This window comes from Agrococcus sp. UYP33, assembly GCF_054060915.1.
Map to the genome: position 1 here is coordinate 1,837,712 of NZ_JBSSDR010000001.1, position 54,499 is coordinate 1,892,210.

Sequence of the window (54,499 nt, forward strand, 5' to 3'; positions counted from 1 at the left end):
CGGAGTGACATGACGCAGCAGACCTCGCGACCCCGCATCGCGCTCACCTTCGGCGACCCGGCCGGTGTCGGCCCGGAGCTCGTCGCACGCCAGCTCGCGCAGGCCTCGACGACCGAGGCCGCCGACATCCTGCTCATCGGCGACGAGCAGGAGCTCACCGACGCGATGGCGGATGCCGGCGTCGAGTTCTCCTGGACGCGCGAGGCCCGCACCGGTGTGCCGCAGCTCATCGACAACGGCGGCGAGCGCCCCGAGGGCGGCTTCGTCCGCCAGCAGGCCACCCGCGAGGGCGGGCGGTGGGCGATGGCGAGCCTCCGCACGGCGCTCGAGCTGTCGAAGGCCGGCGAGGTCGACGCGATCGTCTTCGCCCCGCTCAACAAGTCGTCGCTCCACCTCGCCGGCATGCAGGAGAACGACGAGATGTCGTGGTTCGAGACCGTGCTCGACGACGGCACCGCCGCGACCGAGCTCAACGTGCTGCCGGAGCTGGTCACGGCGCGCGTGACGAGCCACTGCTCGCTCGCCGAGGTCGCCGGCCTCATCGACTTCGACCTCGTCGTCGAGCGCGGCGAGCTGCTCGAGCGCGTGCTGCGCGCCCGCGGCATCGAGGCGCCGCGCATCGGCGTCTGCGCGCTCAACCCGCATGCGGGGGAGTCGGGCAAGTTCGGCCGCGAGGAGATCGACATCATCGCCCCCGCCATCGAGGAGCTGCGCTCGCGCGGCGTCGACGCGAGCGGGCCCTTCCCGAGCGACACGATCTTCCTCAAGGCCCGCGACGGCGCCTTCGACGGCGTGCTGACGATGTACCACGACCAGGGCCAGATCGCCGTGAAGCTGCTCGGGTTCGACCGCGGCGTGACGATGGCCGGCGGCCTCAGCGTCGCCGTCACCACGCCCGCCCACGGCACGGCCTTCGACGTCGTCGGCCAGCGCGTCGCCTCCACCGGCGCGTACGAGCACGCCTTCAGCACCGCCGTCGGCGTCGGTGCGCAGCGCCGCGCGGCGCGCGAGCTCGCCTAGACCCCTCCCTCCCACCACCCACAGCAAGGAACCGACAATGAAGTCACGCACCACCACGGCCCTCATCGGCGCCGTCGCCGTCGCAGCCCTCGCCGGCTGCTCGAGCACCTCGGGCGCGCCCGCCGCAGACGGCGCGTTCGAGCCCCAGGACGTCCGCATGATCGTCCCGTTCTCGGCGGGCGGCGGCTCCGACGCCTCCGGCCGCGCGATCGCCTCGGGCCTCGAGGCCGCGAGCGGCGCGACCGTCACGGTCGAGAACCGCGAGGGCGGCTCCGGCGCCGTCGGCTACTCGCACCTGTTCGCGCAGGAGGGCAACCCCAACTACTTGCTCGCCTCCGAGACCACGCTGCTGTCGCTGCCGCTCACGACCGAGGTCGACTACAACTACGAGTCGTTCACCCCGATCATGAAGCTCGGCGACGACTACACGCTCGTCGTCGTGCCGGCCGACAGCCCCTTCGAGACCTGCACCGACGTCGTCGACGCAGCCAAGTCCGACGGCGTCGTCGTCGCGGTCTCGGGCGCGATCAGCCTCGACGAGATCGTCTTCTCGCTCATCGAGCAGGACCAGGACGTCACCTTCGACCGCGTGCCCTACGAGAGCGGCAGCGAGGTCATCGCCGGCCTGCTCGGCGGCACCGTCGAGGTCGGCTCGCTCAACCCGGGCGAGGTGCTCGGCCAGCTCGAGTCCGGCGACCTGCGCGCGCTGTGCTCGCTCTCCGAGGAGCGCTACGAGTACGAGCAGATCGCCGAGGTCCCGACGGCGATCGAGCAGGGCATCGACGTGGCCTTCGCCCAGTGGCGCGGCTTCATCGCCCCGGGCGGCATCAGCGACGAGGCGCGCGACTACTGGATCGCCGCTGCGGAGGAGTACGCCGCGAGCGAGGAGTACACGACCTACATCGAGGAGAACCTCATGCAGCCGAACGCCATCTACGGCGACGAGTTCGTCGAGTACCTCGGCCAGAACTCGGCCGACCTCGAAGCGGCGCTGGCAGAGTGACGCTCTCGCCCAGGATCGTCAGGGCCGCGTCCAGCGCGGCCCTGGCGCTCCTGGGCCTCGCTGCAGCCATCGGCGGATGGGGCTACGGCGTCGCCCAGGAGAACGGACAGATCGGCCCGGGGTTCCTGCCAGTCGCGCTCGGCATCATCATCGTCGTGCTCGCCGGCGTGGACACCGCCTCCATCCTGCTGCGGCGCGAGCCCACCCATCCGGCGGAGCAGCTCACGGGCGTCGAGGCGGAGGCTGACGCCGCCGCGATCGACACGGTCGAGGAGTCGCCCGACATCGACGCGCTCGGCCGCTCGCAACGACAGCGCAACCGCATGCTCGTCGTCGTCGGCGGCATGCTGCTCGGCGCGCTGCTGCTCGTGCCCGTGCTCGGCCTGCTCATCTCGCTCGGCGTGCTCATGCTCACCATCGCGATCGTCGTCGAGCGACGGCCGATCATCTCGTCGATCATCGTCAGCGTCGTCGCCGTCGGGATCGTCCACCTCATCTTCGGGGTGCTGCTCAACGTGCCCTTGCCCACCGGGCTGATCGGACTCATCTGATGCTCGACAACCTCATCCTGGGCTTCCAGACCGCCCTCACGCTCGAGAACGTGCTCTGGTGCGCGGTCGGCGTCGTGCTCGGCACCGTCATCGGCCTGCTGCCGGGCCTCGGCTCGACCACCGGCGTCGCCGTGCTGCTGCCGCTCACCTTCGTCATGGAGCCCGTGACGGCGCTCATCATGCTCGCCGGCATCTACTACGGCGCGCAGTACGGCGGCACGATCACCTCGGTGCTCATCTCGACCCCCGGTGAGGCCGCGAGCGTCGTCACGACGCTCGACGGCTACCAGATGGCGAAGCGGGGGAGGGCGGGTGCCGCGCTGGCGATCAGCGCGATCGGCTCGTTCATCGCCGCGATCATCTCGCTCGCGCTGCTGATGGCGCTCGCGCCACCGCTCGCGAGCATCGCGCTGAAGTTCCAGCCGGTCGAGATGTTCGCGATCATGATCCTCGGCCTCGTGATCGTCGTCACGTTCCAGGGCGGCGCGCTCGTGCGCGGCGGGCTCATGGCGGCGCTCGGCCTGCTCGTCGCCACCGTCGGCATCTTCCCCGGCACCGGCAGCACGCAGCGCTTCACGTTCGACAACGTCAACCTGCTCTCGGGCATCCCGTTCGTCGAGGTGATGATCGGCATCTTCGCGCTCGGCGAGGTGCTGTACCAGATCCGCGTCGGGGCGGCGAAGCCCATCCGCGCCCGCTTCAAGGACATGGTGATCAAGCGCAAGGACATCACCGACTCCATGCCGGCGATCCTGCGCGGCTCGGGCATCGGCTTCCTGCTCGGGATGCTGCCGGGCGCCGGCTCGACGCTGGCGTCGTTCATGTCGTACGGCATCGAGCGCCGCGTCAGCAAGAACAAGGCGAACTTCGGCAAGGGCGCGATCGAGGGCGTCGCGAGCCCGGAGAGCGCGAACAACGCGGCCGCGAACGCCAACTTCGTGCCGACCCTCGCGCTCGGCATCCCCGGCGGCGCGACCACGGCCGTGCTGCTCGGAGCGTTCACGATCTTCGGCATCCAGCCGGGCCCGCAGCTGTTCGAGACGCAGCCCGAGCTCGTCTGGGGCCTGCTCGTCTCGTTCTTCATCGGCAACGTGCTGCTGCTCGTGCTCAACCTGCCGCTCGCGCCGGTGTTCGCGCAGATGCTGCGGATCCCGTACGGCTACCTGTACCCGATCATCCTGCTGACGTCGCTCGTCGGTGCGTACTCGGTGGGCAACAACATGTTCAGCGTGTGGCTCGTGCTCATCTTCGGCGTGCTCGGCTACCTCATGAAGGAGCTCGACCTGCCGCTCGCGCCGTTCGTGCTCGGCCTCGTGCTCGGCCCGCTCTTCGAGAAGGCGCTCGTGCAGACGAGCGCGATCGGCCAGGGCGACCTGGGCGTCGTGTTCCAGAGCCCCATCGCCGTCGGCGTGCTGCTGCTCGCCGTCGTGATGGTGCTGCTGCCGCGGCTCATCGGGCTGGCCCGCGGCGCGCTCCGCCGCCGCAAGGAGCAGGCACTCGTCGGCTGACGGCGAGCAAGACCTGCATCCGCTGCCGGTGAGGAGCGGATGCGTGGACGAAGGCCGGATCGGGACCCGCGACACCCCGATCCGGCCTTTCGCGTCGGCGAAGGAACCGCGGGACTTTCGGCGCCCGGGTGGCGGGTCCGGCGCATCCCCTCACTACGCTCGAAGCAGGCTCATCGATGGAGGACACCGTGGCACCCGTGGCGCAGCAGCTCGACTCGCAGAAGGCCCCCGTCTTCGACAACCCCGACCGCAACCTCGCGATGGAGCTCGTCCGCGCGACGGAGGCCGCCGCCATCCGCGCGGTGCCGTTCATCGGCCGCGGCGACAAGAACGCCGCCGACGGCGCGGCGGTGGATGCGATGCGCACGTTCCTCGCGACCGTCGCGTTCGACGGCGTCATCGTCATCGGCGAGGGCGAGAAGGACGAGGCGCCCATGCTGTTCAACGGCGAGCACGTCGGCAACGGCCGCGGCCCGTCGTGCGACATCGCCGTCGACCCGATCGACGGCACCTCGCTCACCGCCGCCGGTCGGCAGAACGCGCTCAGCGTCATCGCCGTCGCCGACCGCGGCACGATGTACGACCCCGTGGACGCGTTCTACATGGACAAGCTCGTCGCCGGGCCGGAGGCGATCGGCGTCATCTCGCTCGAGCAGTCGATCGGCGACAACATCCGCGAGCTCGCGAAGGCGAAGCGCCGCGACGTCGAGGAGATCGTCGTCGCCGTGCTCGACCGCCCGCGGCACGCCGAGCTCATCGAGGAGATCCGGGCGGCAGGCGCAGGCACGCGCCTCATGCGCGACGGCGACGTGGCCGGCGGCATCAACGCATCCCGCTGGGAGAGCCGCATCGACATGTGCGCCGGCGCCGGCGGCACGCCCGAGGGCGTCATCACCGCCTGCGCGATCAAGGCGCTCGGTGGCTTCATGGAGGGGCGCCTCTCGCCGCAGAGCGACGAGGAGCACCGCAAGGTCATCGCGGCGGGTCACGACCTCACCCGCGTGCTCGCGCTCGACGACCTCGTCTCGAGCGACAACACCTACTTCGTCGCCACGGGCGTCACCGACGGCCAGCTGCTCGACGGCGTGCGCCGCAAGGGCCCGCTGATCCGCACCGAGTCGCTCGTGCTGCGCTCCAAGACCGGCACGGCGCGCCGCGTCATCGCCGAGCACCGCGCCGAGAAGTGGCTCGAGAAGGACTCGCACCGCGACTGACCGCCCCGTCCGCCGAACTTCCCTCTCCTGCGGGTTCTGCGCCGCGAAACCCGCCGTTCGGGGAAGCTCGAGGGTTCGGGAGGCGGCGATGCGGGACGATGGACGGGTGAGCGGCTCCGCGCGGTGGGTGGGCATCGACCTCGCGCGGCTCGTCGCCGTCGCGGGGATGATGGCGTCGCACACGCTCGCCTTCTCGGAGCCCGAGCCGGGACCCGGCGTGGTCGCGCTCATCGACGGGCCGCCGTCGACGCTCTTCGCCGTGCTCGGCGGCGTCAGCGTCGCGCTCGCCGCGCGATCGCGGCTCCAGGCCGGGCAGCGGGCGGCGGCGGTGCGCGCGACCATCGCGCGCGGCCTCGTCGTGCTCGTGCTGGGGCTGCTGCTCGCGCCGATCGCCTCGGCCGTGTACGTCGTGCTCGCGCCGTTCGGGCTCGCGATCGCGGCGGCATCCGTGTTCCTGCTGCTGCCGACCTGGGCCGTCGCCGCCGTCGCGCTCGTGCTGGCGGGCTCGGCCGGCTGGCTCGTCGCCGTCGCGCGCGATCGGCTCGGCGTGCTCCGCGAGACCAGCTCGATCGTGACGCTCGTGGCGGACCCGCCCGGGACGCTGCAGGACATCGCGCTCACGGGCGTCTACCCCGCGCTCGTCTGGCTCGTCTACCTGCTCATCGGGATGCTCGTCGCCCGGGCGCTGGCGGCGGCGCGGTCGCGCGGCAGGGAGCGCCCGGCGCTCATCGCGCTCGCGGGCGTCGGCGCCGCCCTCGTCGCGCTCGGCGTCGCCGCGAGCGAGCTCGGGCTGCGGCTCATCGGAGCGCGGTACCCGGGCGGGCCGGAGCTCGCCCGTGACGACCTGCTCGCGAACGGCTACGGCGCGGTCCCGGGCGTCGAGCCCGTCTGGCAGCTGCTCGCCGCGCCGCACACGGGCACGCCCGCCGATATCGCCCGCACCGTCGGCATCGCGCTCGTGGTGATCGCGCTGCTGTCGCTGGTCGTGATCGCGCTGCCGCGCGGCTCGGCCCGCGCGATCGAGCCGCTGCGCGCAGCCGGCGCCGCGCCGCTCTCCATCTACGTCGTGCACGTCACCCTGCTCTCGGCGCTCGTGCCCCTCGCGCAGGGGCCGGCGGGCTGGCTCGCCGCCGGATGGCTCGCGTGGGCGCTGCAGGTCGGCATCGCGATCGCGCTGGGTGCGGTGCTCGCGAGCGCCGGTGCCCGCGGTCCGCTCGAGACGGTGGCCGGCCGATGCGCGGACGCCGCAGCCGGCAGGGCGCGCGAGGCGCCGCCGTCGGCATCGATCGGATCCGACACCCGGGGTTGACATCCGCCGCGGCATCGCCGTACATTGCCAACTAGTTATAGAACCAAGAGGTGATGGACAGAGGTGATGGACATGGAGCACGGGCTCGACGACGAGGCGCTCGACCGCATCTTCGCCGCGCTCTCCGATCGCACGCGCCGTCGCATCCTGCTGCGGCTGCGGTCGGGCCCCGCGACCGTCACCGAGCTCACCGCGCTCGCCGGGCTCAGCCAGCCGGCCGTCTCGAAGCACTGCAAGGTGCTCGAGGAGGCCGGGCTGATCCGCGCCGAGCGCGACGCGCAGCGCATCCACCGGATCATCGAGCTCGCGCCGCTCATCCGGGCTGCCGTCTTCGTCTCGCAGTTCGAAGAGGAGGTCGACGCCCGACTCGACCGCCTCGAGGCGCACCTCACGTCGGGGACCGACAAGGAGCCATCATGAAGACCCAGTTCAGCATGCCCGACGACACCTCGATCGCCTACGAGCGCACCTTCACCGCGCCGGCGTCCGAGGTCTGGCGGGCCTACACCGACCCCGAGATCGTCCGCACGTGGCTGCTCGGGCCCAACCCCGAGACCGAGTTCCCCGTGTGCGAGATGGACATGCGCACCGGCGGCTCGTTCCGCTGGGTGTGGGTCGACGCGCAGGGCGAGCTCGAGATCCACGGCGACATCCTCGAAGCGGAGGAGCCGCACCGCCTCGTCAGCACCGAGCACATGGGCGGGTCCGCGATGGGCGGCATGGAGCTCCCGCCCACGAGCAACGTCGTCACCTTCGTCGAGGCGGATGGCGTGACCACGATGCGCACCGTCATCACCTACGCGTCGAAGGAGATGCGCGACGGCGCCTACGCGAGCGGCATGGCCGAGGGCATCGACGCCGGCTTCGACCGGCTCGACGACCGGTGGTCGGAGCTCGCCCGCTGACGGCAGGCAGCCGGTGGACCCGTTCCCGGCTCGTGGACCCGAGATCGGGGGTCCGCGAGCCGGGATCGGGTCCCTCCCGCTGTCGCGGCCGCGCATGCGACACTGGCGCCACCCGGAGAGCGGAGGGGCGATGCGGCTGAGCGCATGGGGCATCGATCCTCGCTGGCCCGACGACATGGCGATCACGATCGACGACCACCCCACGTTCCTCCTGGAGCTGCTGTGGATCCGGGACGCCTACGGCCTGCAGCCGGCCGGCGACGCGCCGCCGCTGCTCGTCGACGCGCCCGCGACCCAGGGCACGACTCCGGATGCGGCGGTCTGGGAGGCGGCGTGGCCGCAGCTCTGGGGCGGCGCGCTGCGCCATGCGGGGAGCGGGATCGAGCCGGGGCTGCTCGAAGCCATCGATCGTGCAGTGCTCGGGTCGTCGGAGCGGCACGAGCTGTTCGAGCAGCTGCTCGGACCGCGCTGGGCGATGCGCTTCGGCGGCAGCGCGCTCGACGTCGGCTTCCTCGGCTGGAACGAGCGGCACGTCGATCGCCTCATGCGGGGTTGGTCGCGCCGGCACGAGGACGAGCCCGAGTGGAAGGCCCTCGGCGCGCTCATCCCGGCGTGGCGAGCCGGGCTCACCCGCATCGTCACGATCCCGTGCCACGGCGAGCACACCCGACGGATCGGCGCCTCGGCCCTGCTCATGACCGACGCGACGCGCGCGGACCCGGCGCGCTTCGCCGCCGCGCTCGACACCTTCCGCTGAGCGGACCGCGCCGCTCGCGCCGACGGGTGGCGCCGCCCGCGAGGGGTGGGCCAGCAGCCCCACCTGCCGCGAGCGCGCCCACCTGTCGCAGGTGCGGCCACCCGTCGCGCGCCGAGCTCGCGCGGCGGCCGGCCCCCGCTCCGATCATCACGATCCGGTCACGGTGGCGGCGGCGGTTTGACACGCGGCGCGCCTCGTCGCATGCTGGACCTGAAACCTGAACCACCTGTCAGGTTATGGTCACCGTGAAGCCGCACGACGGAGTGCTCGCTCGCCCGCCGAGCATGCGCCAGCTGAGGCTCGCACTGCTCGAAAGGCAACTCATGCGCAGGACAACGAAGTTCGCCGGCGTGGGCATCGCCCTCGCTGCGCTCGCGCTCACGGCGTGCGCGCCCACCACCGCACCGGCCCCCTCCGCCGGGAGCAGCGACGGCGGCGAGGAGCGCGTCGCCGTCAACGTCGGCATGATCACGTCGATCACCGGCCCGCTCGCCGCCTACGGCGAGAGCTACCAGCAGGGCTTCGAGGCCGGCCTCGACTACGCCACCGGGGGCACCGGCGAGATCGAGGGGATCGACCTCACGATCGAGTGGATCGACGACCAGGGCAACCCCGACACCGCCGTCACGCAGGCCAAGGACGTCATCGGTCAGGGCTTCCAGATCATCGGCGGCTCCGCGGCCTCCGGCGTCTCGCTCGCCGTCGCCGAGCAGGCGGCGCAGAACAACACCCTCTTCCTCTCCGGCCCGGCCGCCGCCGACGCGATCACGGGCGTCAACGACCAGACGTTCCGCTCGGGCAGGCAGACGCTGCAGGACGTCGCGACCGCCGCGACCTTCCTCGACAGCGTCGAGGGCTCGAACATCGTCGTGTTCGCGCAGGACAACGCGTTCGGCCAGGGCAACGTCGCCTCGGTGCAGGCCGTGCTCGGCGGCGAGGGCGCGACCGTCACGCCCATCCTGGTCGCCGAGGACGCGACCGAGTTCACCCCCTTCGCCCGGCAGATCTCCGCGGCCTCGCCCGACCTCGTCTTCGTGGCGTGGGCCGGTGCGACGACCGGCGCGATGTGGGAGGCGCTCGCGCAGCAGCAGGTGCTCGAGTCGACGACCGTCGTCACCGGCCTCGCCGACCGCGCGTCGTACCAGGCCTACGGCCCCGGCTCCGCCGACATCCAGTTCCTCAACCACTACTTCCCGGGCGCGACCGACACCGAGCCCGCGCAGGCGATGGACGCGTTCCTCGAGGAGGCGGGGCAGGAGGCCGACCTCTTCACCGTCGACGGCTTCGTGGGCGCGCAGATGCTCGTGCACGCGATCACCGAGGGCCGCGGCGACGTCGACGCGATGATCGCCGCCCTCGAGGGCTGGACCTTCGAGTCGGTCAAGGGCGAGCTCACGATCCGCGCCGAGGACCACGCGCTGATCCAGCCGATGTTCCAGGTGCGGCTCGTCGACGAGGGCGGCACGTGGGCGCCGGAGCTCGTGCAGGCGATCGACGCCGAGATGGTCGCGCCCCCGGTCGCGGGCCAGTGAGGGCCGACCGGCCCGCGCTCGAGCTGGACGCCGTCGGCCTGCAGATCGGCGGTGCGCGGATCCTGCGCGACGTCACGATGCAGGTCGCGACCGGCGAGATGATCGGGGTCATCGGCCCCAACGGCGCGGGCAAGACCACGCTGTTCAACATCATCTCGGGCGTCGCCGTCCCGACGAGCGGCAGGGTGCTGCTCGGCGGGGACGACGTCACCGGTCAGCGGGTGCACCAGCGGGCGCGAGCCGGTCTCGGCCGCACGTTCCAGACCTCCAGCGTCTTCGCCGGCCTCACGGCGGGCGAGAACGTGCGCCTCGCGGCGCAGGCGAGGCTCGGGGGAGCGACGAGCCCCTGGCGGTTCCCACGCGCCGACGATGAGGCGAGCGCCGTCGCGCTGCGCTGCCTCGAGGAGGTCGGGCTCGCCCACCACCGCGGGACCACCGCGGGCGTGCTCTCGCACGGCGACAAGCGCAAGCTCGAGATCGCCATGCTCGTCGCCACCGAGCCGCAGGTCGTGCTGCTCGACGAGCCGATGGCGGGCGTGGGGTCCGGCGATGTCGCCGGGCTCGTCGAGGTCATCCGCACGCTGCATCGCTCCGGCCGCACCGTGCTGATGGTCGAGCACCACATGGAGGTGCTGCTCGGCCTCGTCGACCGCGTCGCGGTCATGCACCACGGCGAGCTGCTCGCCATCGACACGCCGAAGGCCGTCATGGCCGACCCGGCTGTGCAGAAGGCCTACCTCGGGGAGTCCGTGTGAGCGCCATCCTGACCGTCCGCAGACTCGACGCCCACATCGGCGGCCAGCAGGTCGTCGAGGACGTCTCGTTCGACGTCGCGGAGCACGGCGTCACCGCGCTGCTCGGCCGCAACGGCGTGGGCAAGTCGTCGACCATCAAGGCGCTCCTCGGCCTCACCGAGCGCACCGGCGAGGTGACGTTCGCAGGCGCCCGCATCGACGGGCTGCTCACGCACCGCATCGTGCAGCGCGGCATCGCCTACGTGCCCGAGGATCGCGAGGTCTTCGGCGGCCTCACGGTCGAGGAGAACCTCCGGCTCGCGGAGCGTGGCGGCGCCCCCAACCGGGCGATCGTCGCGGAGCTCTTCCCCGAGCTCATCGAGCGCGCCAAGCAGCAGGCCGGCACGCTCTCCGGCGGGCAGCAGCAGATGGTCTCGCTCTCCCGCGCGCTCATGAACGAGAACCGGCTGCTGCTCGTCGACGAGCCGACGAAGGGCCTCGCGCCGCTCATCGTCGGCACCGTCACGACGGCGCTCGAGGCCGCCGCCGACCGCACGCCCATGCTGCTCGTCGAGCAGAACCTGCAGGTCGTGCGGGCGCTCGCGCACACCGTCGTCGTGCTCTCGGGCGGCCGCGTGGTGCACACCGGCCCGGCCGCCGAGTTCCTCGACTCCGACCTCGTGCACCGCCACCTCGGCGTCGCGACCGACCAGGAGGCCGCGTGACCACCGTCCTGCTCCTGCTCATCACCGGCGTCGGGCTCGGCGCCCTCTACTTCCTGGTGGCGAGCGGCCTCTCGCTCATCTACGGGCTCATGGGCGTGCTGAACTTCGCCCACGGCTCGTTCCTCACGCTCGCCGGCTTCCTCGGCTGGGAGGTCGGCCGCCGCGTGGGCGACGGCAGCTGGGGTGGCCTGCTCGTCGGCATGCTCGTCGGGCTCTTCGTCGGCGCGCTCGTCGCCGCCATCACCGAGCTCGTCTTCATCCGCCCGCTCTACAACCGGCACATCGAGCAGGTGCTCGTCACCGTCGGGCTCGGGCTCGCCTCGGTCGCGCTCTTCGAGGGCATCTGGGGCACCGACCCGATCCAGATCCGGCTGCCGGAGTGGCTCGGCCAGACGACGAACGTGCTCGGCGCGAACATCCCGAACGACCGCTGGCTGCTCATCGGCTCCGCGGCGGTCGTGCTCGCGCTCATCGTGCTGTTCCTGCAGCGCACGAGCTACGGCCTCGTCATCCGCGCCGGGGTCGAGAACCGCACGATGGTGACCGCGCTCGGCATCGACGTGCGGCGCGCGTTCACGATCGTCTTCGCGATCGGCGGCGCCGCCGCGGGGCTCGGGGGCGTGCTCGCCTCGGTGTACTACGGCCAGGTGGGCGCGCACCAGGGCACGTCGCTGCTCATCTACGCCTTCATCGTGACCGTGATCGGCGGGCTCGGCTCGCTGTCGGGCGCCGCGATCGCCTCGGTGCTCGTCGCCGTCATCCAGCAGCTCGCGAACTTCTACCTCGGCGGCACCGGCGACCTCGCGGTCGTGCTCGCGCTCGCCGCGGTGCTGCTCGTACGACCGACCGGCCTCATGGGCAAGGTCACGCACTAGGGGATGACGATGCACACGTTCCTCGCCTCCGCCCGTCGGGGCCTCGCGTCCCGCTGGGGCCGCATCGCGGTCGGCGCCGTCGTCATCGCGGTCGCGGCCATGCTGCCGCTGCTCGCGATCGACATCCCCGGCGTGCTGCCGGGCCCCACCTACACGCCCGGCACGCTCACGGTGCTCGCGTACGCGATGCTCATCGCCGCGCTCGCGCTCAGCTACCACCTGATCTTCGGGGTCGCGGGGATGCTGTCGTTCGGCCACGCGATGTTCTTCGCCGCCGGTGCGTATGGGCTCGGCATCATCCTGCGGCTGCTCGCGCCCACCGGCATGCCGAGCGAGGCCGTCTTCCTGCTCGCGATCGTCATCACGCTCGTCGTCGCGCTCGTGCTCGGCAACCTCGTCGGCGCGCTCGCGCTGCGGGTGAGCGGCATCTCGTTCGCGATGGTGACCCTCGCGATCGCCCAGGCGATGAACGTGATGATCCGGCGCAACGTCGGCGGCCTCACCGGCGGCGAGGAGGGCGTCACCCTCACGGTCGCCGTCGTGCCCGACTGGCTCGTCGGCGTCGTCAACACCCGCAACCTCTACTGGCTCGCGCTCGCGATCCTCGTGATCGTCTACCTCGCGTGCGTGTGGGTCGAGCGCTCGCGGCTCGGCCACGTCGTCGCGGCCGCGCGCGAGAACGAGCTGCGCGTGACGGTGCTGGGCCTGCGGCCATACCTCGTGCGGCTGTTCCTCTTCTCGGCCGCCGCGGTGCTCGCCGCGGTCGCGGGGATGGGCTTCATGCTGCTGCAGTCGAGCGCGACCCCGCGCATCTCGACGAGCGACTTCACCCTCACCCTGCTCGTGATCGTCGTGCTCGGCGGCGTCGGCTACCGCTGGGGCGCGATCGTCGGCGGCATCGTCTACACGCTGCTCGACCAGCGGCTCGCGGCGCTCGCCTCGAGCGACGCGATCGCCGGGCTGCCCGACGTGCTGCGCATCCCGCTCTCCGAGCCGCTGTTCATCCTCGGGATGCTCTTCGTGCTCGTCGTGATGTTCGCGCCCGGCGGCATCGTCGGCATCGCCCACCGCGTCACGCGGCGGCGCGGCGGCCGGCGCGACGCGGGGGAGCCCGCGGTGCTGCAGGACATGGAAGCCTAGGCGCATGGTCGACGACGCTCGCACGGACGGCCCGGGGACGCCGGGCCCGCTCACCCTGGGCCGGTGGACGACCGACCGCGCCGCGATCGAGCCCGCGCGGGCGGCGATCGTCGACCGCGGCGTCGTCGTCTCGTACGGCGAGCTCGAGGCGCGGGCCACCGCGCTCGCGCACGCGCTCGGGGAGGCCGGTCACGGCCTGGGCGCCCGCATCGCGACGGTGACGGGCTCGACGGCCGACCAGGTCGTGCTGCTGTTCGCGTGCGCGAAGGCAGGCGCGGTGCTCGTACCGCTCTCGTGGCGCCTGACGGCCGGCGAGCTCGCCGCGCAGCTGCGGATCGCCGACCCCTCGCTGCTGCTCGTCGAGGACGATCACCGGCCGGTCGCCGAGGCAGCGCTCGAGCGGCTCGGCGACGCGGCCCCGATGCGCATCCCCACGACCCCGCTCGGCGCCGCCGGCGCGGAGTCGTCGGTGCCGGATGCGCTGCACCCGGTCGCCGCCGCCGCGCCCCGCGACGACGACGCCCTCCTCATGCTCTTCACCTCCGGCACCACGAGCGCGCCGAAGGCCGTCGTGCTGAGCCACGCCAACTGCGCGTGGGCCAACCTCTCGCTCTCGCGCGCCACGCCGCTCACGCCGGACGACATCGTGCTGCAGGTGCTCCCGCAGCACCACGTCGCGGGCTGGAACGTGCAGCCGCTGCTCGCCTGGTGGGTCGGCGCGTGCGTCGTGCTCGAGCGGACCTTCGACGCCGGACGCGCGCTCGCCCTCATCGAGCGGCACCGCGTCACCGCGACGATGGGCGTGCCCACGACGTTCCGCGCGCTCATCCAGCACCCCGACTTCCAGGCGCGCGACCTCTCGAGCGTGCGCACTGCGGTGGTGGGCGGCGGCATGCTCGACCCGCGGGCCGCGGAGCAGCTGGCCCGCACGGGCATCGTCGTGCGCCAGGGCTACGGCCTCACCGAGGCGGCCCCGAACGTCGCGCTCACGCGGGACCAGAGCGACGCGGGCACCGTCGGGCGCCCCTACCCGCACGTCGACGTCGCGCTGCTCGTCGACGGCCGCGTCGAGCATGGCGCCGGCACGGGTGAGCTGCTCGTCCGCGGGCCCGCGGTCTTCCAGGGCTACTTCCGCGACCCGGAGGCGACCGCCGCGGCGAGCTTCGGACCGTGGCTGCGCACGGGGGACCTCGTCGCGCGCGACGCGAGCGGCCGCATCCGCATCGTCGACCGGGTGAAGGACATCGTGCGGTCGGGCGGCGAGTCGATCGCGCCGATCGAGGTCGAGCTCGCGCTGCTCGAGCACCCGGCCGTGATCGACGCGGCCGTCGCGGGCGTGCCGAGCGAGCGCTGGGGCGAGGAGCTCGTCGCGTGGGTCGTGCTCGCCGAGCCGGCGGATGACGCGGCGCTGCACGCGCACCTCGACGGCAGGCTCGCCGACTTCAAGCACCCCAAGCGCTTCCAGGTCGTCGACGGCATCCCGCGCACGACGAGCGGCAAGCCGCTGCGCCGGGCGCTCATCGCCGCCTTCGAGGCGGCCAGGGCGGAGGCGCGATGAACGAGCCGAGGACGAAGCGCGGCGAGCAGACGAAGGCGAAGCTGCTCGCGGCCGCCGAGGCGGTGTTCGCCGAGCAGGGGTACCAGGCGGCGTCGATCTCGCGCATCACCGAGCGCGCCCGGGTCGCGCAGGGCACCTTCTACCTGTACTTCTCGTCGAAGCTCGACCTGTTCGAGCAGCTCGTCGACGACCTCAACCGGCGCGTGCGCAAGGCCATGAGCGACGGCGCCGCGCGCGGCGCGAACCGCGCGGAGGCCGAGCGCGAGGGCTTCCGCGAGTTCTTCGCCTTCACGGCCGAGCACCCCGCGCTCTACCGCGTCGTGCGGGAGGCGGAGTACGTCTCGCCCGGCGCGATGCGCCGGCACTACGAGCGCATCGTCGAGGGCTACCGCGACGGCCTCACGCGGGCCAGGGCCGCGGGCGAGATCGGCGACGTCGACCCGGAGGTCGCGGCGTGGGCGCTCATGGGCGTCGGCGAGATGATCGGCATGCGCTACGTGCTCTGGCCGACCGGCGACGACGGCGCCTTCGGCTCGGGCGCGACGCCCGTGCCCGACGACGTCTTCGACGAGATGGTGGCCTTCGTGCAGCGCGCGCTCGGCACCGCCGCACCGACGGCCGCCGCCGAGACCGGCCACGACCCCACGACCCAGCACAGCACCAGCCAGCACAGCACCAGCCAGCACAGCACCAGCCAGCACAGCACCACCGAGCGCGCCACGGCGCACGTCAAGGAGGACTCATGAGCACGCTCTCCGGCCGCAGGGCCGTCATCACCGGTGGCGCGGCGGGCATCGGCGCCGCCATCGCGCGCTCGTTCGCGGCCGAGGGCGCCTCCGTCGTCATCGCCGACCGCGACGGCGCGGCGGCCGACGCGCTCGCGCAGGAGCTCGGCGGCGAGTCGTGGGAGGTCGACCTGCTCGACGTCGCCTCGCTCGAGTCGCTGTCGCTCGAGGCCGACATCCTCGTGAACAACGCGGGCATCCAGCGGGTCGCGCCGATCCAGGAGCTCGAGCCCGAGATGTGGCGACGCATCCACACCCTCATGCTCGAGTCGCCGTTCCTGCTCATCCGGGCGGCGCTGCCGGGCATGTACGAGCGCGGCTTCGGGCGCATCATCAACCTCTCGAGCGTCCACGGCATCCGCGCCTCCGCCTTCAAGTCGGCCTACGTCGCCGCGAAGCACGGGCTCGAGGGGCTGTCGAAGGTCACCGCGCTCGAGGGCGGCCCGCACGGCGTGACGTCGAACTGCATCAACCCCGGCTACGTCAAGACGGCGCTCGTCGAGAGCCAGATCGCCGATCAGGCCAAGACGCACGGCATCCCCGAGGACGAGGTGCTGCAGAAGGTCATGCTCACCGAGGCCGCGATCAAGCGCCTCGTCGAGCCCGACGAGGTCGCGTCGCTCGCCACCTGGCTCGCCGGCCCGCACGCGGGCATGGTGACGGGCACGTCGTACGTCATGGACGGCGGGTGGAGCGCCCGATGAGCGGACAGCAGGCACAGCACGAGCAGCACGCCGATGCGCGGCCGCTGCGCGTCGCGGTCGACGGCGGCGAGCTCGTCGCGACCCTCTGGCGGCCGGATGCCTCCGGCACGCCCGTCGTCGCCATCCACGGGATCACCGCCAACCACCGCTCCTTCGCGCACGTCGCCGCGCGCCTGTCGGCACCGGTGCTGGCGATGGACCTGCGCGGTCGCGGCGGCTCCCGCGCGCTGCCGGGCCCCTACGGGCTCGAGCAGCACGCCGAGGACGTCGCCGCGGTGATCGCCGCGGCCGGCTTCGACCGCGCGATCGTCGTCGGCCACTCGATGGGGGCGTACGTCGCCGTGCGGCTCGCCGCCGCGCACCCCGAGCTCGTCGAGGCGCTCGTGCTCATCGACGGCGGCGTGCCGCTGCGGCCCGCGGCCGACGACGTGAGCCCCGAGGACGTGCTGGGGCCTGCCATCGAGCGGCTGCGCCGCACCTTCCCGTCGGCGGAGGCGTACCGCGACTTCTGGCGCCAGCATCCCGCCTTCGGGCCCTACTGGAACGCCGCGATCGAGGAGTACGTCGACTACGACCTCGTCGACGTCGACGGCGCGCTCCGGCCGTCGGCGACGCCCGACGCGGTCATCGCCAACCTCGTCGAGCTCGACGGGCGCGGCGGGTACGCCGAGGCGCTGCAGGCGCTGCGCGTGCCCATGCGCCTGCTGCGCAGCCCGCGCGGCCTCTTCGACGAGGCACCCGGCCTCTACGATGACGAGTGGCTCGCGACATGGACGTCGCGGCTGCCCGAGCTCGCGGTGCGCGACGTCGAGCACACGAACCACTACACGATCCTGCTGGGCCGGGGGGCGGATGCCGTGCTCGACGCGGTCTCGCTCGTCGCGACCGGCGCGGGACCCGCGGCCCCCGTGGCTGCGGCGCACAGAGAGGGACGCTGACCGATGGCGATCGACAAGACCTACGGCTCCGCGGCGGAGGCCGTCGCCGACATCCAGGACGGCGCGACGCTCGCCGTCGGGGGCTTCGGCCTCTCTGGCAACCCGATGGCGCTCATCCGGGCGCTCGAGGAGCGCGGCGTGCGCGGCCTCAAGGTGGTCTCGAACAACTGCGGCGTCGACGACTGGGGCCTCGGGCTGCTGCTGCGGGCTGGCCAGATCGACAAGATGACGTCGTCGTACGTGGGCGAGAACAAGGAGTTCGAGCGCCGCTACCTGACGGGCGAGCTCGAGCTCGAGCTCACCCCGCAGGGCACGCTCGCCGAGAAGCTGCGCGCCGGCGGCTCCGGCATCGCCGCGTTCTACACGCGTACGGGCGTCGGCACGCAGGTGCAGGAGGGCGGCCTCCCGCAGCGCTACAACGCCGACGGCACGGTCGCGAAGGCATCCGCCCCGAAGCCGACGGCGACGTTCGAGGTCGACGGCGAGCTGCGGGAGTTCGTGCTCGAGGAGGCGATCACGACCGACTTCGCGCTCGTGCACGCGCTCCGCGGCGACCGCCACGGCAACCTCGTCTTCAACAAGGCGGCGCGCCAGTTCTCGCCGCCCGCCGCGATGGCGGGCCGGATCTGCATCGCGCAGGTCGAGGAGCTCGTCGAGCCGGGCGAGATCGACCCGGATGCCGTGCACCTGCCGGGCGTGTTCGTGCACCGCATCGTCGAGGTGGGCACCGACATCGAGAAGCGCATCGAGCGCCGCACCGTCACCGAGCAGTAGAGAGCACAGGGGAGAGCTGACATGGCACTGACACGGAACGAGATGGCCGCGCGCGCGGCGCAGGAGCTCGAGGACGGCAACTACGTCAACCTCGGCATCGGGCTGCCGACGCTCGTGCCCAACTACGTGCCCGACGACGTGACCGTCGTGCTGCAGAGCGAGAACGGCATCCTCGGCGTCGGCCCGTACCCGACCGAGGATGCCGTCGACCCCGACCTGATCAACGCAGGCAAGGAGACCGTCACGACGCTGCCGGGCACGTCGTTCTTCGATTCGGCCACGTCGTTCGCGATGATCCGCGGCGGCAAGATCGACGCGGCCATCCTCGGCGCGATGCAGGTGTCGGCATCCGGCGACATCGCGAACTGGATGATCCCCGGCAAGATGGTGAAGGGGCCCGGCGGCGCGATGGACCTCGTGCACGGCGCCGCGAAGGTCATCGTGCTCATGGAGCACGTGGCGAAGGACGGCTCGGCGAAGATCGTCGACGCGTGTTCGCTGCCGCTCACCGGCAAGGGCGTCGTCGACCGCATCATCACCGACCTCGCCGTGCTCGACGTGACGCCCGAGGGGCTGCGGCTCGTCGAGCTGGCACCGGGCGTCACGCTCGAGGAGCTGCGCGAGCAGACCGAGCCGGAGATCCTCGCGTGAGCACCATCCTCGCGGGCGTCGAGCAGGCCTTCGTCGAGACCGACCGGCTGCGGGCATCCGTGCTCCGCGCGCCCGGCACCGACGCCGGCGCGCGGGACGCGACGCCGATCGTGCTCGTCCACGGCAACGTGTCGTCGTCGCTCTTCTTCCAGCCGCTCATGCTCGCGCTCCCGCGGCCGAGCGTCGCGATCGACCTGCGCGGCTACGGCGACAGCGAGACGCTCCCCGTCGACGCGACGCGCGGCCTCCGCGACCTCTCCGACGACGTGGCGTCGGTGCTCGACGCGCTCGGCCTCTCGGGGGTGCACGTCGTCGGCTGGTCGATGGGCGGCGGCGTGGTGCTGCAGCTGCTGCTCGACCGCCCGGAGCTCGTGCGCTCGATCACGCTGCAGGCACCCGTGCCGCCGCACGGCTTCGGCTCGCGGCTCGACGGCACGCCGTGCACGCCCGACGGGGCGGGCACGGGCGGCTTGGGCGTGAACGCCGACTTCATCGCCCGGCTCGAGGCAGGCGACACGTCGGCGGACGAGGCGACGAGCCCGCGCAGCGTCTTCCGCTCGAGCTACGTCGCGCCCGGCTTCGACGACGGCCGCGAAGACCTCTGGGTCGAGTCGATGCTGTCGACGAGGACCGGACCCGACAATCAGCCCGGCGACGGCGTCGCCTCCGACTCGTGGCCCGGCTTCGCGGCCGGCGGGCGCGGCATCCTCAACGCGATGTCGGTCGTGCACCTCGACCTGACCGGCATCGTGGAGGCGCCCGTGAAGCCCGCCGTCCTGTGGATCCGCGGCGCGCACGACGCGATCGTCGCGGACGAGTCGTTCTTCGAGTTCAACACGCTCGGCAAGCACGGCATCGTGCCCGGCTGGCCGGGGGAGGAGGCGGCGCCGCCGCAGCCGATGATCGCGCAGACCCGCGCGGTCCTCGACGCGTACGCCGCGAGCGGCGGCGCCTACCGGGAGGTCGTCTTCGAGGGCGCGGGCCACTCGCCGCACCTGGAGGACGAGGCGCGGTTCGTGGAGGAGCTGCTCGCGCACGTCGCGGCGAACGACTGACGCGGCCGCGTCCGCGCGCCGGTCCGGCTCGCGGACCCGACTCCGGATGGTGGACCCCAGATCTCGGGTCCACCGTCCGGGATCGGGTCCAGGAGCGCGTCGGGCGCGTGCAGCGAGGCGGCTACTGCCACCAGGGCCGCTCGCGCTGCGCGTTGCGACGCGCCGCCTCGAGCTCGCGCAGCTCCTCGTGCCGCTCGCCGATCTCGTGCACGGCCGACATGCAGCGCGCGACGAGGTCGCTGAGCTCGTCGAGCTCGTGGCGCTTCGCCGCGCCGATGACGATCGCCGCGCACGCCTCGGCGTCGCCGGCGGCGTCGTGGTGGCGGAAGTCGTCGAACCCGGCGGCCAGCGCCGCGACCGGCAGCCGGTACGACTCGAGCGCGAACGTCTTGCGGGCGATCCGCAGCGAGTCGGTCCAGCGCATGTCGGGCACGGGCAGCCGCGCCGCCTTCGCGGCCGCGCGCATGACCCCGCGGTCGAAGCCGGCGTTGTGGGCGACGTAGACGTCGTCGCCGCCGAACGCGAGGATCTGCCGCTGCGTCTCGACCCAATCGGGGGCGTCGAGCACCTGGTGGGCGAAGATCCCGTGGATGCGGGTGTTCCACTCCCAGAACTCGTCGTAGGGCGCCGTGGGGCGGATGAGCGTCGAGAACCGGTCGACCACGAGGCCGTCGCGCACCTTCACGAGGCCGACCGCGCAGGCCGATGCGGCGTTGCCGTTGGCCGTCTCGAAGTCGATCGCGGTGAAGTCGAGGGCCATGCGTCCAGTCTCCCAGAGCGCGCCCACACCACCGGCCGCGGCGCCCGCCGCGAGCGGCTCCTGGCGCTCGGTCGTCGGCGCGTCCGGCAGCACGTCTGGGAGCATTGCGGCATGGAGAACCCGACGCTCGATGCCCTGCAGACGATCCCCGCCACCGACCACGCGGCCGCCTGGGCGGTCGTGCGCGAGGCAGAGCTCGTCGTGCCGGCGGTCGTCGGCGACCCGCGCGATCCGGCCTCCGGCAGGTTCCTCGTGCTGCCGCACAAGGGGATGCAGCTCGTCGTGGCGTTCACGTCGACGCAGCGCATCGGCGGCTTCGCCACGCGCACGAAGCGGCACCTGAAGGTCACGGGCGCCGAGCTCGCGGCGGCCATCCCGCCGGGCCACGCGATCGTGCTCGACCCCGGCCACGACGACGGGCGCGTGTTCCTGCCCGACGTGCTCGCGGAGGACGCTGCCTAGGTGCAGGCGCCCGTGCGGTCGGTGCGGGCGACGGCGCTCGAGACGCCCTCGAGCGCCGTCACGGCGCTGACGACATCCGTGTCGATGACGACCTCGGTCGCGGGGGAGCGGCCGTAGCTCACGAACGTCCAGATGTTCTCCTCGGCTGCGACCTCGAGCCAGTCGACCTCGCCGATCGTGATGCAGCGGGCGGTGGACGGCGCGGGCTCGGGCATGCCGCAGCGCAGCGTGACGGCGCTCGGATCGCCGAACGCCGATGCGCCCTGCGCGGTCGTGGTGCGGCGCTCGAGCGGCTGCGGCAGGCTCTCGTCGCCGAGCGCCTCGGGGAGCGAGACGACGACCGCGGCGCAGCCGGGCGCGGAGGCCTCGTCGGCGGGCGGCAGGATGACGGCGGCGGCGCAGCCGGAGAGCGCGAGCACGGCGGCCGCGGCCGCGGCGAGGGGGAGGATGCGCACCCCTCGAGACTATCGGCGGGGCCGGCTGCGCGAGCTCGATCGGGCAGAGCGCTGCGCCGACCGCCGGGCGGGGTTCGCGCGCGGCTCTGCCCGATCGAGCGCACCGTCGGCGTCGGCGTTCGCGGACGCGGCTACCGTTGCCCCATGGACGACGCCACGCTGCACGAGGCCGGCGAGCTCGAGGCGCTGCGGCGCTTCCTGCCGCTGCTGCCCGAGGGTGTCGCGACCGCGGTCGGCCCGGGCGACGACGCCGCGGTCGTCGCCGCACCCGACGGGCGCTTCGTGGTCACGACCGACACGATGCTCGAGGGCGCCGACTTCCGGCTCGGCTGGTCGCGCTGGCACGACCTCGGCTGGAAGGCCGTCGCGACGAACCTCATCGACGTCGCGGCGATGGGCGCGCGCCCGACCTCCCTCGTCGTCGCGCTCGCGGTGCCGCCGTCGACCCGCATCGGCGCGCTCGAGGAGCTCGCGCGCGGCCTGGGCGACGCGATCGCCGCGATGGCACCGGGGGTCGGCGTGGTGGGCGGCGACCTCGGCACCGCCCGGCACGCGGTCATCGCGGTGACGGCCTTCGGCGACCTCGAGGGGCGCGCCCCGGTGCTGCGCTCCGGTGCGCGGCCGGGGGATGCGGTGTGGGTCGTCGGCGACCTCGGCCGGGCGGCGACGGGCCTGCGCCACCTCTTCGTCGAAGCGGTCGACGAGGCGGCCGAGCCCGACCGCGACGCCGCCGAGCTGCTGCGCGCGGGCGCGCACGGCGCGTCCATCGCCGCGCAGCTCGCCCCCGTCACCCCGATCGGGGCCGGCACGCTGCTCGCCGATCTCGGTGCCACCGCGATGCTCGACGTCTCCGACGGCCTCGCGCTCGACGCCGCCCGCGTCGCGCGCGCATCCCACGTGCGGATCGCGCTCGACGAGGCCGCCGTCGCCGCCGCCTCGCCGGACGCCGCGCTGGCCGCGGCGCTGCACGGCGGCGAGGACCACGCGCTGCTCGTCACGCTGCCAGCGGGCGTCGCGCCGCCCGCGGAGCTCGCCGGGCACCCGGTGCGGCGCGTCGGCCGGGTCGACCCCGCAGCGGGAGCGGCGGGCGACGTCACCCTCGACGGGGAGCCGCTCGAGCCGCGCGGCTGGGACCCCTACCGCGCGGGCTGATCCTCGAGCGAGCGCGTCATGAAGGTGCTGTACGGGTCGGGCCGGTAGCTGCCGAACGGCGGGCACTCGACGAACCCGTGCTTCGCGTAGAGCGCCCGTGCGGGTGCGAAGAACGGCTGGCTGCCGGTCTCGAGCGAGACGCGGACAACGCCGCGGGCGCGCGCGTCGCCGATGGCATGACGCAGCAGGGCGGAGCCGATGCCCGCACCGCGCCGCGCGGGATCCGTGCGCATGCTCTTGAGCTCCTCGTGGCCGGCATCGACGGGCGCGAGGGCGACCGTGCCGACGACCGCCGCATCCGTCGACCGCGCCGTCCAGACGCGGATGCCCGGCCGCTGGAGGCCGGCGAGGTCGAGCGCGTGCTGGCTGGTGGCGGGCGCGGTGGGTGCGAGGTCGTCGAGGTGCGCCTGCAGGAACGCGAGGAGCGCGGCGTCGCCGAAGTCGGCGGGCTCGATCGTGACGATCACGCGTCCGCGTCCGCCTGCCCGGCGTCGGGGTGCGCATCGGGCGGCACGACGTCGTTGGCCAGGCCGCTCGTCGTCAGGTAGTGCACCCGCGTGTCGCCGTAGTCCCGGCTGCGCTCGACCTCCAGGTCGCCCGGCAGGCTCAGGGGGTCGGCGCGCTTCGACTGCTCGACGACGACCATCGCGGGGTGCGCGAGCAGCGGGGCGAGGTCCGAGAGGACCGCCGAGATCTCGTGCGCCGGGAGCCGATAGGGCGGGTCGACGAAGACGAGGTCGAACTGCCGGCCGGAGCGCTGCAGGTACTGGTGCACGGCCACCTGCTCCACGAGCGCTCGCACCGCACCGGCCTTCGCGACGATCTCGGCGTTGCGCTGCGCCACGTTCGCCGCGCCCCGCTCGCGCTCGACGAGCACGACCGACTCGGCGCCGCGGCTCGCGGCCTCGAGCCCGAGCGCGCCCGAGCCGCTGAAGAGGTCGAGCACGTGCGCGCCGTCGCACAGGCCGCGGGCGTCGAGCGCGTTGAAGATCGCCTCCCGCACCCGCTCGGAGGTGGGCCGGGTGCCCGGCCCCGGCACATGCAGCTTCGCCCCGCCCGCGAGGCCTCCGACGATCCGCGTCATGCGGCCATCTTGGCAGGTGCGGACCGGCGGATGCGTCCGTGCCCGTCGGCGGCACGGCCTACCCTGGGCGGGTGGCGACGAAGAGGGCTGGCGGGGCGCTGCCCGACGGGTTCGAGCGTCCGCTCGAGCGCGTGCTGCCGAAGGCCGCGGCGACGAAGCTCGAGCGCGCGTTCGGCATGCAGACGCTCGGCGACCTCGTCTGGCACCTGCCGCGGCGCTACGCGAAGCGCGGCGAGCTGACCGAGCTCGCGAGCCTCGTGCCGGGCGAGCACGTCACCGTCGTGGCGAAGGTGCGCTCGGTCGAGAACCGCGACCTGCAGCGCGACGCGAAGGGCCGGCCGCGCACGCTCACGAGCATCACGATCACCGACGGCACGAGCGAGCTCGACCTCGCGTTCTTCAACCAGTCGTGGCGCAAGGACGACCTGCACCAGGGCGTGACCGCGCTGTTCTCGGGCACCGTCGGCGTCTACAAGGGCAAGCGCCAGCTCGCGCACCCCGACTACGAGCTCTTCGACGAGGCAGAGGGCATCGACGCCGAGGAGTGGGCCAACCAGCCGGTGCCGATCTACCCGGCCACCGCCACGCTCGCCACCACGAAGATCCAGGCGCTCGTCGCCCAGGGCCTCGACGCGCTCGGCGACGTGCCCGACCCGGTGCCCGACGCCGTCCGCCGGGCGCAGAAGCTCATGCCGGTCGCCGACGCGCTGCGCCTCGCGCACCAGCCGAAGGTCGAGCAGGACGCGTATCGCGCCCGGCACACGCTCGCGTGGCACGAGGCGTTCCTGCTGCAGACCTACCTGCTCGCGACCCGCGACTGGTTCGACACGCTGCCCACCGCGCCGAGGCATCCGGGTCGTCTGCTGGAGCGCTTCGACGCGAGCCTGCCGTGGCAGCTCACCGACGATCAGCGGGCGACCGGCGACGAGATCCTCGCCGACCTCGCGAGCGGCACGGCGATGCACCGGCTCGTGCAGGGCGAGGTCGGCTCGGGCAAGACCGTCGTCGCGACGCGGGCGATGCTCGTCGTCGCCGAGTCGGGCGGCCAGTCGGCGCTGCTCGCGCCCACCGAGGTGCTCGCGGTGCAGCACCTGCGCTCCATCACCCGGGCGCTCGGGCCCGACCTGGCCGCAGAGCTGCAGCCGACGCTGCTCACCGGGCAGATGCCGGCCTCCGAGCGGAAGCGCGCGCTGCTGCGCATCGCCGCCGGCTCCGCCCGCATCGTCGTCGGCACGCACGCGCTGCTGAGCGAGCGCACGAGCTTCGCCGAGCTGGGGCTCGTCGTCATCGACGAGCAGCACCGCTTCGGCGTCGCGCAGCGAGAGTCCCTGCGCGCGAAGGGCGTCCACCCGCACACCCTCGTCCTCACCGCCACGCCCATCCCGCGCACGATCGCGATGACGGCGTTCGGCGACCTCGACGTCTCGACGATCCGCTCGCTGCCCGCCGGGCGCAGCCCCATCAAGACCTTCGTCGTCGACCCGGCCGAGCAGCCGCAGCTGTTCGGACGCATCTGGGAGCGGATGCGCGAGGAGCTCGAGGCCGGGCGGCAGGCGTTCGTCGTCTGCCCCGCGATCGCGCCCGGCAAGCTCGAGGGCATCGACCGTGACGAGGAGGCGCCGGAGGACGGCCGGCCGCAGCCGCCGGTCGACGACGTCACCACCACCCTCGAGCGCCTGCGCCAGGTGCCCGCGCTCGTCGGCCGGCAGATCGCGCCGCTCACCGGTGCCGACACGACCGAGCAGAAGGATGCGGTCATGCGCGCCTTCCGGGCGCGCGAGATCGACGTGCTCGTCGCGACCACCGTGATCGAGGTCGGCGTCGACGTGCCGAACGCGACGATGATGGTGGTGCTCTCGGCCGACCGCTTCGGCGTCTCGCAGCTGCACCAGCTCCGCGGGCGGATCGGCCGCGGCGAGCACGCGGGCCTCTGCATGCTCGTGAGCGCGACCGATCCGCTCTCACCCGCACGCGAGCGGCTCGACGCCGTCGCGTCGACCCTCGACGGCTTCGCGCTCGCCGAGGTCGACCTCGAGCAGCGCGGCGAGGGCGACGTGCTCGGGGCCGCGCAGTCGGGCGGCCGCAGCGGGCTGCGGGTGCTGCGGGTCGCTCGCGACGTGTCGATCATCGAGGCGGCACGCGACGCCGCCCGCGCCGTGCTCGACGACGACCCGACGCTCGCCGAGCATCCGGCGCTGCGCCTCGCCGTGCACGCGCGGCTCGACCCGGATGCGCGGGCGGCGCTCGTGACGGCCTGACCGTGCGCGAGCGGCTTCCATAGCGACCACCGGTACGCTTCTGCCCATGCCCCGCATCGCCGTCGTGCCCGGTTCCTTCGACCCCGTGACCCTCGGGCACCTCGACGTGATCGGCCGTGCGGCGAGCATCTTCGACGAGGTGCACGTCGTCGTGACGCACAACCCCGACAAGCAGGCGTTCCTGCCGGTGCCGGAGCGCGAGGCGCTCATCGAGCGCTCGATCGAGGAGGCGCGCATCACGGGCGAGATCCGCATCGCGAACTGGTCGATGGGCCTGCTCGTCGACTACTGCCAGCAGGTGGGGGCGGAGGTGCTCGTGAAGGGCATCCGCTCGTCGACCGACCTCTCCTACGAGACGCCCATGTCGATCGTCAACCGCAACCTCGGCGGCGTCGAGACGATCTTCATGCTGCCGAACCCCGAGAACGCGCACGTCTCGTCGAGCCTCGTGCGCCAGGTGAGCGAGCTGGGCGGCGACATCAGCCCCTACGTGCCGCGCGCGGTCGCCACGTTCCTGCAGTCGCGATGAGCGACCCGGCGCCCACCGCCGACCTCGAGCTGCGGGCAGTGCGGGGGATCGACGAGATCCGCCCCGGCGACGACCTGGCCGCGATCGTGGCCGACGCCGTCGCACCGCTCGCGCCCGTCGACGGCGACATCGTCGTCGTCACGAGCAAGGTCGTCTCGAAGGCGGAGGGCCGCATCCGCCCGGCCGCCGAGCGCGAGCAGGCGATCACCGAGGAATCGGTGCGGCTCGTCGCCTCGCGCGCCTTCCCGGGCGGCATCACGCGCATCGTCGAGCACCGCACCGGGCTCGTGCTCGCCGCCGCGGGCGTCGACGCCTCGAACACCGACGACGGCACGATCCTGCTGCTCCCGCTCGACTCGGATGCGTCGGCCCGCGCGATCGCCGAGCGGCTGCGGTCGCGCTTCCGCGCCGCGATCGGCGTCATCGTGAGCGACACGCTCGGCCGTGCCTGGCGCATGGGCCAGACCGACGTCGCGATCGGGGCCGCCGGCATCCGCGTGCTCGAGCCGGTGAGCACCGACGCGAACGGCCGGCCGCTGCTCGTCACCGCGCCGGCGATCGCCGACGAGATCGCCGGCGCCGCCGAGCTCGTCGCGGGCAAGGCCGACGGTGTGCCGGTCGTGCTCGTGCGCGGCCTCGGCCGCCACGTCGCCGGCCTCGAGGAGCCGGGCGCGACCCGGCTCGTGCGTCGCGAGGGCGACATGTTCCACCTCGGCAGCGACGAGGCCTACCGGGCCGGTCGCGAGGCGGGCAGGATCGACGCACTGGCAGAGGCGGGAGCATCGCATGCAGGCTGAGGACCCCCGCGCGGTCGTGAGCGCGCCGGCGCGGACGTCGTCGCCCGGCGAGCCCGTCGTCGAGACGCCGGGATCGCGCATCGAGCGCGCCGTCGCGTCCGTCATCTCCGGCAAGGCCGACGAGATCCGCACGGTGCTCACCGTGCTGCTCGCCGAGGGGCACGTGCTGCTCGAGGACGTGCCGGGCGTCGGCAAGACGCAGCTCGCGCGGGCGTTCGCGGCCGCGATCGGCGGCACCGTGCGGCGCATCCAGTGCACGCCCGACCTGCTGCCGAGCGACATCACCGGCATGTCGGTGCTCGACCAGACGAGCGGCGAGCTGCGCTTCCAGCCCGGGCCGGTCTTCGCGAACATCGTCATCGCCGACGAGATCAACCGTGCGAGCCCGAAGACGCAGGCGGCGCTGCTCGAGTGCATGGCGGAGGGGCAGGTGACCGTCGACGGCATCACCCACGTGCTGCCGACGCCGTTCCTCGTCGTCGCGACGCAGAACCCGATCGACATGGAGGGCACCTACGCGTTGCCGGAGGCGCAGCGCGACCGCTTCATGGCGCGGCTCGAGCTCGGCTACCCGGACCAGGATGCGGAGCTCGCGATGGTGCAGGCGCGCGAGGTCGCGCAGCCGCTCGACGCGGTGCGCCCGGCGACGACCGAGCAGCAGTTCCGGGAGGAGATCGGCGTCGCCCGCTCGGTGCGCGCGCACGAGCTCGTCGAGCGCTACGCCGTGCGGCTCTCGCGAGCGACCCGCGACCACCACGAGGTGCGCCTCGGCGCGAGCCCGCGCGCCACGCTGCAGCTCGTGCGCGCCGCGAAGGCCCGCGCGCACCTGCTCGGACGCGACTGGCTCTCGCCCGACGACGTCAAGGAGCTGGCCGTGCACGTGCTCCCGCACCACCTGGTGATGCACGATCCGCACGCGCGGCACGACGACGCCCGGCGGGTGGTGGCGCACGCGCTCGCGACCACGGTCGCCCCCGTCATGCGCTGATGGCCCGCGATCGCGCCCGCGCCCGCCCGACGGCGCGGGGGATCGTGCTCGTGCTGCTGGGCGTCGCGCTCGCCGTCGCCGGCTACTGGGAGCGCCAGGCCGTGCTGCTCGTGCCGGCGGCGCTGTGCCTCGGCATCGTGCTGCTCGGCGCCTGGTGGGTGCTCGGCACCGCCACGCGCGTGCGCGTCACCGCCCCCGGCGTGCTCGAGGAGGGGCAGCACGCGACGCTGCGCATCGCCGCCGACCGCCGGCAGGCGGGCGACCGGTGGGCCACCTGGGCGCCCGGGCCCGAGCGCTACCTGCACCTCGAGGGGACGCTCGACGACGACGGCGCCGCCGAGGTGCCGCTCGGCGACCAGCCGCGAGGCCGCTGGCGGCTCGCGCCGGTCGAGGTCACCTCGCTCGACCCGTTCCGCGTCATGCGCTCGACCCGCTCCGTCGATCCGCGCTCGAGCGTCGTCGTCGGTCCCGCGCTGCTCACGGTGCCCTCGGCGTCGCTCCGCTCCAACCGCGAGGCCGGGCAGCAGTCGCAGACCCGGAACGCCGACGAGATCGACGCGATGGTGCGCGAGTGGCGGCCCGGCGATCCCCAGCGGCGCGTGCACTGGCGGCAGTCGGCGAAGCGCGGCCAGCTGATGGTGCGGCAGGAGGCGAACCCGGCCACCGACGACCTGCTCGTGCTCGTCGACACGGCCGGCGCCGCGGGGCGCGGCCGCGACGCGGAGGACCGGCTCGCGCGCGCCGCCTGCTCGATCGTGCGCGCGCTCGCCGGTCGCGACCGCATCGTGCAGGTGGCGGAGACCGGCGCACCGAGCATCGCCACGGCGGACTGGCGCGACCGCGACGCGGCGCTCGCGGCCTTCGCGACGCTCGCGGCGGTCGTGCGCGACGAGCCGGCGCAGCGGGAGGGTGCCGCGGCGCACGTCGTCGCGCTCGAGGAGGCGGCGCCCGAGCGCTGGACGCTCGCGCCGGGCTCGACGCTCTGGCTCGTCGCCGACCTCGACGCGCCGCACACCCGGCTCATGCCCGGATCGCGCGTGCGCGTCCAGCGCTGGATCGACGGCGTCGGGCCGGCAAGGGAGCTCCGATGACCGCCCCCGCCTTCACCGCCGCGCCCGAGCGCCCGGCGACCGCCGCGGCCGAGCCGCGCGGCCGCCGGCGCCGCAGCCGCGCTGGGCTCGTCGAGACGCTCGCGCTCGCGGCGCTACCGGTCGCGTGGTTGTGGTCGACGCAGTCGGTGCTCGGCACCGAGTGGCTGTGGCCCGTGCTGCTCGCCGTGGTGTCGATGGGGATCGCCGCGGCGCTCGCGCGGGCCGCGTGGTCGACGTTCGCCGGGTCGGCCGCCGCCGCGATCGTCGGCGTCGGATGGACGACCGCGCTCACCGCCGCCGACGACGCGCTGATCGGCGTCATCCCGACGCCCGCATCCGTTGCGGAGTCGCTGCGCGTGCTCACGGTCGGCGTGCAGGACATCGCGTGGGCCATCGCCACCCCGATCGAGCTCGAACCGCCCGTGCTCGCCGTCGTCGTGCTGGCCGCGGTGGTGCTGGCGGTGCACGTCGACCTCATCGGCCTCGCGCTGCGGGCGCAGGCGATCGCCATCCTCTTCGCCGCCGTGCCGCTGCTGCTGCCGATCGCGTTCCGCGTCGACGTGCCCTGGTGGCACGCGGTGCCGGGCGTCGCCGTCTCGGCGCTCGTGCTCGCCGCCCCCTCGATCGACGAGCGCCTCGCGCTCGGGCGACCGTGGGCCGGGCCGATCGGCCTCGTCGCCGTCGCCGCGCTCGTCGCCGTGGCCGTGCCGCTCGTCGCGCCCAGCCCGCGCGAGCTCGACGTCGACCTGCCCACCCTCGACGACCTGTTCCAGCCGTCGACGCCCATCCTCGACGCCTCGATCGACCTCGGCGACGAGCTCCGGCGGCCGGAGCCGCAGTCGGTCTTCACCTACGCGACCACCGACGGCCAGCCGACGGTCACGCGCGTGACGACCCTCTCGCAGGCCGGGCCGAACGGCTTCGTCGACGTCGAGCCGCAGGCCGCCGAGCCCGCGGTGCTCGTCGAGGGCGCCGACGCGGCACCCCTGCTGCAGATGACGGTCCGCATGAGCGACGTGCGAGCCGAGAGCCTGCCGATGCCGGAGCGCGGGCTCGACGTCGCGCCGCCGGACGGCGCGAGCTGGGACGACGCGAACGACGCGCTGCGCGTCGAGTCCGGCGTCGTCGAGTCCGGGCTCGAGTACACCGCCACGGGCAGCCGGTCGCCGCTGCTCGAGGTGCTGCCGGCCGGCACGGGCTCGACGGGCCACGACGCCTGGCTGGAGCTGCCGCCGGAGGCGCAGGCGATCGGCGCGCAGGGCGCCGCGCTCGTCGACGAGGGGATGTCGGCCGGCGCGCGCGTGCTCGCCGTGCACGGGTTCATGACGAGCGGCGTGTGGGACTACTCGGAGCGGCTCGACCTGCCCGGCTTCGCGGGCGGCGGCGGCGACGGCTGGGATGCGCTCGCCGGCTTCCTGGACACGCGTGCGGGCTACTGCGTGCACTACGCGAGCGCGACGGCGACGCTGCTGCGAGGGGCGGGGGTGCCGTCGCGCGTCGTGATCGGGTTCCTGCCGGGCGCCGAGATCGCCGGCGGCCGCTCGGTGACGACGAACGACTTCCACGCGTGGGCGGAGGCGTGGGTCGACGGCGCGGGCTGGGTCCGGGTCGAGACGACGCCCGGCGCCGGCACCGGCGTCGCGAGCCCCGAGGGCGCCGAGACGACGCCCAGCCCGACGCCGAGCGCGACCTCCGCCGCGCCGACGCCGACGCCCACGCCCTCCGCCTCGCCGACCCCGTCGGCGTCGCCGGGCGCATCCGCAGCGCCGGGTCAGCCCACCGCCGCCCCTGGGCCCGGCATCGTGATCGACTGGGCGGCGCTGCGCGGGTGGCTCATCGGGCTCGGCGTGCTGCTGCTGCTCGCGCTCCCGATGCTTGTGCGCGCCGCGCAGCGCGCGCTGCGACTGCGGCGCGGGGCGCCCGGCGCGTGGCTCGAGCTGCGCGCGTCGCTCGCGGACGCGGGGGTGCGGCTGCCCGGCTCGGCGACGCCGGGCGAGGTGCAGGCGGCGATCGCCGCCCGTGCACCGGCGGGCGCGGCCGCGGCCGACCGGGTGCGGCTCGCGGCGGAGCGTGCCGTGTTCGACGACGGCCCGCGCGAGCCGGGCGTGCTGGACGACGACGTGCGCCGGGGGAGGCGCGCGCTCGCCGAGGCGCTGCCGCCCTGGCGGCGCGTGATCACGGCGCTGCTGCCGCCGAGCCTGTTCCGCGTCGTGCCGCCGCTGCGCGACGAGTAGCGGAGCGGGTGCGTCGGGCAGCGCACCCGCGTCACCGTAGGCTTGGCGCCATGGAGTGGGCGGTCGTCATCCCTGTGAAGGGCTCGATCGGCAAGTCGCGCCTCGATGCGGGCGACGCCCGCGCCGCCCTCGCGGTCGCCTTCGCCCGCGACGTCATCAGCGCGGCGCGCGACGCCGGATCGATCGGCCGAGTCGTCGTCGTCACCTGCGATCCGGCCGTGACCGAGGGCATCGAGGGCATCGAGGTCGTCGACGACCCGAGCGCCGGCCTCCGCGCCGCCATCGCCACCGGCCTCGCCGAGCTCGAGCCGCAGGAGCCGGCCGCCGTCATCCTCGGCGACCTGCCCGCGCTCACGGCCGAGGTGCTCGATGCCGCCCTGCTGCTCGCCGAGCACGAGGAGCGCTCGTACGTGCCCGACGCGGTCGCGACGGGCACGACGCTGCTCGCGGCGCGCCGGGCGGAGGCGCTGCGCCCCCGCTTCGGCCCGGGCTCGGCGGCGCTGCACCGGCGTGCGGGACACGCGCCGCTCCCCATCGCGCCGGACTCGGGGCTCCGGATCGACGTCGACGAGCTCGCCGACCTGCACCTCGCGATGGAGCTGGGCGTGGGGGAGCACACGCGCGCGGTGCTCGACGCGGCGTCGCTCTCGAGCTGACGAGCGCCGCGGCGCCGGTCGAGCGCTCCGCCTGCTCCTCTACGATCGGCCCATGAAGGCGCTGCGCTTCCTGTACCAGCCCGTCAGCGACCTCGGCGAGGCGATGCGCTTCTACGAGCGGGTCCTGGGCCTCGAGGAGGCCTGGCGGGATGGCGAGCGCTCGACGGCGTACTGGGCGCCGGACCGCAGCTGCCAGATCATGGTCTCGGTCTCCGGCAAGCCCGCCGGTCCGATGTACCTCGTCGACAGCCTCGCCGCCTGGGTCGAGGCGCACCCTGCGCTCCCGATCGCGGTCGAGCAGGACGCCGCAGGCGCCGGGAGCGTCATCGGCTTCCACGACCCGGACGGGAACGTCTTCTACGTCTTCGATCAGGGACCGACGGTGCATCCCGCCTCGACGGGCCGCTGACCGCCCCACCGGTCGCGCCGCGCGGAGCGGCTCAGCCCACGGACGGCTGGGCGATCGACGCCGCGAGCTGCAGCGCATCCCGCGCGACCCGGGCCGCCGGCGCGCCCGGCGTGAGCCACAGCGGTCGCACCGCCGCGCGGATGCCGAGCGACTCGACCGTCGCGAGCGATGCCGCGTCCTCCTCGGCGAGCAGCCAGCCGTCGAGCAGTCCGCCGGCCGACCGCGCGCCGTAGTGCGCGGCGACCGCGGCCGCGTCCGCCTCGACGCCGATCGCCGCGAGGCACGCCTCCGCCATGCCGCGCACGGCCCGGCCGCCGATGATCGGCGCGACGCCGACGACGGGCGCCGTCGCCGTCTCGAGCGCATCGCGCACGCCCGGGATGCCGACGATCGTGCCGATCGACACCACCGGGTTCGACGGCGCGATCAGGATGACGTCGGCGTCGGCGATCGCCGCGCGGGCGGCCGGTGCGATCCGCGACCGCTCGACCCCGTGCTGCACGAACCGGTGCGCGGGCAGCTGGGCGCGCGTGCGCACCCACCACTCCTCGAAGTGCAGCACGCCCTCGTCGGTGACGACGTGCGTCGGCACCTCGTCGTCGGTGACGGGCAGCAGCGTCGCACCGAGCGGCCAGCGCGCCGCGAGCCGCGCGGTCGCCTCGGTGAGGGTCGCGCCGTCGCGCAGCACCGCCGTGCGTGCCAGGTGCGTGCCGAGGTCGAGGTCGCCGAGCGTGAACCACGGCCAGCCGACCCCGTAGGCGGTCAGCTCGGCGGCGACGCGCTCGCTCTCGCCCGCGCGTCCCCAGCCGCGCTCGGTGTCGCCGACCCCGGCGAGCGCGTAGAGCAGCGAGTCGAGGTCGGGGCACACCTTCACGCCCGCGAGCCACACGTCGTCGCCGACGTTCGTGACGATGCGGATGTCGGCGTCGCCGTGCAGCTCGCGCGCCGCGTCCCGCAGCCCGAGCGCGAAGCGCGCGCCGCCCACGCCGCCCGCGAGCAGCGTGATCCTCATGCGGTGATCCTCATGCCGTCAGCCTCCGATAGCGGATGGCGACGCCGTCCGGCGCCGCGTCGATCGTCGCCTCGACGCCGTACACCGAGCGGATCCGCTCGGCCGTCAGCACCGCGTCCGGGCTGCCCTCCGCGAGCACCCTGCCGCGGTCGACGAGCACGACCCGGTCGGCGTGGGTCGCGGCGAGCCCGAGGTCGTGGACCGTCATGACGACCGGCCGGTCCTCGGCGAGCCTGCGCACGAGCGCGAGCAGCTCGAGCTGCCAGGCGACGTCGAGGTGGTTCGTCGGCTCGTCGAGCAGCAGCGCGCTCGGCTCGCCGACCGCCGGGCGCTGGGCGAGGGCGCGCGCGAGGTGCACGCGCTGCAGCTCGCCGCCGGAGAGCTCCCCGAGCTGCCGCTCCGCGAGCCCGGTCGCGCCGGCATCCGCGAGCGCGGCCTCGACGAGGCGATCGTCGCCCAGCGAGAACCCGAGCATGCGGTGGTGCGGCGTGCGCCCCAGCCGCACGGCCTCCCGCGCCGTCAGCTGCGGCACGGCATCCGTCGACTGCTCGACGAGCGCGATGCGGCGCGCGCGCTCGCGGACGGGCAGGCCGTCGAGCCGCGCGCCGTCGAGCAGCACGCCGCCGGCGTGCGTCGCGCGCTCGGGCAGCACCCCGGCGATCGCGCGCAGCATCGTCGACTTCCCGGCACCGTTCGGGCCGACGAGCGCGGTGATCTGCCCGGCCGGCGCCGACCAGGTCGCGTCGTCGACGAGCGCGCGTCCGCGCACGGCGACCGAGAGCCGCTCGACGGCCAGGCCGTGGCGCGCCCCGCTCACGACCGCACCCGGCCGGTGAGCATCAGGGCCGCGAAGACGGGTGCGCCGATGAGCGCCGTCACGATGCCGACCGGCAGCTCGCGCGGGTCGAAGGCGGCGCGGGCGACGGTGTCGGCGACGAGCAGCACGATCGCGCCGGCGAGCCCGCTCGCAGGCAGCAGCAGCGCGTGCGACGCGCCCACGAGCAGCCGCACCGCGTGCGGCACGACGAGGCCGACGAAGCCGATCGCACCCGAGACCGAGACCAGCGCGCCGGTGACGAGCGCGCATGCCACGAGCAGCACCCAGCGGGTGCGGCGCACGTCGACGCCGAGCGCACCGGCGGTGCTGTCGCCGAGGGCGAGCGCGTCGAGCAGCCGGCCGCTCGCGAGCAGCGGCAGCGCGAGCGCGGCGCCGACGAGCGCGATCGTGGCGCTCGACCAGGAGGACGCCGCGAGCGAGCCGAGCAGCCACGCGAGGATCTCGCGGAACGCGTCGCCGTCGGCGCGCCAGAAGATCACGAGGCTCACGACGGCGCTCGCGGCGGATGCCACGACGACGCCCGCGAGCACGGTCCGGGTGGGGGTCGCCCCGCCCGCGGCGCCGGCGAGGCCGAGGGTCACGACGAGGGCGAGCAGCGCGCCGGCGAACGCGGCGGCGGGCAGCACCGCACCGCCGAGCGCGCCGAGGCCGGTGCCGAGGCCGGTGACGAGCACGAGCACGGCGCCGACCGAGGCGCCGGACGAGACGCCGAGCAGGTAGGGGTCGGCGAGCGGGTTGCGCACGAGCGCCTGCATCACGGCCCCCACGATCGCGAGCCCCGCGCCGACGGCCGCGGCGGCGAGGATGCGCGGCAGCCGCAGGTCGACGACGATCGCGTCGCCGACGGCGCCGAGCGGGCTCGCGCCCACGCCGAGCCGGGCGGCGATCGCCGCGAGCGCATCGGCGGGCGCGACGCCCGCGACCCCGATGCACGCGGCGGCGACGCCGAGCGCGAGCAGCAGCGCGCCGAGCGCCGGCAGCAGCCAGCGCCGCCGGCGGCGGGCGGTCACGGGCGATCCGGCCGCTCGCTGCTCCGCGCGCGACCGGGGGCTCCCGGTCGCGTCCGCGCTCGTGGCGTCGGCGCTCGTGCCGTCCGCGATGCGGGTCATCCCAGCGCCATCGCCCGGACGCCGTCGACGACGAGCCCGACCGCGTCGACGGAGCCGACGCCCGCCTCCGCCATCGGGAACGGCACGACGACGAAGCGGCCCTCCCGCACGGCATCGAGCTGCGCCGTCGCGGGGTTCGCCCGCAGCCGCTCGATCTTCGACTCGGCGGTGTGCCACGCGGCGTCGACGAGCACGATCACGTCGGGGTCGCTCGCGGCGAGCGCCTCCCACGACATCGTCGTCCACGGCTCGGCGACATCGGCGGCGACGTTCTCGAGCCCCGCCGACTCGAGCACGAGCTGCGGGGCACCGGAGCCGCCGCCGACGTAGGGCGCGTCGTCGCCCGACGAGTACCAGAGCGCCGTGGCCTCGGTGCCGTCGTCCCCGAGCGGCTCGATCGCGTCGAGCGCCGCCCGCTGCTCGTCGGCGAGGGCCGCGCCCGCGTCGGGCACGCCGAGCACGGTGCCGGCGTCCTCGAGCTCGCCGAGCAGCGCATCCCACGTGAGCGGCGCGACGTCGACCGACCGGCACGCGGCGGGGGAGACCCACGTCGTCACGCCGAGGTCGTGCAGCGCGGCGCGGTCGCCCGCCGCCTCCGGTGCGAACGCCGACTCCCAGCCCGCCACCACCGCATCCGGCTCGAGCGCGAGCACGGCCTCGCGCGACGGCATGCCCTCGATCGTCGGCGGCGCCTCGCCGTCCGCCATCTCGAGCGGCCCGTCGAGGAAGGCGGTCGAGACGAGCGCATCGCCGAGGCCGAGCGCGACGACGAGCTCCGCAGCGGTCGACTTCACGGCGAGGATGCGCTCGGCGGGCTCGCTGCGCGGCGCCACGTCGATGCCGCAGTCCTGCACCGCGGCGGCCTGCGCGGCCGCGCCGGCCGTCGGGTCCGCCGTCGGGCCGGCTGCGGGGCTCGTGGACGCGCAGCCCGCGAGCACGAGCAGCGGCACGGCGGCGACGACGACGAGAGGACGAAGGCGGAAGGGCATCGGCGGGGCTCCTGGGCAGGCTGGCGCGAACGGTCTGCGGTCCGCGCGCGGAGGTGATGCCCGGCGCACCACCATGCTACGCCCGCGGCGGGGACGCATCCGTCCGGCAGCTCCGACCCCCGCCTCCGACCGCCCCGGTCTCGAGCGAGACAGCAACCTTCGGGAAACACCCGCGAAACGGCGGGAATGCAGAGTCCTCTTGACGGTGGCGCCCACAGGGCCGGAGAGTGCTCCTCACGGGGGCCAGCGTCGGCCGTCGTCCACGCGAGGAAGTCGAGGAAGAGCATGACCACGGTTCGTGCAGCGATCACCCAGACCACCTGGACCGGCGACAAGGCATCGATGCTCGATCGCCACGAGGCGTTCATGCGGGAGGCCGCGGAGCAGGGTGCGCAGATCATCTGCTTCCAGGAGCTCTTCTACGGCCCCTACTTCGGCATCACGCAGGACAAGCAGTACTACGCCTACGCGGAGCCGGCCGATGGCCCGATCGTGCAGCGGTTCGCCGCGCTCGCGAAGGAGCTCGGCATGGTCGCGATCCTCCCGATCTACGAGGAGGAGCAGACCGGCGTCTACTACAACTCCGCCGTCGTCGTCGATGCCGACGGCTCGATCCTCGGCACCTACCGCAAGCACCACCTGCCCCACCTCGACCGCTTCTGGGAGAAGTTCTACTTCCGTCCCGGCAACCTCGGCTACCCCGTCTTCGACACCGCCGTCGGCAAGGTGGGCGTCTACATCTGCTACGACCGGCACTTCCCCGAGGGCTGGCGCGAGCTCGGCCTCGCCGGCGCGCACATGGTCTTCAACCCGAACGCCACGAAGCCCGGGCTCTCGAACCGGCTGTGGGAGGTCGAGGGCCCTGCGGCGGCCGTCGCGAACGGCTACTTCGTGCTGCAGCCCAACCGGGTCGGCCGCGAGGACAACGAGTACGGGGAGCTCGCCGTCGACTTCTACGGCACGAGCCAGGTCATCGACCCGCGCGGCAACTTCGTCGGCGACTGCGGCGCCGAGGGGCACGAGGAGCTGCTCGTCCGCGACCTCGACCTCGACGTCGTGCGGCAGATGCGCGACGACTGGCAGTTCTACCGGGACCGCCGCCCCGACTCCTACACGCGGATCGCGAAGCCATAGGGGCGCCGCCATGACCACCACGCTCATCCGCGGCGGCACCGTCGTGTCGGCCACCGGCAGCTCCCTCGCCGACGTGCTCGTCGACGGCGAGACGATCCGCGCCGTGCTCGCCCCCGGCAGCGAGCTGCTCGGCGTCGACCTCGCCCGCTCCGTCGACCACGTCATCAATGCGACCGGCAAGTACGTCATCCCCGGCGGCATCGACGCGCACACCCACATGGAGCTGCCGTTCGGCGGCACCGCCGCGAGCGACACCTTCGAGACCGGCACGCGCGCCGCCGCCTGGGGCGGCACGACCACCATCATCGACTTCGCGGTGCAGACGTACGGGCAGCGGATCGAGGACGGCCTCGCCGCGTGGCACGAGAAGGCGGCCGGGAACTGCGCCATCGACTACGGCTTCCACCAGATCGTCGGCGACGTCAACGAGGCGTCGCTCACGGCGCTCCGCGGCCTCGCCGACGAGGGCATCTCGAGCTACAAGCTGTTCATGGCCTACCCGGGCGTGTTCTACTCCGACGACGCGCAGATCCTCAAGGCGATGCAGGTCGCGGCCGACACCGGGCTCATGACGATGATGCACGCCGAGAACGGGCCGGCCATCGACGTGCTCGTGCAGCAGCTGCTCGCGCAGGGCAAGAGCGACCCCTCCTTCCACGGCGTCGCGCGCGCCTGGCAGATGGAGGAGGAGGCCACGCATCGGGCGATCATGCTCGCGAACCTCACCGGCGCGCCGCTCTACGTCGTGCACGTGAGCGCGAAGCAGGCCGTCGCGCAGCTCGCCGCGGCCCGCGACGCGGGGCAGAACGTCTTCGGCGAGACGTGCCCGCAGTACCTCTACCTCTCGCTCGAGGAGCAGCTCGGCGCCCGAAGCGACGAGTGGGGCGACTTCGAGGGTGCGAAGTGGGTCTGCTCGACGCCGCTGCGCTCGAAGCACGAGCACCACCAGGACGAGCTGTGGAGCGCGCTGCGCACGAACGACATCCAGATGGTGTCGACCGACCACTGCCCCTTCTGCATGAAGGACCAGAAGGAGCTGGGCCGCGGCGACTTCTCGAAGATCCCGAACGGCATCGGCTCCGTCGAGCACCGCATGGACCTGCTCTACCAGGGCGTCGTCGACGGCCACATCTCGCTCGAGCGCTGGGTGGAGATCACCGCGACGACCCCCGCGCGCATGTTCGGCCTGTACGGCAGGAAGGGCGTCATCCAGCCCGGCGCCGACGCCGACATCGTCGTCTACGACCCGGCGGGCCACACGTCGATCGGCGTGGAGCAGACGCACCACATGAACATGGACTACTCCGCCTGGGAGGGGTTCGAGATCGACGGGCACGTCGACACCGTGCTGAGCCGCGGCCGCGTCGTCGTCGACGACCGGCAGTACCTGGGGCGGGCCGGCGACGGCTCGTTCGTGAAGCGCGGCCTGAGCCAGTACCTGCTGTGATGCGCATCCCTGCGGCGAGACCCGCGCGACGACGAGGAGCATGATGGAGTTCGGCGCCGTCTTCCAGACCAACCCGCCCGCGAGCCGCTTCGTGCAGCTCGCCCAGCTCGCCGAGGTGCACGGCTTCAGCCACGTGTGGTCGTTCGACAGCCACGTCCTGTGGCAGGAGCCGTACGTGATCCTGTCGGCGGCGCTCGCGGCGACGCGTCGCGTGACCGTCGGCCCGTTCGTCACGAACCCGGCGACCCGCGACTGGAGCGTGACCGCCTCGACGTTCGCGACGCTCAACGAGATGTACGGCAATCGCACCATCTGCGGCATCGGCCGCGGCGACTCCGCGGTGCGCGTCTCCGGCGGCCAGCCGACGACGCTCAAGGAGCTGCGGCAGGCCGTGCACGTCATCCGCGAGCTCGGCTCGAGCCGCGCCGTCGAGGTCGGCGGCGTGACGCTGCGGCTGCCCTGGTCGCACGGCTCGGAGCTGCCGGTGTGGGTCGCCGCCTACGGCCCGCTCGCGCTCAAGCTCACGGGGGAGGTCGCCGACGGCTTCATCCTGCAGCTCGCCGACCCCGAGATCACGAAGTGGATGATCCAGCGGGTGCGCGACGCCGCGAGCGACGCGGGGCGCGACCCGATGTCGATCAAGATCTGCGTGGCCGGTCCCGCCTACGTCGGCGACGACCTCGACCACCAGCGCGAGCAGTCGCGCTGGTTCGGCGGCATGGTCGGCAACCACGTCGCCGACATCGTGGCGAAGTACGGCAAGGGCAGCGCGATCCCCGAGGATCTGGCGAGCTACATCGAGTCTCGCTCGGGCTACGACTACAACAGCCACGGCAAGGCCGAGAACGACCACGTCGACTTCGTGCCGGACGCGATCGTCGACCGGTTCTGCGTGCTCGGCACCGCCGACGACCACATCGAGAAGCTCACCCGGCTGCGCGAGCTCGGCGTCGACCAGTTCGCGGCCTACGTCATGCACGATGACAAGGAGGAGACGCTCCGCCAGTACGGCGAGCGGATCATCCCGGCGCTCCGCGAGACCGCCAAGGCGAGGTCGTGACCGCATGAGGGCTCGGGGCGCGCGACCGCTGCTGCTCGGAGCCCTCGGCGCGCTCGGGCTCGCCGGGCTCTGGGAGCTGTACAAGGCGCTCGGGCCGGCGGAGGGCGTCGCGCTCGGCGGCACGGTGCTGCTGCCGCGCACGACCGACCTGGCGATGCCGCACGTGTGGGAGTCCGTCGCCCGCGCCTTCCAGCCCGCGACCGGCGCCGCGGGCGAGCTCGTCGTCGTCGCCGTCACCCGTGCCGCGGGGCAGACGCTCGGCACCGCCGCGATCGGGCTGCTGCTCGGCGCGATCGTCGGCGTGCTGCTCGCGCTCGTCATGCAGCGCTTCCGGCTCGCCGACCGCGCAATGCTGCCCTGGCTCATCCTCAGCCAGACGGTGCCGCTCATCGCGCTCGCGCCGCTCGTCGTCGCGTGGGGCGGGCGGCTCGAGCTCGGCGCTCTGCAGTGGGAGCGGTGGATGAGCGTGGCCGTCATCGCCTCGTACCTCGCGTTCTTCCCGATCGCGATCGGCACGCTGCGCGGGCTCCGCGCGCCCGAGCAGGAGCACCTCGACCTGTTCCGCGCGCAAGGCGTCGGCTGGTGGGGCACGCTGCGGTTCCTCCGGCTGCCCGCCGCCGTGCCGCAGCTGCTGTCGTCGCTGCGGCTCGGCGCCGCGACCGCCATCATCGGCACCGTCGTCGCGGAGGTGTCGACGGGCGCGCGCGGCGGCATCGGCCGGCTCATCGTCGAGTACGCGCAGTCGGGCTCCTCGGATCCCGCGAAGGCCTGGGCGCCGATCGCGGGCGCCGTCGTCATGGGCCTCGTCGCGGCGGGCATCGTCGCGCTCGCGGGGCTCGCGCTCCGCGACTACCGGAGAGCGGAGGCGCGATGAGCGCGGTCGAGGTGGCGGACGTCACGAAGGTGTTCGAGACGAGGGCCGGGAGGGCGGCGAGCACCGTGCGCGCGCTCGACGCGGTGAGCCTCACGGTCGCGGAGGGAGAGTTCGTCGCCCTCATCGGGCCCTCCGGCTGCGGCAAGTCGACGCTCATGCGGCTCATCGCCGACCTCGACGAGCCGAGCGCCGGCGAGGTGCGCGTCTTCGGCATGCCCGCGCGCCAGGCGCGGCTCGAGCGCGCCTACGGCATCGCCTTCCAGCAGTCCGGCCTGCTGCCGTGGCGCACCGTGCGCGCCAACGTCGAGCTGCCGCTGCAGCTGCACGGCGCATCCGCCGCCGACCGCCGCGCCCGCGCCGACGAGCTCATCGAGCTCGTCGGGCTCGCCGAGTTCGCCGACCGGCACCCCGACCAGCTCTCCGGCGGCATGCAGCAGCGCGTCGCGATCGCCCGCGCGCTCGCCGAGCACCCGCGGCTGCTGCTGATGGACGAGCCGTTCGGCGCGCTCGACGAGATGACGCGCGAGCGGCTGCAGGGCGAGCTGCTGCGCATCCGCGCCGAGACCGGCGCCGCCGTCGTCTTCGTGACCCACTCCATCCCGGAGGCCGTCTTCCTCGCGGACCGGGTGGTCGTGATGAGCCCGCGGCCCGGTCGCATCACCGAGGTCGTCACGGTCGAGCGCGCGCCCGTCGCGAGCGCCGCCGATGACGCGGTGCGCGAGACGGATGCGTTCTTCCGCTCGGTCACGGCCGTGCGGGAGGCGCTGCACGGCCGGGAGGGCGCCGCGCCGCGCGGGGCGGAGGCACGATGACCGCAGCGCACTGGACCGACCGCGGCTGGGTGCGGATCGCCGCGCCCGCGGCGCTCGGCGTGGCCGCGCTCGCGCTCTGGGAGGTCGGCGTGCGGGCGCTCGAGATCCAGCCCTACCTGCTCCCCGCGCCGAGCGCGATCCTCGCCCAGCTGCAGGCGGCGATCGCCGGCGTCGCGCAAGCGGCGCTCGCGACCGGCAGGAACGCGCTCGTCGGGCTGCTGCTCGGCGCGGTCGTGGCGGTCGTGGTCGCCGCGCTCGCCGCGCGCGTGCGCTGGCTCGACCAGGTCGTCGCGCCGCTCGTCGCCGCGATCGCGGTCGTGCCGATCGTCGCGCTCGCGCCGGTGCTGCAGACGATGTACGGCGCGACGAGCGAGATGCCGCGCATCATCGTCGTCGCGATCGCCTCGTTCGTGCCGATCTTCATCACCACCCTGCGCGGGCTGCGCCAGGTGCGCCCCGTGCACCGCGACCTCATGCGCGCCTACGGGGCGAGCGGCTGGCAGGCGACGCGGATGGTGACCATGCCAGGCGCCGTGCCCTTCGTCTTCGCGGGGCTCACGATCGCCTCGTCGGTCGCGGTCATCTCCGCGATCGTCGCCGAGTACTTCGGCGGCCTGCAGAACGGCCTCGGCAGCCGCATCGCGAGTGCCGCGGCCCAGTCCGGCTACGCCCGCGCCTGGGCGTACGTCGTCGCCGCGATCGCGCTCGGCTTCATCTTCTACACCGTCACGCTCCTGCTCGAGCGTCTCGCGAGCCGCTGGGCCCGCATCCCCGTCGGCTGACGCGCTCGCGCGCCCAGCCCGATCCGCACGTCAGCACCAGCACCTGCACCACCCGCACACCCGAGGAGCCCACCATGCACCGTTCCGCACCGCCGTCGCCGTCCCGCACCCGCCGCCGCGCCGTCCTCGCCGCCGCCGCAGCCGTCGCATCCGCCGTGCTCGTCGCCTGCTCCACGGGCGCCGCACCCACCGAGTCCGAGAGCGCCGGCGCCGACGGCGAGCTCACGCCCGTGACCCTGCAGCTGCAGTGGTTCGCGCAGGGCCAGTTCGCCGGCTACTACGCGGCCGTCGACCAGGGCTTCTACGAGGCGGCCGGGCTCGACGTGACGATCACGGAGGGCGGCGCCGACATCGTGCCGCAGACCGTGCTCGCCGACGGCGGCGCCGACTTCGCGATCGCGTGGGTGCCGAAGGCGCTCGCGAGCCGCGAGCAGGGCGCGATGATCACCGACGTCGCGCAGATCTTCCAGCGCTCGGGCACGCTGCAGGTGTCGTTCGCCGACGCCGGCATCGACTCGGTCGAGGACCTCGCCGGCAAGAACGTGGGCTCGTGGGGCTTCGGCAACGAGTTCGAGCTGTTCGCCGCGCTCACCGAGGCGGGGCTCGACCCGATGACCGACGTCACGCTCGTGCAGCAGGCCTTCGACATGTCTGGCCTCCTCGCCGGCGACATCGACGCCGCGCAGGCGATGACGTACAACGAGTACGCGCAGCTGCTCGAGAGCGTCGACCCCGAGACGGGCGAGCTCTACACGGCCGACGACTTCTCGGTGCTCGACTGGAACGACGTCGGCACCGCGATGCTGCAGGACGCCATCTGGGCATCGAGCGAGCGGCTCGAGGACCCGGAGTTCGAGGCCACCACGGTCGCGTTCATCAAGGCGTCGATCGAGGGCTGGCTCTACGCGCGCGACAACCCCGAGGAGGCGGCGCAGATCGTCGTCGACGCGGGCAGCCAGCTCGGTGCCTCGCACCAGCTGTGGATGGTGAACGAGACGAACAGCCTCATCTGGCCGTCCGAGGGCGGCATCGGCATGATCGACGAGGATGCCTGGGAGCAGACGGTCGACATCGCGATGAGCACGCGCAACCAGGACGGCGCGACGGTGCTCACCGCCGCCCCCGACGACGGCGCGTGGACGAACGAGTACGTCGAGCAGGCGCTCGAGCAGCTCGAGGCCGAGGGCGTCGACGTCACCGGCGACGACTTCTCGCCGATCGAGGTCGAGCTGCAGGAGGGCGGCCAGTAGCGATCGGTAGAGTCCGGAGCGACCCTGCGACCTGCGACCCCACGACTTCGTGACCGAGGAGCGACCATGACGAGTCCCGACCCCGACGGCGAGCGCGCCCGCGAGCTCGACCGGCTGATCCTGCACTCCTGGTCGAAGCACGGCACGACGAACCCGTTCGCGGTCGCGCGCGGCGAGGGCGTGCGGCTGTGGGACCACGACGGTCGCGAGTACCTCGACTTCTCGAGCCAGCTCGTGAACACGAACATCGGCCACGCGCATCCGCGGGTCGTCGAGGCCATCCAGCGGCAGGCGGCGGAGCTCGCGACCGTCGCCCCGGCCACGACGAACCTGCGGCGCGGGGAGGCGGCCGAGCGCATCCTGTCGACGATCGACGACATGGCCGCGGTGTTCTTCACGAACGGCGGTGCGGATGCCGTCGAGAACGCCATCCGGATGGCGCGCATCCACACCGGTCGCGCGAAGGTGCTCTCGCACTACCGCTCGTACCACGGCAACACCGGTGCGGCGGTGAACGCGACCGGCGACCACCGCCGGGTGGGCAACGAGTTCTCGACCGGCCACGTGCACTGCTTCGGCCCCTTCCTGTACCGCTCGGAGTTCTGGGCGGAGAGCGAGGAGCAGGAGTGCGAGCGGGCGCTGCAGCACGCGCGGCGCGTGATCGAGGCGGAGGGGCCGTCGACGTTCGCGGCGATCCTGGTGGAGTCGGTACCCGGCACCGCGGGCATCCTGGTGCCGCCGGCCGGCTACCTCCAGGGGCTTCGCGAGCTCGCCGACCGGCACGGCATCGTCCTCATCCTCGACGAGGTGATGGCGGGCTTCGGCCGCACCGGCCACTGGTTCGCGCACCAGCACGACGGCGTCCGCCCCGACCTCGTCACGTTCGCGAAGGGCGTGAACTCCGGGTACGTGCCGGTCGGCGGCGTCATCATGGCCGAGCACATCCTCGACACCTTCCGCGAGCGGGCCATCCCCGGCGGACTGACCTACGCCGGCCATCCGCTCGCGGCGGCGTCGATCGTCGCGTCGATCGACGCGATGCGCGAGGAGCGGATCGTCGAGCACGCCGCGCACCTGGGCGCCGACATCCTCGGGCCGGGGCTCGCGGCGCTCGCGGAGCGGCACGCCATCATCGGCGAGGTGCGCGGGCGCGGCTGCTTCTGGGCGCTCGACCTCGTCGCCGACCGCGCCACGCGCGAGCCGGTCGACGCATCCGTCGTCGCGCAGCTCAAGGGGCTCCTGATGGAGCGGGGCTACGTGCCGTTCGCCGCCGACAACCGCCTGCACGTCGTGCCGCCGCTCGTGATGGGCGACGACGACGCCCGCGCGGGCCTCGCGATCCTCGACGAGGCCTTCACCGCCCTCTCGTGAATCCTCAACGGAGCAGCTGGTGACGCGAGGGCACTATCCCCTCGTGCAGCCAGTCGCTCCGTTGAGAGTTCCCCGCGAGGGACTGGCAGACTCGGACGCATGAGCATCCATCTGCTGGGCGGCGGCGACGCCGACGACGAGTCGCGCTGGACCGGCCGCTTCGTCGCCGAGGCCCGCGAGCGCGCCGAGGGCGCACCCGTGATCGTGGTCGTGCTGTGGGCCGCGGATGCGGCCGAGGGCGAGGCGTGGCACGACGACTACCGCGCCGACCTCGTCAAGCTCGGCGCGGGGGAGGTGCGCATCGTGCAGCTCACCGCGGAGCGCACGCTGCTGCCGACCGACCTCGGCGGCGCCGACGGCATCTTCATCGGCGGCGGGCTCACGCCCGGCTACCACGCGGCCGTCATGCCGGCCGCCGACACCATCCGCGGGCTCGTCTCGACCGGCGTGCCCTACGCGGGCTACTCCGCGGGCGCGATGATCGCCGGCGACGTCGCGCTGCTGGGCGGCTGGCGCATCGGCGGGGTGCCCGTCGCGGCACAGGCCAACGCGGAGGGCCTCGACGACGTCACGCTCGACGCGGGCCTCGGGCTCGTCGACCTCATCGTCGACGTGCACGCGGCGCAGTACGGCAACGTGTCGCGGGCGATCGCGATCGTGGCGGCGGGCCTCGCCGACCGGGTCGTCGCGATCGACGAGTGCACGTCGCTCATCGTGGGTGCCGGTGGCCTCGAGGTCGCGGGTGACGGCAGCGTCTGGACCGCCGACCGCGCCGGCGACACCGACCGGGTCACGGTCGCCGTGCTCGCCGCAGCTCCCGCGGCATGACCGTCGCGCCGCTCGGCGAGCTCGTCGACGTCGGCTGGGCCGAGGCGCTGGCGCCCGTCGAGCCGGTCGTCCGCGAGCTGGGGGAGCGGCTGCGGCGCGAGACCGCGGAGGGCCGCCCCTACCTGCCAGCGGGCGACGCGGTGCTGCGCGCGTTCCGGCAGCCGCTCGACGCCGTCCGGGTGCTCATCGTCGGCCAGGACCCGTACCCGACGCCCGGGCACCCGATCGGGCTGTCGTTCGCGGTCGAGCGGCACGTGCGGCCGCTGCCGCGCTCGCTGCAGAACATCTACCGCGAGCTGCACGACGACCTGGGGATCGAGCCGGCACCGCACGGCGACCTCTCCGCCTGGGCCGACCAGGGCGTGCTGCTGCTCAACCGGGTGCTCACCGTCGGCGCGGGCGTCAGCGACTCGCATCGCGGCTGGGGATGGGAGCAGGTGACCGAGGCCGCGATCCGAGCGCTCGTCGCGCGCCGAGGCTCGGACGGCGAGCCGCTCCCGCTCGTCGCGATCCTGTGGGGCGCGAAGGCGCAGCTGCTCGCGCCGCTGCTCGGAGAGACGCCCGTCATCGCCTCGGCCCACCCGTCGCCGCTGTCGGCGAGCCGCGGGTTCTTCGGCTCGCGGCCCTTCTCGCGCGCGAACGCGGCGCTCGAGGCGCAGGGCGCCGCCCCGATCGACTGGCGCATCCCCGCCGAGGGCGAGGCCTGACGTGCTGCCCGAGGAGTACGAGCGCCGTCGCCGGCTGCCGGCGCACCTGCGCGAGCCCGAGCACCGCGAGCCCGACTTCGCGTTCACGATCCGGCCCGTCGCTGCGGCCGACCTGCCGGTCGTGCGCGACATCTACCGCCACTACGTGCTGAACTCCACCGTCACGTTCGACGAGCGCCCGAAGACGCTCGGCCAGTGGCGGCGCAGCCTGCGCGAGGCGACCGAGCTGCAGCTGCCCTTCATCGTCGCCGAGAGCGCGACCGGCGCGATCCTCGGCTACGCGCTCGTGCAGCCCTGGAAGCAGCGCAGCGCCTACCGCTACACGGTGGAGTCGTCGGTGTACCTCTCGCCGGCGGCGACCGGCCGCGGCCTCGGGCACGCGCTCATGGAGGCGCTCATCGAGGCGACCAGAGCACGCGGCGTGCGCGAGATGATCGCCGTGATCGCCGACCAGGGCGCCGACGCGTCGATCCGCCTGCACGAGCGGCTGGGCTTCGACGAGATCGGGCGGATGGGCCGGGTCGGTCAGAAGTTCGGGCGCGAGCTCGGCATCGTGCTGCTGCAGAAGTCGCTGCGCAAGAAGCGCTGACGCGCGTCCGTGCCGCGACAGCCGCCCTCTGACGCGGATTGCGGGCCGCCGCCACCCGGAGGATGCTGGCCCCAGCGGCGGTGCCGCGCCGTCGCGGGGAGGCATCCATGACCGCCGTCCAGCACCGTGACCACGCTCATCGCGCGCACCCCGGCTTCGCGCTCGCCGTCGGTTGGGCGGCGGCCGTCGCCGTCGTCGTCGGCGTGGCGAGCGGCGCCCTGATCGCGCTCGCGGCGATCCCCGACCTGGAGGCGCTCGCGGTCGGCAGCGGCTACGGCCTGATCCCGGGGGTGCTCGCCGCCGTCGGCGTCGTCGTGGCGCGCCGGGAGCTGACGCACGGCGTGCCGCACTGGCGCGCAGTCTCGATCGTCGTGCTCTCGGTCGCCTGCGCGACCGGGCTGCTCTTCGCGCTCACGCAGATGGCCATCGAGCTCGCCCCGGTGGGGGTGCTGCTCGGCGCGTGGACGTCGCTCGTGGCCACCAGCATCGGCCTGCTGCGGTCGCGCCGCTGAGGCTCGCCGTCGCGCGCGCCGAGGGAGCAGCCGTCGTCCGAGAGGATGGGGGCATGGACCGGGCGCGCGTGTGGCTCGCGGCGCTCGTGCTGGCGCTGCCGCCCTCGGTGATCGCCGCGACCTGGGCGGCGCTCGCCCCGCGGCTGCCGGCCTCGATCGCGACGCACTGGTCCGACTCCGGCGTGGCCGACGGCATCTCGCCGACGGTGCCGACCGCCGTGACGCTGCTGTCGATCACCGGCGCGATGCTCGTCGCCGGGCTCGTGCTCGCAGCCGTGCGGCTGTCGAGCCGCACCCGGGCGACGCTGCTCTCGCTGCTCGCGGCCGTCTCGGGCATGCTCGCCGCGGCGTGGGTCGTCTCGGCGGTCACGACCGTCGAGGCGGGCAGCGCGCAGGAGGCGGTGCTCGGGCCGTGGCTCGCGCTGCTGCTCGGCGCGGTGCTGCTGCTGCTCGTGCCGTGGCTCATCCACCCGCGCGACGACCGGGTGCCGCACCTCGACGAGCCGGTGCTGCCGCTCGCCCCCACCGACGAGCGCTCCTGGCGAGGCGAGGCGCGCTCGACGCCGTTCCTGCTGCTCGGCATCGTCCTCGCCGTCGGCAGCGTGCTCGTCGCGGCCGTGCTGCCGATCGCGGGCCCGTGGCTGTCGATCCTCGTCGCGGGCGTGCTCCTCGCCGGTGCCGCGATCGCGCTCGCGCTCGCGCGCATCCGCGTCACGGTCGACGCCGACGGGCTGCGGGTGCGCGGCGCGCTCGTGATGCTGCCGCTGCGCACGATCCCGCTCGCGCGCATCCGCGTCGTCGAGGCGCACGAGATCGAGCCGCTCGGGTGGGGCGGATGGGGCTACCGCGGCCTCCCGGGGCACCTCGCGATCGTGCTGCGGCGCGGCCCGGGCATCGTCGTCACCACGCGCGAGGGGTCGAGGTTCGCGGTGACGGTGCACGACGCGCAGCAGGGAGCGTCGACGCTCGCCGGCCTCGTCGCTCGCGCGAGGGATGCCGAGCGCGGCGTCGGCGGCGCTGGCAGCGATGAGGAGCAGGGTGACCGCGACGAGCCGTAGCGCGCCGCGGTCGGCGGTCGCCCATGTCACCGCGCGGTGCCACGATGGCTCCGTGACGGAGTTCGAGGACTGGCGGAAGACGCGCGAGCACACCGACGCGCAGGTGGCGGCGGCCGCGAGCGACCCGAGCGCGACCGTGACCGACCTCGGCCCGGGGTTCTGGATGGTGTCGGTCGCGGGCGCGACGCGCGGCTTCATCGTGCAGGTCGAGGTGCGCGACGAGGTGCGCTTCGAGGCCCGCCTCCGGCACGTGAACCCAGGTCAGGGCACCCGCATCGGCGAGTACTGGGAGTTCGACAAGGCGATCGCGGCGATCATCGCCGAGCCGTCGCGCTTCGTCGGCCGGGACCCGTTCCGCGAGCTGACGAACTACGCGAGCCGCGACCAGATGCGGGAGCGCGCCGAGCGCAAGCGGCTGCAGCGCCGGGCCGGCAGGTACTTCGGGTGACCGCGGGGGCACGCGCCGCGGCGCCGTTCCGCTGGCGGCTCTGGCAGGTGGCGCTCTGGGCGGTCGGCATCGCGGCGGTGCTCGCCGAGGCGGTCGTGCTCGCCGCCGCCGTCGAGACCGCAGCCGGCACCGACGTCGTGCTCTGGATCTCGATCGCCCTCTGGTCGCTCCTGCTGGGCGCGGTGCTCGGTGCGGTGATGGCGATGCTCGCCCTCATCCTGCGCGCCCTCGCCGGCAGCGCACCCGTGGCGCTGCTGCGCTGGCTGCTCGGCATCGCCGGCGGGCTCGCGACGAGCGCCGCCCTCGTGTGGGCGACGAGCGCGGCCGGCCAGCCGCTGCGCGTGCTCGTCGCGCTCGCGGTCGGGGCCGGCACGGGCTGGGTCGCGCAGCACATCACCTTCGCGCGGCGACCGGCGGCGGACGCGTGAGCGCGATCCACGAGCTGGGGGCGCTCGACCTGTGGCGGCTGCTGCACGCGCGCCAGCTGAGCGCCGTCGAGGTCGCCGAGCACTTCCTCGACCGCATCGACCGGCTCGACGAGGCCAACGCGATCGTGCACGTCGACGCCGAGCTCGCGCTCGCCCGTGCACGGGCGATCGACGACGCCGACGACCGCACCGGGCTCATCCACGGCCTGCCGTTCGCCGACAAGGACCTCACGCGCCGCGCCGGGCAGCCGGCGTCGCTCGGCAGCCGCTGGCAGGCGGGCGTCATCGCCGACGTCACCGATCCGGTCGCGAGCGTGCTCGACGCCGCGGGCGGCGTGGTGCTCGGCCGCACAGCCGCACCCGAGCTCGGCTTCGCCGGCTACACGCGCTCCGCGCTGCACGGCCCGACGACGCTGCCTGGACATCCCGGCCTGCATGCCGGCGGCTCGTCCGGCGGCGCCGCGGCCGCGGTCGCGCAGGGGCTGCTGCCGTTCGCGCCCGGGTCCGACGGCGGCGGCTCGATCCGCATCCCCGCCGCCACGTGCGGCCTCGTCGGGCTGAAGCCCACGCGCGGGCGCATCCCTGCGAACGGTGGCGTCGGCCAGGTCGGCGGGCTGGTCACGGCCGGCGCGATCGGGCGCTCGGTGATGGACGTGGCGCTGCTCACCGACGCCCTCATCGGCCGGGTCAACGGCGTGACGCCGCACGCGCTGACGCTGCGATCGCCCGAGCGCGACGACGGCTCGCTGCTCGCGGCCGCCGTGCGCGGCGAGGGGCGCTTCCGCATCGCGGTCATGACGGGCACCCCGTGGGACGCGAGCCACGACATCCGCATCGCGCCGGAGGCCGACGACGCGGTCGCGACAGCGATCCGCGCGCTCGAGGCGTTCGGCCACGAGATCGGCGAGGTGGCGCTGCCGGATGCGTCGGGGTTCCTCGGCGTCTCGGGCTACGCGGAGGCGTTCACGGCGCTGTGGCGCGGCGGCGCGGCCACCGTGCCGATCCCGCGTGAGGACCGGCACCTGCTCGAGCCGCTCGCCCGCTGGATCATCGAGACGAGCGACCACCTCACCGCGGGCGGCCTCGCGACGGCGCAGCTGTGGGCGACCGAGCTCGAGCGGCGGGTACTGGCCGCGTTCGCGCCCTGGGACGCCGTGCTCACGCCGGCGACCGCGCTCACGCCGAGGCCGCTCGACTGGTACCCGCAGGACGGCGAGGCCGACTTCGACGCGCAGGTGCTGCACACGCCGCACACCTCGTTCGTGAACATGGTGGGTCTCCCCGCGATCGCGCTCCCCGTGCACCGCACGGCGCCGACCGCCGACGGCGTGCCGATGGGCGTGCAGCTCATCGGCCGCCCCGGCGAGGAGGCGACGCTGCTGGCGATCGGCCGCCAGCTGGAGCGCCGCATCCCCTGGACGCAGCGCATCGTCACAGCCATGCGCCCCTAGCCGTCTTCTCAACGGAGCAGCTGGCAGCGCGAGGGCACTATCCCCTCGCGGTGCCAGCCGCTCCGTCGAGATCCCTGCGGGGCTTGGGGAGGTAGCCGCCCAGCTCGAGGCCGGCCTCGACCTCGAAGCGGTTCTGCAGCGCGTCGGCGCCCGCGGCGACGTACATCGGGATGAACCACAGCCCGTACCGCTCCCACTGCCGCCGGTGCACGTCCTCGTGCTCCAGGATGTCCGGGGTCACCGCGTCCTTGGTCAGGAACACCGAGCCGACGGTCGTGCCGCCGCGGCCGAAGGCCCAGCTCGGCAGGCCCGAGACGACGGTGAGGTCGCCGACCTGCCGCTCGTCGCCGCCGAGGATGCGCCCCCACAGGCGCGCCGCACCCGTGGCGATGCGGTGGCCGACACGGGCGACCGGGGGAGCGGTGAGCGCGCGGAAGGCTGGCCCGGATGCTGTCCGGCCGGCGACGCCGAGCCGGCGCCCGGCACGCGCGAGCGGGGTGTCGGAGGAGGTCATGGCGACGACCGTACTCGGATGCGCGGGCGAGGGCGCGCGGATAGCCTGGACGCATGCGCCCCGAGCCGTTCGGCATCCCCGATGCGGAGCCGCTGCGCATCGCGGTCGTCTCGATGCACACGTCGCCCACCGATCGCCCCGGCAAGGGCGACGCGGGCGGGCTCAACGTGCTCGTGCTCGAGAGCGCGATGGCGCTCGCCGCCCGCGGCCACCACGTCGACGTCTTCACCCGCTCCGCCGGCGCGCCCCACTCGCACGCCATCGCGTCGGGCGTGACGCTCTACGCGCTCGCGACCGGCGGCGGCGTCGTGCGCAAGCACGAGCTGCCCAACCTCGCCGACGCGTTCGGCGCCGAGCTGGAGCGCGCCGCACTCGCCGCGACCGACTCCTACGACGTGATCCACGCGCACTACTGGCTCTCGGGGCTCGCGGCGCTGCCGGTGTCGCTGTCGCTCGGCATCCCGATCGTGCAGACGTTCCACACCCTCGCCGAGGAGAAGAACCGCAGGCTCGCGACCGACGAGCGCCCCGAGCCCGAGCGTCGCGTGCTCACCGAGCGCTACCTCGCGGGCGAGGTGGACGCGATCGCCGCCGTCTCGCGCGCGGAGGTCGACGTGCTCTGCGACGGCATCGGCGCATCCGCCGAGCGAGTCTGGCTGGTGCCGCCGGCGGTCGACGCGCTGCTGTTCCAGCCGCGCCCCGTGGCGTCGCGCGCCGAGGTGCGCGCGCGGCTCGGCGTGCGGCCCGACGACGGGCTCGTCGTCTGCGTCGGCCGCGTGCAGCCGCTCAAGGGCCAGGACCTCGCCGTGCGCATGCTCGAGCACCTGCCGGATGCCGTGCTCGTCGTCGCGGGGGACGCCACGCCTGGCGACGAGCGGTACCTCGAGTCGCTGCACGACATCGCGCGCGAGATCGGCATCGAGGGGCGAGTGCGCCACATCGGCAGCCTCGAGCGGCCGGCGCTCGCGCGCCTGCTCGACGCGGCGGATGTCGTCGTGGTGCCCAGCCGCACGGAGTCGTTCGGCCTCGTGCCGCTCGAGGCGGCGGCGAGCGGCACGCCAGTCGTGGCCTCGCGCGTCGGCGGGCTCGTGGAGTCGGTCGTCGACGGCGAGACCGGCGTGCTCGTCGACGGCCGCGATCCCGCCGAGTGGGCGCAGGCCGTCGGCGCGATCCTCGAGGACGTCGACCTGCAGGTCGAGCTGGGGCTCGCGGGCCGCCGCATCGTCAGCCGCCGCGAGTGGCGCGACGTCGCGCAGGAGCTCGAGGCCGTCTACCGCTCGACGATCCCGTCCCGCGCCTGACAGCGCCTCAGTCGCCCTGGAAGGGGATGGGCTTCCCGGCGAGGTAGCCCTCGGCCGCTCGGCGCGCGTCGTTCGTCATGCCCAGCCGCTGCACCGTGGGCAGCAGCGAGCCGACCGCATCCGACGTGTCGACGAGCGCCTCGCGCGCCGCTGCGAGCGTCGCCTGCACGGCGAGCGGTGCCTGCGCGGCGATCCGCTCGGCGAGGTCCAGCGCCCGCTCGAGCTCCGTCCCCGCGGGCACGACCTCCTGCACGAGCCCGATGCGGTGCGCCTCCGCGGCGTCGAAGCGGTCGCCGGTCAGCACCCAGCGCATCGCGTCGCCCCAGCCGAGCCGCGGGAACCGCACGGTCGCGCCGCCGAACGGCATGATGCCGCGCGCGACCTCGAGCTGCGCGAAGACCGTCGAGTCGGCGGCGACGACGATGTCGGCGGCGAGCGCGAGCTCGATGCCGAGCGTGAGGCACGTGCCCTGCACGGCGAGCACGACGGGCTTCCGCACCGGCGGCGTCTGCAGCCCCCACGGGTCGAGCCCGCCGTCGGGCACGAGCCGGATGCGCCCGGTCGCGAGCTTCGGCGCGATGTCGGCGAGGTCGAGCCCGGCCGTGAAGTGGTCGCCGCGGGCGCTCACGACGCCGGCGCGCAGCGTCGGGTCGCGGTCGAGCTGCCCGTAGGCGAGCGACAGCTCCTGCAGCATCCGCTCGTCGGCCGCGTTGCGCTTGTCGACCCGGTCGAGGGTCATGTGGAGGATGGTGCCGCGTCGCTCGATCGCGACGCGCGGAGTCGTCTCGGTCACGCCGTCAACCTAGCGGCGGGCGGTGAACGGCGAGTGGACGTTCGTCCACGCCCTCCAAACGCGGCGCCGCGTGACCGCGATCCACCGTCGACCACCTCCGCCCGGAGGGGCAGATCGGGGAGTACCGCCGCCCGGGGTCGCGGCCTACGCTCGGCGGCGGACGATGTCGCCGGCGCAGCCGACCGCTGGTGCGGGTGCGCGGGTCACGAGGTGGGCGCTGTCCGTCCGGAAGTTCCGTTCCACCGAAGGGCACCACCATGTTCAAGCAGACCAAGACCCGCGCGCTGCTCACCGCGGTCCTCGTCGGCGGCCTCATCGCCGCGGGCGCCGCTCCGGCCGGCGCGCAGGTCGTCGAGCGCTACACCATCGAGGACTCCGGGAGCGGCGTCGCGGCCAACTTCTGCGGTGCTGGCCTGGACGTGGCCTACACCTTCGAGGTCACCGGATCCGGCACCGTGAGGACGCGCGGGGACGGCGAGCTGCTGTGGTTCCACGAGCGCACCCGCACCGTGCAGACGTTCACCTACGACGGCATGACGGTCACCGACATCCAGCCGAGCACGCTCTCGAGGGATCACA

The 54,499-nt window shown here is 74.0% G+C and carries 59 protein-coding genes (1 of these 59 only partly in view); 49 read left to right on the top strand and 10 right to left on the bottom strand.

Going from position 1 to position 54,499, the window contains the following annotated elements; translation table 11 throughout:
• Window positions 1–9: 9 nt before the first annotated feature.
• From ACVWW9_RS08995 to ACVWW9_RS09095, 21 genes are all read left to right on the top strand, one after another.
• Entirely contained in the window at window positions 10–1,020 is a 1,011-nt protein-coding gene (locus tag ACVWW9_RS08995) for a 4-hydroxythreonine-4-phosphate dehydrogenase PdxA (RefSeq protein WP_456515207.1), read from the top strand.
• 37 nt (window positions 1,021–1,057) lie between these two features.
• Complete coding sequence (locus tag ACVWW9_RS09000) at window positions 1,058–2,023, top strand: tripartite tricarboxylate transporter substrate binding protein (protein ID WP_456515208.1); 966 nt, start codon at window positions 1,058–1,060, stop codon at window positions 2,021–2,023.
• Window positions 2,020–2,574, top strand: coding sequence for a tripartite tricarboxylate transporter TctB family protein (locus ACVWW9_RS09005; RefSeq protein ID WP_456515209.1), 555 nt, complete (start codon window positions 2,020–2,022; stop codon window positions 2,572–2,574). Before ACVWW9_RS09000 ends, ACVWW9_RS09005 begins: the two co-directional genes overlap by 4 nt.
• Window positions 2,574–4,082: a tripartite tricarboxylate transporter permease gene (locus ACVWW9_RS09010; RefSeq protein ID WP_456515210.1), complete on the top strand. Its 1,509-nt coding sequence runs from the start codon at window positions 2,574–2,576 to the stop codon at window positions 4,080–4,082. Before ACVWW9_RS09005 ends, ACVWW9_RS09010 begins: the two co-directional genes overlap by 1 nt.
• Before the next feature lie 176 nt (window positions 4,083–4,258).
• Window positions 4,259–5,296: a class II fructose-bisphosphatase gene (glpX, locus tag ACVWW9_RS09015; RefSeq protein WP_123697349.1), complete on the top strand. Its 1,038-nt coding sequence runs from the start codon at window positions 4,259–4,261 to the stop codon at window positions 5,294–5,296.
• Between the two features lie 106 nt (window positions 5,297–5,402).
• Entirely contained in the window at window positions 5,403–6,605 is a 1,203-nt protein-coding gene (locus tag ACVWW9_RS09020) for an acyltransferase family protein (protein WP_456515211.1), read from the top strand.
• Between the two features lie 72 nt (window positions 6,606–6,677).
• The gene (locus ACVWW9_RS09025; RefSeq protein ID WP_456515212.1) at window positions 6,678–7,025 is read left to right on the top strand and encodes an ArsR/SmtB family transcription factor; all 348 of its coding nucleotides are present in this window, start codon (window positions 6,678–6,680) and stop codon (window positions 7,023–7,025) included.
• On the top strand, window positions 7,022–7,510 hold the full coding sequence (locus ACVWW9_RS09030; RefSeq protein WP_456515213.1) for an SRPBCC domain-containing protein: 489 nt from the start codon (window positions 7,022–7,024) through the stop codon (window positions 7,508–7,510). The genes ACVWW9_RS09025 and ACVWW9_RS09030 overlap by 4 nt, the downstream gene beginning before the upstream one ends.
• 130 nt (window positions 7,511–7,640) lie before the next feature.
• Window positions 7,641–8,267 (top strand): hypothetical protein, encoded by a 627-nt coding sequence (locus ACVWW9_RS09035; RefSeq protein ID WP_456515214.1) that lies wholly within the window; start codon window positions 7,641–7,643, stop codon window positions 8,265–8,267.
• Between the two features lie 323 nt (window positions 8,268–8,590).
• Window positions 8,591–9,799: a substrate-binding domain-containing protein gene (locus ACVWW9_RS09040; RefSeq protein ID WP_456515215.1), complete on the top strand. Its 1,209-nt coding sequence runs from the start codon at window positions 8,591–8,593 to the stop codon at window positions 9,797–9,799.
• Complete coding sequence (locus ACVWW9_RS09045) at window positions 9,796–10,554, top strand: ABC transporter ATP-binding protein (RefSeq protein WP_456515216.1); 759 nt, start codon at window positions 9,796–9,798, stop codon at window positions 10,552–10,554. Before ACVWW9_RS09040 ends, ACVWW9_RS09045 begins: the two co-directional genes overlap by 4 nt.
• Window positions 10,551–11,258, top strand: coding sequence for an ABC transporter ATP-binding protein (locus ACVWW9_RS09050; protein WP_456515217.1), 708 nt, complete (start codon window positions 10,551–10,553; stop codon window positions 11,256–11,258). The genes ACVWW9_RS09045 and ACVWW9_RS09050 overlap by 4 nt, the downstream gene beginning before the upstream one ends.
• The gene (locus tag ACVWW9_RS09055; protein ID WP_456515218.1) at window positions 11,255–12,133 is read left to right on the top strand and encodes a branched-chain amino acid ABC transporter permease; all 879 of its coding nucleotides are present in this window, start codon (window positions 11,255–11,257) and stop codon (window positions 12,131–12,133) included. The genes ACVWW9_RS09050 and ACVWW9_RS09055 overlap by 4 nt, the downstream gene beginning before the upstream one ends.
• A gap of 3 nt (window positions 12,134–12,136) precedes the next feature.
• On the top strand, window positions 12,137–13,273 hold the full coding sequence (locus ACVWW9_RS09060) for a branched-chain amino acid ABC transporter permease (RefSeq protein ID WP_456515219.1): 1,137 nt from the start codon (window positions 12,137–12,139) through the stop codon (window positions 13,271–13,273).
• 4 nt (window positions 13,274–13,277) lie between these two features.
• Window positions 13,278–14,831: a class I adenylate-forming enzyme family protein gene (locus ACVWW9_RS09065; protein ID WP_456515220.1), complete on the top strand. Its 1,554-nt coding sequence runs from the start codon at window positions 13,278–13,280 to the stop codon at window positions 14,829–14,831.
• Window positions 14,828–15,577 carry a TetR/AcrR family transcriptional regulator gene (locus ACVWW9_RS09070; RefSeq protein WP_456515221.1) on the top strand — a complete coding sequence of 250 codons (750 nt, stop codon included), beginning with the start codon at window positions 14,828–14,830 and terminating at the stop codon, window positions 15,575–15,577. Before ACVWW9_RS09065 ends, ACVWW9_RS09070 begins: the two co-directional genes overlap by 4 nt.
• The gene (locus ACVWW9_RS09075) at window positions 15,574–16,320 is read left to right on the top strand and encodes a 3-hydroxybutyrate dehydrogenase (RefSeq protein WP_456515222.1); all 747 of its coding nucleotides are present in this window, start codon (window positions 15,574–15,576) and stop codon (window positions 16,318–16,320) included. The genes ACVWW9_RS09070 and ACVWW9_RS09075 overlap by 4 nt, the downstream gene beginning before the upstream one ends.
• Window positions 16,317–17,258 carry an alpha/beta fold hydrolase gene (locus ACVWW9_RS09080; RefSeq protein ID WP_456515223.1) on the top strand — a complete coding sequence of 314 codons (942 nt, stop codon included), beginning with the start codon at window positions 16,317–16,319 and terminating at the stop codon, window positions 17,256–17,258. Before ACVWW9_RS09075 ends, ACVWW9_RS09080 begins: the two co-directional genes overlap by 4 nt.
• A gap of 3 nt (window positions 17,259–17,261) precedes the next feature.
• Window positions 17,262–18,032 (top strand): CoA transferase subunit A, encoded by a 771-nt coding sequence (locus ACVWW9_RS09085; protein WP_354255639.1) that lies wholly within the window; start codon window positions 17,262–17,264, stop codon window positions 18,030–18,032.
• A 21-nt stretch (window positions 18,033–18,053) separates the two neighbouring features.
• On the top strand, window positions 18,054–18,683 hold the full coding sequence (locus tag ACVWW9_RS09090; RefSeq protein WP_123697360.1) for a CoA transferase subunit B: 630 nt from the start codon (window positions 18,054–18,056) through the stop codon (window positions 18,681–18,683).
• On the top strand, window positions 18,680–19,738 hold the full coding sequence (locus ACVWW9_RS09095; protein ID WP_456515224.1) for an alpha/beta fold hydrolase: 1,059 nt from the start codon (window positions 18,680–18,682) through the stop codon (window positions 19,736–19,738). Before ACVWW9_RS09090 ends, ACVWW9_RS09095 begins: the two co-directional genes overlap by 4 nt.
• A 121-nt stretch (window positions 19,739–19,859) precedes the next feature.
• Here ACVWW9_RS09095 and ACVWW9_RS09100 read toward each other — a convergent pair whose 3' ends face one another.
• Window positions 19,860–20,603, bottom strand: a complete 744-nt coding sequence (locus ACVWW9_RS09100; protein WP_456515225.1) for an exonuclease domain-containing protein — start codon at window positions 20,601–20,603, stop codon at window positions 19,860–19,862.
• A 6-nt stretch (window positions 20,604–20,609) separates the two neighbouring features.
• Between ACVWW9_RS09100 and ACVWW9_RS09105 the strand changes: the two genes are divergently transcribed.
• A complete protein-coding gene (locus ACVWW9_RS09105; RefSeq protein WP_354255632.1) occupies window positions 20,610–20,960 on the top strand; it encodes an SseB family protein in 351 nt (116 codons plus the stop codon).
• Here the strand turns inward: ACVWW9_RS09105 and ACVWW9_RS09110 are convergent.
• The gene (locus ACVWW9_RS09110; protein WP_456515226.1) at window positions 20,957–21,415 is read right to left on the bottom strand and encodes a DUF3515 family protein; all 459 of its coding nucleotides are present in this window, start codon (window positions 21,413–21,415) and stop codon (window positions 20,957–20,959) included. The genes ACVWW9_RS09105 and ACVWW9_RS09110 overlap by 4 nt on opposite strands.
• 144 nt (window positions 21,416–21,559) lie before the next feature.
• Between ACVWW9_RS09110 and thiL the strand changes: the two genes are divergently transcribed.
• Complete coding sequence (thiL, locus tag ACVWW9_RS09115; protein WP_456515227.1) at window positions 21,560–22,567, top strand: thiamine-phosphate kinase; 1,008 nt, start codon at window positions 21,560–21,562, stop codon at window positions 22,565–22,567.
• On the opposite strand, the gene ACVWW9_RS09120 is transcribed toward thiL, so the two are convergent.
• A complete protein-coding gene (locus ACVWW9_RS09120) occupies window positions 22,552–23,034 on the bottom strand; it encodes a GNAT family N-acetyltransferase (RefSeq protein WP_456515228.1) in 483 nt (160 codons plus the stop codon). The genes thiL and ACVWW9_RS09120 overlap by 16 nt on opposite strands.
• Window positions 23,031–23,651: a 16S rRNA (guanine(966)-N(2))-methyltransferase RsmD gene (gene rsmD, locus ACVWW9_RS09125; protein WP_354255621.1), complete on the bottom strand. Its 621-nt coding sequence runs from the start codon at window positions 23,649–23,651 to the stop codon at window positions 23,031–23,033. Before rsmD ends, ACVWW9_RS09120 begins: the two co-directional genes overlap by 4 nt.
• Before the next feature lie 71 nt (window positions 23,652–23,722).
• Between rsmD and ACVWW9_RS09130 the strand changes: the two genes are divergently transcribed.
• The 8 genes from ACVWW9_RS09130 to ACVWW9_RS09165 are packed head-to-tail and all read left to right on the top strand — an operon-like array spanning window position 23,723 to window position 32,613.
• Window positions 23,723–25,909, top strand: coding sequence for an ATP-dependent DNA helicase RecG (locus tag ACVWW9_RS09130; RefSeq protein WP_456515229.1), 2,187 nt, complete (start codon window positions 23,723–23,725; stop codon window positions 25,907–25,909).
• A 46-nt stretch (window positions 25,910–25,955) separates the two neighbouring features.
• On the top strand, window positions 25,956–26,438 hold the full coding sequence (gene coaD / locus ACVWW9_RS09135; RefSeq protein WP_123697368.1) for a pantetheine-phosphate adenylyltransferase: 483 nt from the start codon (window positions 25,956–25,958) through the stop codon (window positions 26,436–26,438).
• Window positions 26,435–27,235 carry a coenzyme F420-0:L-glutamate ligase gene (gene cofE / locus ACVWW9_RS09140; RefSeq protein ID WP_456515230.1) on the top strand — a complete coding sequence of 267 codons (801 nt, stop codon included), beginning with the start codon at window positions 26,435–26,437 and terminating at the stop codon, window positions 27,233–27,235. The genes coaD and cofE overlap by 4 nt, the downstream gene beginning before the upstream one ends.
• On the top strand, window positions 27,225–28,223 hold the full coding sequence (locus tag ACVWW9_RS09145; RefSeq protein WP_456515231.1) for an AAA family ATPase: 999 nt from the start codon (window positions 27,225–27,227) through the stop codon (window positions 28,221–28,223). The genes cofE and ACVWW9_RS09145 overlap by 11 nt, the downstream gene beginning before the upstream one ends.
• The gene (locus tag ACVWW9_RS09150; RefSeq protein WP_456515232.1) at window positions 28,223–29,314 is read left to right on the top strand and encodes a DUF58 domain-containing protein; all 1,092 of its coding nucleotides are present in this window, start codon (window positions 28,223–28,225) and stop codon (window positions 29,312–29,314) included. Before ACVWW9_RS09145 ends, ACVWW9_RS09150 begins: the two co-directional genes overlap by 1 nt.
• Complete coding sequence (locus ACVWW9_RS09155) at window positions 29,311–31,548, top strand: transglutaminaseTgpA domain-containing protein (RefSeq protein WP_456515233.1); 2,238 nt, start codon at window positions 29,311–29,313, stop codon at window positions 31,546–31,548. The genes ACVWW9_RS09150 and ACVWW9_RS09155 overlap by 4 nt, the downstream gene beginning before the upstream one ends.
• Window positions 31,549–31,598: 50 nt before the next feature.
• The gene (gene cofC, locus ACVWW9_RS09160) at window positions 31,599–32,204 is read left to right on the top strand and encodes a 2-phospho-L-lactate guanylyltransferase (protein WP_456515234.1); all 606 of its coding nucleotides are present in this window, start codon (window positions 31,599–31,601) and stop codon (window positions 32,202–32,204) included.
• Window positions 32,205–32,256: 52 nt separating this feature from the next.
• Window positions 32,257–32,613, top strand: a complete 357-nt coding sequence (locus ACVWW9_RS09165) for a VOC family protein (RefSeq protein WP_456515235.1) — start codon at window positions 32,257–32,259, stop codon at window positions 32,611–32,613.
• Between the two features lie 31 nt (window positions 32,614–32,644).
• Here the strand turns inward: ACVWW9_RS09165 and cofD are convergent, their stop codons facing one another.
• Genes cofD through ACVWW9_RS09185 form a run of 4 tightly spaced genes read right to left on the bottom strand, consistent with a single transcriptional unit; the run spans window position 32,645 to window position 36,561 of the window.
• Window positions 32,645–33,625 (bottom strand): 2-phospho-L-lactate transferase, encoded by a 981-nt coding sequence (gene cofD / locus ACVWW9_RS09170; RefSeq protein WP_456515236.1) that lies wholly within the window; start codon window positions 33,623–33,625, stop codon window positions 32,645–32,647.
• Between the two features lie 10 nt (window positions 33,626–33,635).
• Entirely contained in the window at window positions 33,636–34,442 is an 807-nt protein-coding gene (locus ACVWW9_RS09175; RefSeq protein ID WP_456515237.1) for an ABC transporter ATP-binding protein, read from the bottom strand.
• Window positions 34,439–35,572 (bottom strand): iron chelate uptake ABC transporter family permease subunit, encoded by a 1,134-nt coding sequence (locus ACVWW9_RS09180; RefSeq protein ID WP_456515238.1) that lies wholly within the window; start codon window positions 35,570–35,572, stop codon window positions 34,439–34,441. The genes ACVWW9_RS09175 and ACVWW9_RS09180 overlap by 4 nt, the downstream gene beginning before the upstream one ends.
• Window positions 35,569–36,561, bottom strand: a complete 993-nt coding sequence (locus ACVWW9_RS09185) for an ABC transporter substrate-binding protein (RefSeq protein ID WP_456515239.1) — start codon at window positions 36,559–36,561, stop codon at window positions 35,569–35,571. The genes ACVWW9_RS09180 and ACVWW9_RS09185 overlap by 4 nt, the downstream gene beginning before the upstream one ends.
• Before the next feature lie 285 nt (window positions 36,562–36,846).
• Between ACVWW9_RS09185 and ACVWW9_RS09190 the strand changes: the two genes are divergently transcribed.
• From ACVWW9_RS09190 to ACVWW9_RS09265, 16 genes are all read left to right on the top strand, one after another.
• Window positions 36,847–37,695: a nitrilase-related carbon-nitrogen hydrolase gene (locus ACVWW9_RS09190; RefSeq protein ID WP_456515240.1), complete on the top strand. Its 849-nt coding sequence runs from the start codon at window positions 36,847–36,849 to the stop codon at window positions 37,693–37,695.
• A gap of 10 nt (window positions 37,696–37,705) precedes the next feature.
• Complete coding sequence (hydA, locus tag ACVWW9_RS09195; RefSeq protein ID WP_456515241.1) at window positions 37,706–39,142, top strand: dihydropyrimidinase; 1,437 nt, start codon at window positions 37,706–37,708, stop codon at window positions 39,140–39,142.
• A 43-nt stretch (window positions 39,143–39,185) separates the two neighbouring features.
• Complete coding sequence (locus ACVWW9_RS09200; protein ID WP_456515417.1) at window positions 39,186–40,202, top strand: TIGR03842 family LLM class F420-dependent oxidoreductase; 1,017 nt, start codon at window positions 39,186–39,188, stop codon at window positions 40,200–40,202.
• A gap of 4 nt (window positions 40,203–40,206) precedes the next feature.
• Window positions 40,207–41,076, top strand: coding sequence for an ABC transporter permease (locus ACVWW9_RS09205; protein ID WP_456515242.1), 870 nt, complete (start codon window positions 40,207–40,209; stop codon window positions 41,074–41,076).
• Window positions 41,073–41,888 carry an ABC transporter ATP-binding protein gene (locus ACVWW9_RS09210; RefSeq protein WP_456515243.1) on the top strand — a complete coding sequence of 272 codons (816 nt, stop codon included), beginning with the start codon at window positions 41,073–41,075 and terminating at the stop codon, window positions 41,886–41,888. Before ACVWW9_RS09205 ends, ACVWW9_RS09210 begins: the two co-directional genes overlap by 4 nt.
• The gene (locus ACVWW9_RS09215; RefSeq protein WP_456515244.1) at window positions 41,885–42,670 is read left to right on the top strand and encodes an ABC transporter permease; all 786 of its coding nucleotides are present in this window, start codon (window positions 41,885–41,887) and stop codon (window positions 42,668–42,670) included. The genes ACVWW9_RS09210 and ACVWW9_RS09215 overlap by 4 nt, the downstream gene beginning before the upstream one ends.
• Before the next feature lie 74 nt (window positions 42,671–42,744).
• The gene (locus ACVWW9_RS09220) at window positions 42,745–43,920 is read left to right on the top strand and encodes an ABC transporter substrate-binding protein (RefSeq protein WP_456515245.1); all 1,176 of its coding nucleotides are present in this window, start codon (window positions 42,745–42,747) and stop codon (window positions 43,918–43,920) included.
• Between the two features lie 66 nt (window positions 43,921–43,986).
• Window positions 43,987–45,291 carry an aminotransferase class III-fold pyridoxal phosphate-dependent enzyme gene (locus tag ACVWW9_RS09225; RefSeq protein WP_456515246.1) on the top strand — a complete coding sequence of 435 codons (1,305 nt, stop codon included), beginning with the start codon at window positions 43,987–43,989 and terminating at the stop codon, window positions 45,289–45,291.
• 99 nt (window positions 45,292–45,390) lie between these two features.
• Window positions 45,391–46,119, top strand: a complete 729-nt coding sequence (locus ACVWW9_RS09230; RefSeq protein ID WP_456515247.1) for a Type 1 glutamine amidotransferase-like domain-containing protein — start codon at window positions 45,391–45,393, stop codon at window positions 46,117–46,119.
• A complete protein-coding gene (locus tag ACVWW9_RS09235) occupies window positions 46,116–46,826 on the top strand; it encodes a uracil-DNA glycosylase (RefSeq protein WP_456515248.1) in 711 nt (236 codons plus the stop codon). Before ACVWW9_RS09230 ends, ACVWW9_RS09235 begins: the two co-directional genes overlap by 4 nt.
• Before the next feature lies 1 nt (window position 46,827).
• On the top strand, window positions 46,828–47,415 hold the full coding sequence (locus tag ACVWW9_RS09240) for an N-acetyltransferase family protein (RefSeq protein WP_456515249.1): 588 nt from the start codon (window positions 46,828–46,830) through the stop codon (window positions 47,413–47,415).
• 107 nt (window positions 47,416–47,522) lie between these two features.
• Window positions 47,523–47,927 (top strand): hypothetical protein, encoded by a 405-nt coding sequence (locus tag ACVWW9_RS09245; protein ID WP_456515250.1) that lies wholly within the window; start codon window positions 47,523–47,525, stop codon window positions 47,925–47,927.
• 53 nt (window positions 47,928–47,980) lie between these two features.
• Window positions 47,981–48,985 carry a DUF1648 domain-containing protein gene (locus tag ACVWW9_RS09250; RefSeq protein ID WP_456515251.1) on the top strand — a complete coding sequence of 335 codons (1,005 nt, stop codon included), beginning with the start codon at window positions 47,981–47,983 and terminating at the stop codon, window positions 48,983–48,985.
• A 52-nt stretch (window positions 48,986–49,037) separates the two neighbouring features.
• Complete coding sequence (locus ACVWW9_RS09255; RefSeq protein ID WP_456515252.1) at window positions 49,038–49,433, top strand: hypothetical protein; 396 nt, start codon at window positions 49,038–49,040, stop codon at window positions 49,431–49,433.
• Window positions 49,430–49,861 carry a hypothetical protein gene (locus tag ACVWW9_RS09260; RefSeq protein ID WP_456515253.1) on the top strand — a complete coding sequence of 144 codons (432 nt, stop codon included), beginning with the start codon at window positions 49,430–49,432 and terminating at the stop codon, window positions 49,859–49,861. The genes ACVWW9_RS09255 and ACVWW9_RS09260 overlap by 4 nt, the downstream gene beginning before the upstream one ends.
• Window positions 49,858–51,312: an amidase gene (locus ACVWW9_RS09265; protein WP_456515254.1), complete on the top strand. Its 1,455-nt coding sequence runs from the start codon at window positions 49,858–49,860 to the stop codon at window positions 51,310–51,312. The genes ACVWW9_RS09260 and ACVWW9_RS09265 overlap by 4 nt, the downstream gene beginning before the upstream one ends.
• 37 nt (window positions 51,313–51,349) lie before the next feature.
• Here ACVWW9_RS09265 and ACVWW9_RS09270 read toward each other — a convergent pair whose 3' ends face one another.
• Complete coding sequence (locus ACVWW9_RS09270) at window positions 51,350–51,826, bottom strand: hypothetical protein (protein WP_456515255.1); 477 nt, start codon at window positions 51,824–51,826, stop codon at window positions 51,350–51,352.
• A 53-nt stretch (window positions 51,827–51,879) separates the two neighbouring features.
• On the opposite strand from ACVWW9_RS09270, the gene ACVWW9_RS09275 reads away from it, so the two are divergent.
• The gene (locus ACVWW9_RS09275) at window positions 51,880–53,127 is read left to right on the top strand and encodes a glycosyltransferase (RefSeq protein ID WP_456515256.1); all 1,248 of its coding nucleotides are present in this window, start codon (window positions 51,880–51,882) and stop codon (window positions 53,125–53,127) included.
• A gap of 7 nt (window positions 53,128–53,134) precedes the next feature.
• On the opposite strand, the gene ACVWW9_RS09280 is transcribed toward ACVWW9_RS09275, so the two are convergent.
• Window positions 53,135–53,920, bottom strand: coding sequence for a crotonase/enoyl-CoA hydratase family protein (locus ACVWW9_RS09280; protein WP_456515257.1), 786 nt, complete (start codon window positions 53,918–53,920; stop codon window positions 53,135–53,137).
• A gap of 257 nt (window positions 53,921–54,177) precedes the next feature.
• Between ACVWW9_RS09280 and ACVWW9_RS09285 the strand changes: the two genes are divergently transcribed.
• Window positions 54,178–54,499: the 5' portion of a hypothetical protein gene (locus ACVWW9_RS09285; protein WP_456515258.1), read on the top strand. The gene runs 230 nt beyond the window's last position; 322 of the gene's 552 nt are visible here — the first part of the coding sequence; it begins with the start codon at window positions 54,178–54,180; its stop codon lies off the right edge, out of view.

What these genes read in the sequence shown, in the direction of transcription:
- ACVWW9_RS09085 (WP_354255639.1), top strand. Translation starts at nt 17,262, where the DNA reads ATGGCGATCGACAAGACCTACGGCTCCGCGGCGGAGGCCGTCGCCGAC.
- cofC (WP_456515234.1), top strand. Translation starts at nt 31,599, where the DNA reads ATGGAGTGGGCGGTCGTCATCCCTGTGAAGGGCTCGATCGGCAAGTCG.
- ACVWW9_RS09075 (WP_456515222.1), top strand. Translation starts at nt 15,574, where the DNA reads ATGAGCACGCTCTCCGGCCGCAGGGCCGTCATCACCGGTGGCGCGGCG.
- thiL (WP_456515227.1), top strand. Translation starts at nt 21,560, where the DNA reads ATGGACGACGCCACGCTGCACGAGGCCGGCGAGCTCGAGGCGCTGCGG.
- ACVWW9_RS09205 (WP_456515242.1), top strand. Translation starts at nt 40,207, where the DNA reads ATGAGGGCTCGGGGCGCGCGACCGCTGCTGCTCGGAGCCCTCGGCGCG.
- ACVWW9_RS09215 (WP_456515244.1), top strand. Translation starts at nt 41,885, where the DNA reads ATGACCGCAGCGCACTGGACCGACCGCGGCTGGGTGCGGATCGCCGCG.
- ACVWW9_RS09000 (WP_456515208.1), top strand. Translation starts at nt 1,058, where the DNA reads ATGAAGTCACGCACCACCACGGCCCTCATCGGCGCCGTCGCCGTCGCA.
- ACVWW9_RS08995 (WP_456515207.1), top strand. Translation starts at nt 10, where the DNA reads ATGACGCAGCAGACCTCGCGACCCCGCATCGCGCTCACCTTCGGCGAC.
- ACVWW9_RS09030 (WP_456515213.1), top strand. Translation starts at nt 7,022, where the DNA reads ATGAAGACCCAGTTCAGCATGCCCGACGACACCTCGATCGCCTACGAG.
- ACVWW9_RS09010 (WP_456515210.1), top strand. Translation starts at nt 2,574, where the DNA reads ATGCTCGACAACCTCATCCTGGGCTTCCAGACCGCCCTCACGCTCGAG.
- ACVWW9_RS09145 (WP_456515231.1), top strand. Translation starts at nt 27,225, where the DNA reads ATGCAGGCTGAGGACCCCCGCGCGGTCGTGAGCGCGCCGGCGCGGACG.
- ACVWW9_RS09245 (WP_456515250.1), top strand. Translation starts at nt 47,523, where the DNA reads ATGACCGCCGTCCAGCACCGTGACCACGCTCATCGCGCGCACCCCGGC.
- ACVWW9_RS09220 (WP_456515245.1), top strand. Translation starts at nt 42,745, where the DNA reads ATGCACCGTTCCGCACCGCCGTCGCCGTCCCGCACCCGCCGCCGCGCC.
- ACVWW9_RS09035 (WP_456515214.1), top strand. Translation starts at nt 7,641, where the DNA reads ATGCGGCTGAGCGCATGGGGCATCGATCCTCGCTGGCCCGACGACATG.
- ACVWW9_RS09070 (WP_456515221.1), top strand. Translation starts at nt 14,828, where the DNA reads ATGAACGAGCCGAGGACGAAGCGCGGCGAGCAGACGAAGGCGAAGCTG.
- ACVWW9_RS09150 (WP_456515232.1), top strand. Translation starts at nt 28,223, where the DNA reads ATGGCCCGCGATCGCGCCCGCGCCCGCCCGACGGCGCGGGGGATCGTG.
- coaD (WP_123697368.1), top strand. Translation starts at nt 25,956, where the DNA reads ATGCCCCGCATCGCCGTCGTGCCCGGTTCCTTCGACCCCGTGACCCTC.
- glpX (WP_123697349.1), top strand. Translation starts at nt 4,259, where the DNA reads ATGGAGGACACCGTGGCACCCGTGGCGCAGCAGCTCGACTCGCAGAAG.
- ACVWW9_RS09270 (WP_456515255.1), bottom strand. Translation starts at nt 51,826, where the DNA reads ATGACCTCCTCCGACACCCCGCTCGCGCGTGCCGGGCGCCGGCTCGGC.
- ACVWW9_RS09080 (WP_456515223.1), top strand. Translation starts at nt 16,317, where the DNA reads ATGAGCGGACAGCAGGCACAGCACGAGCAGCACGCCGATGCGCGGCCG.
- ACVWW9_RS09065 (WP_456515220.1), top strand. Translation starts at nt 13,278, where the DNA reads ATGGTCGACGACGCTCGCACGGACGGCCCGGGGACGCCGGGCCCGCTC.
- ACVWW9_RS09230 (WP_456515247.1), top strand. Translation starts at nt 45,391, where the DNA reads ATGAGCATCCATCTGCTGGGCGGCGGCGACGCCGACGACGAGTCGCGC.
- hydA (WP_456515241.1), top strand. Translation starts at nt 37,706, where the DNA reads ATGACCACCACGCTCATCCGCGGCGGCACCGTCGTGTCGGCCACCGGC.
- cofE (WP_456515230.1), top strand. Translation starts at nt 26,435, where the DNA reads ATGAGCGACCCGGCGCCCACCGCCGACCTCGAGCTGCGGGCAGTGCGG.
- ACVWW9_RS09105 (WP_354255632.1), top strand. Translation starts at nt 20,610, where the DNA reads ATGGAGAACCCGACGCTCGATGCCCTGCAGACGATCCCCGCCACCGAC.
- ACVWW9_RS09250 (WP_456515251.1), top strand. Translation starts at nt 47,981, where the DNA reads ATGGACCGGGCGCGCGTGTGGCTCGCGGCGCTCGTGCTGGCGCTGCCG.
- ACVWW9_RS09025 (WP_456515212.1), top strand. Translation starts at nt 6,678, where the DNA reads ATGGAGCACGGGCTCGACGACGAGGCGCTCGACCGCATCTTCGCCGCG.
- ACVWW9_RS09235 (WP_456515248.1), top strand. Translation starts at nt 46,116, where the DNA reads ATGACCGTCGCGCCGCTCGGCGAGCTCGTCGACGTCGGCTGGGCCGAG.
- ACVWW9_RS09200 (WP_456515417.1), top strand. Translation starts at nt 39,186, where the DNA reads ATGGAGTTCGGCGCCGTCTTCCAGACCAACCCGCCCGCGAGCCGCTTC.
- cofD (WP_456515236.1), bottom strand. Translation starts at nt 33,625, where the DNA reads ATGAGGATCACGCTGCTCGCGGGCGGCGTGGGCGGCGCGCGCTTCGCG.
- ACVWW9_RS09090 (WP_123697360.1), top strand. Translation starts at nt 18,054, where the DNA reads ATGGCACTGACACGGAACGAGATGGCCGCGCGCGCGGCGCAGGAGCTC.
- ACVWW9_RS09210 (WP_456515243.1), top strand. Translation starts at nt 41,073, where the DNA reads ATGAGCGCGGTCGAGGTGGCGGACGTCACGAAGGTGTTCGAGACGAGG.
- ACVWW9_RS09165 (WP_456515235.1), top strand. Translation starts at nt 32,257, where the DNA reads ATGAAGGCGCTGCGCTTCCTGTACCAGCCCGTCAGCGACCTCGGCGAG.
- rsmD (WP_354255621.1), bottom strand. Translation starts at nt 23,651, where the DNA reads ATGACGCGGATCGTCGGAGGCCTCGCGGGCGGGGCGAAGCTGCATGTG.
- ACVWW9_RS09180 (WP_456515238.1), bottom strand. Translation starts at nt 35,572, where the DNA reads ATGACCCGCATCGCGGACGGCACGAGCGCCGACGCCACGAGCGCGGAC.
- ACVWW9_RS09040 (WP_456515215.1), top strand. Translation starts at nt 8,591, where the DNA reads ATGCGCAGGACAACGAAGTTCGCCGGCGTGGGCATCGCCCTCGCTGCG.
- ACVWW9_RS09185 (WP_456515239.1), bottom strand. Translation starts at nt 36,561, where the DNA reads ATGCCCTTCCGCCTTCGTCCTCTCGTCGTCGTCGCCGCCGTGCCGCTG.
- ACVWW9_RS09190 (WP_456515240.1), top strand. Translation starts at nt 36,847, where the DNA reads ATGACCACGGTTCGTGCAGCGATCACCCAGACCACCTGGACCGGCGAC.
- ACVWW9_RS09275 (WP_456515256.1), top strand. Translation starts at nt 51,880, where the DNA reads ATGCGCCCCGAGCCGTTCGGCATCCCCGATGCGGAGCCGCTGCGCATC.
- ACVWW9_RS09100 (WP_456515225.1), bottom strand. Translation starts at nt 20,603, where the DNA reads ATGCTCCCAGACGTGCTGCCGGACGCGCCGACGACCGAGCGCCAGGAG.
- ACVWW9_RS09225 (WP_456515246.1), top strand. Translation starts at nt 43,987, where the DNA reads ATGACGAGTCCCGACCCCGACGGCGAGCGCGCCCGCGAGCTCGACCGG.
- ACVWW9_RS09155 (WP_456515233.1), top strand. Translation starts at nt 29,311, where the DNA reads ATGACCGCCCCCGCCTTCACCGCCGCGCCCGAGCGCCCGGCGACCGCC.
- ACVWW9_RS09060 (WP_456515219.1), top strand. Translation starts at nt 12,137, where the DNA reads ATGACGATGCACACGTTCCTCGCCTCCGCCCGTCGGGGCCTCGCGTCC.